This is a genomic window from Qipengyuania huizhouensis (genome assembly GCF_019711635.1).
Lineage (GTDB): Bacteria > Pseudomonadota > Alphaproteobacteria > Sphingomonadales > Sphingomonadaceae > Qipengyuania > Qipengyuania huizhouensis.
Genome location: NZ_JAIGNT010000009.1, coordinates 56,091 through 98,277 on the forward strand (window position 1 = coordinate 56,091; position 42,187 = coordinate 98,277).

At 60.8% G+C, this 42,187-nt stretch carries 44 protein-coding genes and 2 tRNA genes; 16 read left to right on the forward strand and 30 right to left on the reverse strand.

Annotated features, from left to right (window positions below):
- Positions 1-9: 9 nt before the first annotated feature.
- The 4 genes from K3180_RS09080 (at position 10) to K3180_RS09095 (ending at position 4,812) form a co-directional block, all read left to right on the forward strand.
- Positions 10-1,509: an acetyl-CoA acetyltransferase gene (locus K3180_RS09080; protein WP_221540147.1), complete on the forward strand. Its 1,500-nt coding sequence runs from the start codon at positions 10-12 to the stop codon at positions 1,507-1,509.
- Between the two features lie 61 nt (positions 1,510-1,570).
- Positions 1,571-2,356 (forward strand): enoyl-CoA hydratase-related protein, encoded by a 786-nt coding sequence (locus tag K3180_RS09085; protein WP_221540148.1) that lies wholly within the window; start codon positions 1,571-1,573, stop codon positions 2,354-2,356.
- Between the two features lie 3 nt (positions 2,357-2,359).
- A complete protein-coding gene (locus K3180_RS09090) occupies positions 2,360-3,175 on the forward strand; it encodes an HTD2 family dehydratase (protein ID WP_221540149.1) in 816 nt (271 codons plus the stop codon).
- Positions 3,172-4,812 (forward strand): acyl-CoA dehydrogenase family protein, encoded by a 1,641-nt coding sequence (locus tag K3180_RS09095; protein WP_221540150.1) that lies wholly within the window; start codon positions 3,172-3,174, stop codon positions 4,810-4,812. Before K3180_RS09090 ends, K3180_RS09095 begins: the two co-directional genes overlap by 4 nt.
- Positions 4,813-4,896: 84 nt before the next feature.
- Here K3180_RS09095 and K3180_RS09100 read toward each other — a convergent pair.
- From K3180_RS09100 to K3180_RS09120, 5 genes are all read right to left on the reverse strand, one after another.
- Positions 4,897-4,973, reverse strand: a tRNA-Met gene (locus K3180_RS09100).
- 79 nt (positions 4,974-5,052) lie between these two features.
- A complete protein-coding gene (locus K3180_RS09105) occupies positions 5,053-5,571 on the reverse strand; it encodes a 2'-5' RNA ligase family protein (protein WP_221540151.1) in 519 nt (172 codons plus the stop codon).
- Positions 5,568-6,536, reverse strand: a complete 969-nt coding sequence (gene mltG / locus K3180_RS09110; protein ID WP_221540152.1) for an endolytic transglycosylase MltG — start codon at positions 6,534-6,536, stop codon at positions 5,568-5,570. The genes K3180_RS09105 and mltG overlap by 4 nt, the downstream gene beginning before the upstream one ends.
- A gap of 1 nt (position 6,537) precedes the next feature.
- On the reverse strand, positions 6,538-7,797 hold the full coding sequence (gene fabF, locus K3180_RS09115) for a beta-ketoacyl-ACP synthase II (RefSeq protein WP_221540154.1): 1,260 nt from the start codon (positions 7,795-7,797) through the stop codon (positions 6,538-6,540).
- Positions 7,798-7,895: 98 nt separating this feature from the next.
- Positions 7,896-8,132 (reverse strand): acyl carrier protein, encoded by a 237-nt coding sequence (locus K3180_RS09120; protein WP_006834437.1) that lies wholly within the window; start codon positions 8,130-8,132, stop codon positions 7,896-7,898.
- Between the two features lie 95 nt (positions 8,133-8,227).
- On the opposite strand from K3180_RS09120, the gene K3180_RS09125 reads away from it, so the two are divergent.
- Positions 8,228-8,716, forward strand: a complete 489-nt coding sequence (locus tag K3180_RS09125) for a ferritin-like domain-containing protein (RefSeq protein ID WP_247710441.1) — start codon at positions 8,228-8,230, stop codon at positions 8,714-8,716.
- Between the two features lie 62 nt (positions 8,717-8,778).
- On the opposite strand, the gene aspS is transcribed toward K3180_RS09125, so the two are convergent.
- A complete protein-coding gene (gene aspS / locus K3180_RS09130) occupies positions 8,779-10,641 on the reverse strand; it encodes an aspartate--tRNA ligase (RefSeq protein WP_221540156.1) in 1,863 nt (620 codons plus the stop codon).
- Positions 10,642-10,795: 154 nt separating this feature from the next.
- Here aspS and rnd point away from each other — a divergent pair, with 154 nt between their 5' ends.
- Positions 10,796-12,028 (forward strand): ribonuclease D, encoded by a 1,233-nt coding sequence (gene rnd / locus K3180_RS09135; protein ID WP_221540157.1) that lies wholly within the window; start codon positions 10,796-10,798, stop codon positions 12,026-12,028.
- Complete coding sequence (locus K3180_RS09140) at positions 12,025-12,921, forward strand: LysR substrate-binding domain-containing protein (RefSeq protein ID WP_221540160.1); 897 nt, start codon at positions 12,025-12,027, stop codon at positions 12,919-12,921. Before rnd ends, K3180_RS09140 begins: the two co-directional genes overlap by 4 nt.
- Here the strand turns inward: K3180_RS09140 and K3180_RS09145 are convergent.
- A complete protein-coding gene (locus K3180_RS09145; protein ID WP_221540161.1) occupies positions 12,918-13,175 on the reverse strand; it encodes a hypothetical protein in 258 nt (85 codons plus the stop codon). The two genes, K3180_RS09140 and K3180_RS09145, sit on opposite strands and share 4 nt — an antisense overlap.
- 102 nt (positions 13,176-13,277) lie before the next feature.
- Complete coding sequence (gene pgsA / locus K3180_RS09150; RefSeq protein WP_221540164.1) at positions 13,278-13,871, reverse strand: CDP-diacylglycerol--glycerol-3-phosphate 3-phosphatidyltransferase; 594 nt, start codon at positions 13,869-13,871, stop codon at positions 13,278-13,280.
- Positions 13,872-13,987: 116 nt separating this feature from the next.
- On the opposite strand from pgsA, the gene K3180_RS09155 reads away from it, so the two are divergent.
- Complete coding sequence (locus K3180_RS09155) at positions 13,988-15,343, forward strand: MFS transporter (protein WP_221540166.1); 1,356 nt, start codon at positions 13,988-13,990, stop codon at positions 15,341-15,343.
- Here the strand turns inward: K3180_RS09155 and K3180_RS09160 are convergent.
- On the reverse strand, positions 15,340-15,534 hold the full coding sequence (locus K3180_RS09160; RefSeq protein WP_221540168.1) for a hypothetical protein: 195 nt from the start codon (positions 15,532-15,534) through the stop codon (positions 15,340-15,342). The two genes, K3180_RS09155 and K3180_RS09160, sit on opposite strands and share 4 nt — an antisense overlap.
- A gap of 147 nt (positions 15,535-15,681) precedes the next feature.
- Here K3180_RS09160 and K3180_RS09165 point away from each other — a divergent pair, with 147 nt between their 5' ends.
- Entirely contained in the window at positions 15,682-17,349 is a 1,668-nt protein-coding gene (locus tag K3180_RS09165; RefSeq protein WP_221540170.1) for a thiamine pyrophosphate-binding protein, read from the forward strand.
- 55 nt (positions 17,350-17,404) lie between these two features.
- Here the strand turns inward: K3180_RS09165 and K3180_RS09170 are convergent, their stop codons facing one another.
- Positions 17,405-17,815: an EVE domain-containing protein gene (locus tag K3180_RS09170; RefSeq protein ID WP_221540172.1), complete on the reverse strand. Its 411-nt coding sequence runs from the start codon at positions 17,813-17,815 to the stop codon at positions 17,405-17,407.
- Positions 17,816-17,979: 164 nt separating this feature from the next.
- Here K3180_RS09170 and K3180_RS09175 point away from each other — a divergent pair, with 164 nt between their 5' ends.
- From K3180_RS09175 to K3180_RS09195, 5 genes are read left to right on the forward strand one after another with little or no spacing between them, the layout of a single operon-like run.
- Positions 17,980-19,674: a putative bifunctional diguanylate cyclase/phosphodiesterase gene (locus K3180_RS09175; RefSeq protein ID WP_247710442.1), complete on the forward strand. Its 1,695-nt coding sequence runs from the start codon at positions 17,980-17,982 to the stop codon at positions 19,672-19,674.
- A 47-nt stretch (positions 19,675-19,721) separates the two neighbouring features.
- Entirely contained in the window at positions 19,722-20,531 is an 810-nt protein-coding gene (gene dapF / locus K3180_RS09180) for a diaminopimelate epimerase (RefSeq protein WP_221540173.1), read from the forward strand.
- The gene (locus K3180_RS09185; RefSeq protein WP_221540175.1) at positions 20,528-21,703 is read left to right on the forward strand and encodes a MiaB/RimO family radical SAM methylthiotransferase; all 1,176 of its coding nucleotides are present in this window, start codon (positions 20,528-20,530) and stop codon (positions 21,701-21,703) included. The genes dapF and K3180_RS09185 overlap by 4 nt, the downstream gene beginning before the upstream one ends.
- Positions 21,700-22,623: a signal recognition particle-docking protein FtsY gene (ftsY, locus tag K3180_RS09190; protein ID WP_221540177.1), complete on the forward strand. Its 924-nt coding sequence runs from the start codon at positions 21,700-21,702 to the stop codon at positions 22,621-22,623. Before K3180_RS09185 ends, ftsY begins: the two co-directional genes overlap by 4 nt.
- The gene (locus K3180_RS09195) at positions 22,623-23,267 is read left to right on the forward strand and encodes an inner membrane-spanning protein YciB (protein ID WP_221540179.1); all 645 of its coding nucleotides are present in this window, start codon (positions 22,623-22,625) and stop codon (positions 23,265-23,267) included. The genes ftsY and K3180_RS09195 overlap by 1 nt, the downstream gene beginning before the upstream one ends.
- A 3-nt stretch (positions 23,268-23,270) precedes the next feature.
- Here the strand turns inward: K3180_RS09195 and K3180_RS09200 are convergent, their stop codons facing one another.
- The 10 genes from K3180_RS09200 to K3180_RS09245 form a co-directional block, all read right to left on the reverse strand.
- Positions 23,271-25,208: a potassium transporter Kup gene (locus tag K3180_RS09200; protein ID WP_221540181.1), complete on the reverse strand. Its 1,938-nt coding sequence runs from the start codon at positions 25,206-25,208 to the stop codon at positions 23,271-23,273.
- 119 nt (positions 25,209-25,327) lie between these two features.
- Positions 25,328-25,975, reverse strand: coding sequence for a tetratricopeptide repeat protein (locus K3180_RS09205; RefSeq protein WP_221540183.1), 648 nt, complete (start codon positions 25,973-25,975; stop codon positions 25,328-25,330).
- Positions 25,972-26,376, reverse strand: coding sequence for a cytochrome c-type biogenesis protein (locus K3180_RS09210; RefSeq protein ID WP_221540185.1), 405 nt, complete (start codon positions 26,374-26,376; stop codon positions 25,972-25,974). Before K3180_RS09210 ends, K3180_RS09205 begins: the two co-directional genes overlap by 4 nt.
- Entirely contained in the window at positions 26,373-26,900 is a 528-nt protein-coding gene (locus tag K3180_RS09215) for a DsbE family thiol:disulfide interchange protein (RefSeq protein ID WP_221540187.1), read from the reverse strand. The genes K3180_RS09210 and K3180_RS09215 overlap by 4 nt, the downstream gene beginning before the upstream one ends.
- On the reverse strand, positions 26,897-28,852 hold the full coding sequence (locus K3180_RS09220) for a heme lyase CcmF/NrfE family subunit (protein WP_221540190.1): 1,956 nt from the start codon (positions 28,850-28,852) through the stop codon (positions 26,897-26,899). Before K3180_RS09220 ends, K3180_RS09215 begins: the two co-directional genes overlap by 4 nt.
- On the reverse strand, positions 28,849-29,310 hold the full coding sequence (gene ccmE, locus K3180_RS09225; RefSeq protein WP_221540192.1) for a cytochrome c maturation protein CcmE: 462 nt from the start codon (positions 29,308-29,310) through the stop codon (positions 28,849-28,851). Before ccmE ends, K3180_RS09220 begins: the two co-directional genes overlap by 4 nt.
- The gene (locus K3180_RS09230; protein WP_221540194.1) at positions 29,307-29,462 is read right to left on the reverse strand and encodes a hypothetical protein; all 156 of its coding nucleotides are present in this window, start codon (positions 29,460-29,462) and stop codon (positions 29,307-29,309) included. The genes ccmE and K3180_RS09230 overlap by 4 nt, the downstream gene beginning before the upstream one ends.
- A complete protein-coding gene (gene ccmC, locus K3180_RS09235) occupies positions 29,462-30,184 on the reverse strand; it encodes a heme ABC transporter permease CcmC (RefSeq protein ID WP_221540196.1) in 723 nt (240 codons plus the stop codon). Before ccmC ends, K3180_RS09230 begins: the two co-directional genes overlap by 1 nt.
- A gap of 55 nt (positions 30,185-30,239) precedes the next feature.
- Positions 30,240-31,304, reverse strand: a complete 1,065-nt coding sequence (locus tag K3180_RS09240; RefSeq protein WP_221540197.1) for a Leu/Phe/Val dehydrogenase — start codon at positions 31,302-31,304, stop codon at positions 30,240-30,242.
- Positions 31,305-31,356: 52 nt separating this feature from the next.
- Positions 31,357-31,433, reverse strand: a tRNA-His gene (locus K3180_RS09245).
- Between the two features lie 194 nt (positions 31,434-31,627).
- On the opposite strand from K3180_RS09245, the gene K3180_RS09250 reads away from it, so the two are divergent.
- Both K3180_RS09250 and K3180_RS09255 read left to right on the forward strand, forming a co-directional pair.
- A complete protein-coding gene (locus tag K3180_RS09250; RefSeq protein ID WP_221540199.1) occupies positions 31,628-32,266 on the forward strand; it encodes a prolyl hydroxylase family protein in 639 nt (212 codons plus the stop codon).
- The gene (locus tag K3180_RS09255; protein ID WP_221540201.1) at positions 32,263-32,580 is read left to right on the forward strand and encodes a TraR/DksA family transcriptional regulator; all 318 of its coding nucleotides are present in this window, start codon (positions 32,263-32,265) and stop codon (positions 32,578-32,580) included. Before K3180_RS09250 ends, K3180_RS09255 begins: the two co-directional genes overlap by 4 nt.
- A 61-nt stretch (positions 32,581-32,641) precedes the next feature.
- Here the strand turns inward: K3180_RS09255 and rpmE are convergent, their stop codons facing one another.
- From rpmE to pyrH, 10 genes are all read right to left on the reverse strand, one after another.
- Entirely contained in the window at positions 32,642-32,866 is a 225-nt protein-coding gene (gene rpmE / locus K3180_RS09260) for a 50S ribosomal protein L31 (protein WP_221540203.1), read from the reverse strand.
- 94 nt (positions 32,867-32,960) lie between these two features.
- Positions 32,961-33,413, reverse strand: a complete 453-nt coding sequence (gene fabZ / locus K3180_RS09265; RefSeq protein ID WP_221540205.1) for a 3-hydroxyacyl-ACP dehydratase FabZ — start codon at positions 33,411-33,413, stop codon at positions 32,961-32,963.
- Positions 33,414-33,438: 25 nt separating this feature from the next.
- The gene (locus K3180_RS09270) at positions 33,439-34,122 is read right to left on the reverse strand and encodes an OmpH family outer membrane protein (protein ID WP_221540208.1); all 684 of its coding nucleotides are present in this window, start codon (positions 34,120-34,122) and stop codon (positions 33,439-33,441) included.
- Positions 34,122-36,818 (reverse strand): outer membrane protein assembly factor BamA, encoded by a 2,697-nt coding sequence (gene bamA / locus K3180_RS09275; RefSeq protein WP_247710443.1) that lies wholly within the window; start codon positions 36,816-36,818, stop codon positions 34,122-34,124. Before bamA ends, K3180_RS09270 begins: the two co-directional genes overlap by 1 nt.
- A gap of 138 nt (positions 36,819-36,956) precedes the next feature.
- The gene (gene rseP / locus K3180_RS09280) at positions 36,957-38,090 is read right to left on the reverse strand and encodes an RIP metalloprotease RseP (RefSeq protein WP_247710444.1); all 1,134 of its coding nucleotides are present in this window, start codon (positions 38,088-38,090) and stop codon (positions 36,957-36,959) included.
- A gap of 1 nt (position 38,091) precedes the next feature.
- Positions 38,092-39,240 carry a 1-deoxy-D-xylulose-5-phosphate reductoisomerase gene (gene dxr, locus K3180_RS09285; RefSeq protein WP_221540209.1) on the reverse strand — a complete coding sequence of 383 codons (1,149 nt, stop codon included), beginning with the start codon at positions 39,238-39,240 and terminating at the stop codon, positions 38,092-38,094.
- 2 nt (positions 39,241-39,242) lie between these two features.
- Positions 39,243-39,989, reverse strand: coding sequence for a phosphatidate cytidylyltransferase (locus K3180_RS09290; RefSeq protein ID WP_247710445.1), 747 nt, complete (start codon positions 39,987-39,989; stop codon positions 39,243-39,245).
- Positions 39,976-40,659 (reverse strand): polyprenyl diphosphate synthase, encoded by a 684-nt coding sequence (uppS, locus tag K3180_RS09295; protein WP_221540212.1) that lies wholly within the window; start codon positions 40,657-40,659, stop codon positions 39,976-39,978. The genes K3180_RS09290 and uppS overlap by 14 nt, the downstream gene beginning before the upstream one ends.
- A gap of 26 nt (positions 40,660-40,685) precedes the next feature.
- On the reverse strand, positions 40,686-41,243 hold the full coding sequence (frr, locus tag K3180_RS09300; RefSeq protein WP_221540214.1) for a ribosome recycling factor: 558 nt from the start codon (positions 41,241-41,243) through the stop codon (positions 40,686-40,688).
- A gap of 30 nt (positions 41,244-41,273) precedes the next feature.
- The gene (pyrH, locus tag K3180_RS09305; protein WP_221540216.1) at positions 41,274-41,999 is read right to left on the reverse strand and encodes a UMP kinase; all 726 of its coding nucleotides are present in this window, start codon (positions 41,997-41,999) and stop codon (positions 41,274-41,276) included.
- Positions 42,000-42,187 lie beyond the last annotated feature (188 nt).

The following is a 42,187-nucleotide window of genomic DNA, read 5'->3' on the forward strand; positions in this document are numbered from 1 at the left end:
ACCCGAGGCATGAGCGAAACCGATCCGTACAAAACCCCCGTCATTATCGGTGTGGGCCAGATCAATGATCGACCCGGGCAACCCAGCGAAGGAATGGACCCGATCGGCCTGATGGCAGGAGCGTTGAGAAACGCGGACGAAGATGCTGGCGGAGGGTGGCTGACCGATTGCGATTCGCTTTCCGTGGTGGCGCAACTGGCATGGCCGCAGCTCAACCCCGTCGACGGCAAGCTGGCGGAATTGCTTGGTATAGACCCCGCCCACAGGATGCAGACCGCGCTGCCGAATGGTGACAGTCCTGTCCTCCTGTTGCACGAAGCGGCGAACCGGATTGCCCGCGGCGAGGCGAGGATCTGCGCAATAGTCGGCGGCGAGGCTCTACGCACTGCGGCAAAACTCGCGGCATCGAATACTGGCAACCCTGACGAAAAACCAAACGCTTTGCGCGACGCAGGCCATCGCAAGAAAACCGGCTATGCCCAGAGCTATGGGCTCATAGTGCCGACCGATGTCTATCCGCTTTACGAGAACGCCGGTCGTGCAGCCTATGATCAGACGTTCGCCGAGGGACAAGCCGAGAGCGGAGCGATCTGGGCAGCGATGAGCGAGGTGGCCGCCAGAAATGAGAGCGCCTGGATACGTGAGCCGGTAGCCGCCAAAGATGTCGTGACGCCGTCAGCCGAGAACAGGCCCATCGCCTTTCCTTATACCAAATTGCAGGTGGCCAATTCCTCGGTAAACCAGGGGGCAGGCTTTCTCGTAACCAGTCTGGCCGAAGCGCGTCGCCGCGGAATCCCGGAAGATCGTTTGGTATTCCTCGGTTACGGCGCTGCGGCCCATGAGGACGCCAATTTCCTTGCTCGCGACCGATACGATGCTTCTCCCAGCCTGACGACTTCGATCGAGCGCACGATGAAATTGAACGCAGTTTCTGCGGAAGACCTCTCCCATGTCGAACTATATTCCTGCTTCCCCTGCGTCCCCAAGATGGCGCGGCGTGTCCTGGACTGGCCGATAGACAAACCCGTGACCGTCTTCGGCGGCCTTACCTTCGGCGGTGGCCCTATCGGCAACTACATGAGCCATGCGATTGCCGAGATGGTCCGACGTCTCCGCGGCACCAGTGACCGGGGCCTGCTTTTCGCAAACGGCGGCTATGCAACGCACAATCACACGATCTTGTTGTCAGGTTCCCCGACGGGAGCCGATTTCCCGCAGGATTTCGATTACCAGGTAGAAGCGGACGAGCGTCGGGGCGAGATCCCGGAGCTGGACGAGAACTACACAGGTGAAGCGCAAATCGAATCTTACACAGTACATTACAATCGGGATGGCTCCCCACGATCGGGAGTAATCGTCGCGCGGACGGCGGAGAACAAACGCACGCTTGCGCAGGTTCCGCCGACCGACACCGCGACGATAGCGTTCCTCACTTCCGGCGATGATGAACCTGTGGGGCACACCGGATTGATCGCGCGAAGCGAAGCGGGCACGGGAATTTGGCAATAGGTTGCCTTTCCAGACCCGTTTCCCCAAGAGATGGCAGATACCGATTTCATGGGAGCGGGAAATGAGCGACTTCGAAACCATCCGTGCGGATCGCAGCGGCAATATTCTGACCATTACGCTCGACCGACCGGAGCGGCTCAATGCCTGCCCCCCCGCTATGGCCGATGAAATCTTCACTGCCATTCGTAACGTCGGCGATGCCAGAACAGTAGTCCTCAGGGGGGAAGGCCGCGCTTTCTGTTCCGGGGCGGATCTTGCCGGAAATGCGGAAATGTCCGTCACTGGCGGCGACCGCGCTTACGCTTCGCTGAGCCAGCGTTACAATCCGATGATACAGGCGCTGGCGTCTCTGCCCGTACCGGTCGTCTCGGTCGTCCAGGGACCGGCGGCCGGCATCGGCTGTTCCATCGCGCTGGCCGCCGATTTCGTGATCGCGGGCAAGAGCGGCTATTTCCTCCAGGCATTCGCCAATATCGGCCTTGTACCCGATGGCGGATCCAGCTGGATGCTACCTCGCCTTATCGGCGCTGCCCAGGCGACCCGCATGATGATGCTGGGCGAAAAAATCCATGCCGAAGAGGCGGAGCGTCTTGGCCTGATCTACAAATGTGTCGAAGACGATGCGCTGGAAAGCGAAGCGCAGGCATTGACGGAACGGCTGGCGAATGGACCTACCCTCGCGCTGGGCCTGATGAAGCAAACATTGCGTGAAGGATTGTCCCAGGATCTTGCCACCACGCTCGGAGCGGAGGCCCGGGCCCAGCGTATCGCCGGCAATACGCAGGACGCTGTCGAAGGTGCCATGGCCTTCCTCCAGAAGCGAAAGGCCGAGTTCAAGGGAAACTGATCCATGGGGGGTGTGAGCGAAGCGCAGCTCACCGACTGGCAGGAATCAGTCGGACGCGAACTGGTCGAGGAGGAAGCGCTCGATCCGCTTGCCCTGCGCCGCTTCGCGCGGGCGATCGGCCGGCAGGACGAAACCGACCATGTACCCCTGCCGCACTGGGCCTTTTTCCTGCCCTGCCCCCACAACGATACGATCGGCCCGGATGGACACCCCAAACGCGGGGACTTCCTGCCCGATATCACGCTCCCGCGGCGTATGTTCGCAGCGTCATCCATGACATTCGATGGAGCTTTGAAAACTGGCGCACCGGCCCGGCAGACGAGCCGCGTGGCAGAGGTCACGCGAAAGTCGGGAAACAGCGGCGATCTTGTTTTCGTCAAAGTCGAGAAACGCCTCGAACAGGGCGGCGAGATTCGCGTGCGCGAGATGCAGACCTATGTTTATCGTGGCGCAGGCGAACCCACTCCCCTCCCTGTGCCAGCCCGGACAATGCCTCAGGGCCAAAGTTGGCAGCCGAACGAGGTCGATCTCTTTCGCTTTTCTGCGGCGACTTTCAACGGACACCGAATACACTATGATCTCCCTTACACGACCGGGGTCGAGGGTTATCCGGCGCTGATTGTCCACGGTCCCTTCACCGCTGCAAGGTTGGCTGAACTGGCCATGCATGACGGATTCCTTGCTACGTTTTCCTTTCGCGCCAAAGCACCTCTCTTTCTCGGCCAGCCGATCTTCTTGAGAAAGGCAGGGCAAGGCTCTTACGAGGCCGTAAGATGCGATGGGGCCATCGCTATGGCTGCGACTGCCGAGTTTCGATGACCAAAGACCTGATCCCAATCCGCGCAGCCGCCAGGGCAGCCGCCGAATATACCGATAAAGTACGGGCCAGGCTCGCCGACATGGTCGCGCCCGAAGGCAAACTCGATCACGATATTGCAGAGCGCGAACAGCATTCGCTCCATGGATATGCGTGGATGGCCACCCTGTCGGCTGCCCTCGGCGCTTTCGCCGAATGGGCAGAGCGGGCCGAGAATTCCGGGAGCTTCGGCGAGCTCGAAAAACTCGTCCTTGGCGTCGGCACGGGCGAATATTGCGCCCAGATTGCTGGCGGGGTGGTGATGAGCCAGAACGAAGTCGTCCGGCCTTCCGCATATGGACTTGATGTCGAGGCGCAGGCCTTCGCCAGTAACCCAGCGGTCGATTATTTCATCAAGGAGGGCAACAACGCGAAAACGCGCGCGGCTCTGTCTCACCGGCTCGCGGAGGGCGAACGCCCCTTCGAAGGTACTGGCGACGAGACGCTCGACATGATCCGCGACCAGTTCAGGGCCTTCGCCGCCGATCGGATCGCGCCGCACGCCCATGCCTGGCATCTCACCGATGCACTTATCCCGATGGAAGTGGTCCAGGAAATGGCCGACCTCGGTGTGTTCGGCGTATGCATAGCGGAAGAATTCGGCGGTCTCGGTCTCGGTAAACTAGCCATGTGCCTTGTCTCGGAAGAGCTTTCACGCGGCTGGATTTGCGCAGGTTCGCTCGGCACGCGCTCAGAAATTGCGAGCGAACTAATTGGCGAAAACGGCACCGAGGAGCAGAAAGCCAAATTCCTTCCCCGCATTGCCGATGGATCGATTTTGCCCACCGCCGTGTTCACCGAACCCGACACGGGTTCGGATCTCGCTTCGGTGCGCACAAGGGCATCCCGCACTCCCGATGGCAACTGGCGCATCGACGGGTCCAAGACCTGGATCACCCATGCCGCCCGCGCCGATCTGATGACCATTCTCTGCCGCACCGATCAGAATACGCCAGGCTATGGGGGCCTCTCCATGTTCCTCGCCGAAAAGACCCGTGGGACCGCGCAATCCGCCTTTCCCGATGATGGTATAGCGGGAGACGAGATTGAGGTCCTCGGCTACCGCGGCATGAAAGAATATACGCTGGGCTTCGACGGATTTGCTGTGGGCGCCGACGGGTTATTGGGGGGTGCCGAGGGACAGGGTTTCAAGCAGCTGATGCGGACATTCGAAGGTGCGCGCATCCAGACCGCCGCTCGCGCAATCGGGGTAGGCTGGAACGCGTTCGATCTCGGCCTGCGCTATGCCATGCAACGTACGCAGTTCGGCAAGCCGTTACTTTCCTTCCCCCGGGTTTCCGACAAGCTCGCAATGATGGTCTGCGAACTCGTCATGGTGCGCGAATTGACCTATTCGGCCGCTCGCCACAAGGATCGCGGCGAACGCTGCGATATCGAGGCGGGAATGGCCAAACTTCTCGCCGCCCGCGTCGCCTGGGCGAATGCCGACAATGCGCTGCAAATTCATGGCGGGAACGGCTATGCGCTGGAATATGAGATCAGCCGTGTTCTCTGCGATGCGCGCATTCTCAATATCTTCGAGGGAGCGGGCGAGATTCAGGCGCATATTATCGGCCGGGGCCTTGTTGCCGCACGTTAGTCCCCCTGCCACACTGGGCAACCGTTGCAGCGAGCAACCCCTGGAAAGAGATTCTCCTGAGCGTTTAGGCTAAATCCAAAAGTTTGGTAGCGGAGGAGGGACTTGAACCCCCGACACGCGGATTATGATTCCGCTGCTCTAACCACCTGAGCTACTCCGCCCCGAAAGGCCGTGTCGGCAGGCGGCTTGGCCCGCTCGGCAGGCGGCGCATTTAGGGCGGGAGTGCCCCATGGTCAACAATCATTTCCCGCGAAATGCGAAGCGGCGCAGGAATTCCCACGGACCGCCGCGATATACATACAGAGCCAGACCGGGAAAGACGAATTCCCCAGGCTCGAAAAGCCCCGAAAGCTGCGCCTGTACCGCCTTGGCTTCCTTCGATGTGACCTTGTTCTGGATAGTGACATGGAGCCTCGGTCGGTGTTGGTCCTGCTGGGTGAGCATACCGCGAAAGTGCTCGGCAATTTCGTCACGCAATTCGAGGAGGTCCGGGCTGGAAAGCTTGATCGCCGTACCACCGCCAAGCGACAGCAATCCTTCGACCCGCCCTTGCAGCGGCGGAACTTCTCCCGCCAGGCGGGCAAGATAGTGCCGCAATTCCTCCTCGCACTGCGCAGGGATCGCGTGGAACAGCGTGACATGCGCCTCCAGGTAGTTGCGCTCGGGCGGGAAATACTGGTTGCGCAGGTCGGTGTAGCGGCGATGGAGATCGGGCGGCAGTTCCGCCGTCAGTATCAGGGGCGCATGGCCTGCGGTCACATTTCCCCGCGCTCGCGGCGCAGCTTGCGCCAGGCGGCAGCATTGCGGTTGTGCTCTTCCAGAGTCTCGGCAAAGACATGTCCGCCGCTGCCATCGGCAACATAGTACAGCGCCTTGGTTTCGGCCGGATCGAGCACTGCGGCGATACTTTCGCGTCCCGGATTGGTGATCGGACCCACCGGCAGGCCCGCAATGGCGCGGGTGTTATAGGGGTTCTTGTCGCGAAGTTCGGACACGCGGATACGGCGCCCCAGGGGCTTGCCCTTGGTGATCGGGTAGATCGTGGTCGCATCGGCCCCGAGCATCATGCCTATGCGCACGCGGTTGGACAGTGCACCCGCAACCATCCTGCGCTCTTCGGGAACGGCGGTTTCCTTCTCCACGATCGAGGCGAGGATAATCGCTTCTTCGGGTGTTTTCACCACGGCCTTGTTGGTGCGCTTCTCCCACGCTTCCGCGAGGTAGCTGTCCATCGCCTCCTGCATACGGGCGAGCACCTCGGCACGACTCTCGCCCCGTTCGAAGTCGTAGGTGTCCGGCAGGACCGAACCTTCCTCGGGCACCTCCACTTTTCCGGTCAGAAGATCTTCCGCCATAAGCCGTTCCCATACGAGAATCGACGGCAGGCCTTCGGGAACGGTTACGAAACGGCGGATGACCTGCCCGTGCTGGAAGGTATCGAGGATTTGCGAAGGACTTGCGCCCGCCGGAATGAGGAACTCGCCAGCCTGGATGGGATCGCCCGAGCCGAGGATCCTGGCGCGCAGCAGGAAGGAATCCGAGGATTCGATCAGGCCTTCATCGTCGAGCTGGCGGGCTACGGCCGTCAAAGTCGAGCCCGAAGGCACGATGAAGTTTGTGTCTTCCTCGACGTCGGCCGATCCGTACCAGCCGCCGGCAAACCAAATGAGGCCGACCAACCCCAGAAGGACCACGGCCCCCAGCGCGAGGCCGAGTTTCTTCACCTCAGTCGACCTTTTTGACGATCAGCGAGGCGTTGGTCCCGCCGAAACCGAAGCTGTTGTTGAGTGCGGCTTTGACTTCCCGCTTCTTTGCTGTGTGCGGGACGAGGTCGACGCCTTCGGTACCCTCGTCAGGATCGTCGAGATTGAGCGTCGGCGGTACAATTTGGTCGCGAATGGCCAGGATGCAGAAGATCGCTTCCACTGCGCCTGCACCGCCCAGCAGGTGGCCGATGGCCGATTTCGTACTGCTCATCGAGGCGCCGCTCAGATCGTCGCCCAGCACGCGCTTGACCGCGGCGAGTTCGATCGTGTCGGCCATGGTCGAGGTACCGTGGGCATTGACGTAATCGATGTCGCTCGGCTCGAGGCCCGACTTCTTTATAGCCATTTTCATCGCCAATTCCGCACCCTTGCCTTCAGGATGCGGCGCGGTGACGTGGTAGGCGTCACCCGACAGGCCGTACCCTACGACTTCGGCATAGATCTTGGCACCGCGAGCCTTGGCGTGTTCGTATTCCTCAAGCACTACAACGCCTGCACCTTCCCCCATGACGAAACCGTCGCGGTTCTTGTCATAAGGGCGGCTCGCCTTTTCGGGCGCATCGTTCATGCTCATGTTGAGAGCGCGCGCTTGCGCGAAGCCGGCCACGCCCAGCGGATTGATGGTGCCTTCCGCGCCGCCTGCCAGCATGATGTCGGCATCGTCGAGTGCGATCATACGGGCGGCGTCCCCGATCGAGTGCGCGCCGGTGGAACAGGCTGTGACGACCGCATGGTTCGGACCCATCAGGCCATATTTGATCGAAACCTGACCGCTGATCAGGTTGATAAGACGTCCGTGAACGAAGTGCGGGCTGACCCGGCCAGGTCCACGTTCCTTCAGGACAATCGACTCACTTTCAATACCCGGAAGGCCGCCGATGCCCGATCCGATCGAAACGCCCGTACGCTCTTTCGTCGCATCGTCCATTTCCGTTAGGCCTGCATCTTCGAGGGCCTGCCCTGCGGCGTCGATACCGTAGACAATGAAAGGATCGACCTGACGCTGGACCTTGTGATCCACACGCTTGTCCGGATCGAAACCGAATTCGTGGTCCTTTGGCTTCACCTCGCAGGCGATAAGGCACTTCTGGCCCTCGGTATCGAAACGGGTGATCCTGCCCGCCCCGCTCTTGCCCGCAATGAGGTTCGACCACGTGGTTTCGACATCACCTCCCAAGGGGGTGACGAGGCCAAGTCCGGTAACAACCACACGACGCATGAATTTCTCCATTCAAAAGACAACAGGCCCGGCCCATCATCAGGGTCGGGCCTGTCCGATCCCGTACCTGTTGCACGGGCAATGAAAAGCCGTGGGGCTTAGCCTTTGTGCTCTTCGATATATTTGGTTGCATCGCCGACGGTCGTAATCTTCTCGGCTGCATCGTCGGGGATCTCCACGCCGAATTCTTCCTCGAAGGCCATTACCAGCTCAACGATGTCGAGGCTGTCCGCGCCCAGATCGTCGATAAAGCTGGCTTCCTGGGTGACCTTGTCGGCTTCGACGCCGAGATGCTCGACGACAATCTTCTGCACGCGGTCGGCAGTATCGCTCATTCTATTCCCTCTCATCTTGGGGGTTTCATATTGGCGTTCGCCCTAATCAACGGCGCGGCGCAGCGCAAGGGCAACTCGTCCTCTTCCCCGAACCCATGAACCCATTTGCCCATTCTACTCAATGTTACCACTTTGAAAAGGAAAGCGAAATCATGGCTACTACAGTATTCAAAAGCCTTACCGACACGACCTTCGATTCGGTCCAGGGCTATCGTCAGGCAGGCGAGAAGGCGGATAATCCACAACTCAAGCAGGCGCTGCATCAGCGCTGCAGCCAGAGGGAGAACACTTTGCGGCAGATGAATGCCGAACTTGAGCGCCAGGGTGACGATCTGGTGACCAAGGGCACGATGGCCGGCGAAGTGCACCAGATGTGGCAAAGCATCACGTCTGCATTCGAAAACGGCGATGAAGCTGCTTCCAAACGCGTCGAGGAAGGCGAGGATTACATTAAGGGAAAATTTCAGGAAGCCCTCGAAAGCAACCAGCTCGAAGCTCAGGAGCGGGCAGTGGTCGAGCAGGCTTACAATGAGATATGCCAAGGTGAGCGCTTCGGCGACTTGATCTCGAAGCAATACGACTGATTTAACGGACAGTCACATGAAGGGCGCGGATGCTCCGCGCCCTTTTTTGTTTCAGGCTTCGATCAGCTTTGAGTCTGTCCGTCTCGATCGATGACGGCCTCATTCAGGTCGGCCTGCTCGCCTTTCCCCTTCTGTGCAGTTTCGACTGCTTCGCGTGCCGCGGACGAAAGCTGGATGTTCAGCTCACGCAACTGCTTCGGGCTGACGATCGAGGGCGCGCCCATCATCAGATCCTGCGCGCGCTGGTTCATCGGGAAGGCGATGACTTCACGGATATTCGGCTCGTCGGCCAGCAGCATGACGATCCGGTCGATGCCCGGAGCCGAACCGCCGTGCGGCGGCGCGCCCAGCTTGAACGCTTCGATCATACCCGAGAAGTTTGCGTCGACATCTTCCTTGGAATAGCCGGCGATCTCAAAGGCCTTGTACATGATGTCGGGGCGATGGTTCCGGATCGCGCCGGAGCTGAGTTCATAGCCGTTGCAAACGATGTCGTACTGCCAGGCGAGGATATCTAGCGGGTCCCTGGTTTCCAGCGCTTCCATCTCGCCCTGTGGCATCGAGAAGGGATTGTGGCTGAAGTCGATCCGCTTGAGGTCTTCATCGTATTCGAACATCGGGAAGTCGACGATCCAGCAGAACTTGAAGCAGCCCTCCTCGATCAGGCCAAGCTCCTCGGCCACGCGGGTACGAGCGGCACCAGCCAGCTTGGCGGCGTCCTTTTCCTTGCCCGCAGCAAAAAACAGGCCATCGTTTTCACCCAGGCCCAACTCGGCATAGAGTGCTTCCATGCCCTCGGTGCCGTGGTTCTTGGCGATCGGACCGCCGAATTCGCCGCCCTTTCGCGTAACGTAACCGAGGCCAGCAAAGCCTTCGCGGCGCGCCCAGTCGTTCATCTCGTCGAAGAACTTACGGCTCTTCTCGTGTGTGTTCGGAGCCGGGATGACCCGAACGCGGCCACCGCCGCCGACGATCTTTTCGAACAGGCCGAAGCCGGATTTCTCGAAATGCGAGGTGACGTCGTTGATGATAAGCGGGTTGCGCAGGTCGGGCTTGTCGGTGCCGTACTTGAGGAGCGCCTCGGCGTAGGGAATGCGCGGGAATTCACCGGCAGGCGTCACTGTCTTGCCACCCGAGAACTCTTCGAACACACCGGCCAGGACAGGCTCGATGGTGTTGAACACGTCTTCCTGTGTCACGAAGCTCATCTCGAAGTCGAGCTGGTAGAATTCCGGGCTGCGGTCGGCGCGCAGGTCTTCGTCGCGGAAGCAGGGAGCAATCTGGAAATAGCGGTCGAATCCGGCCACCATCAACAGCTGCTTGAACATCTGCGGCGCCTGCGGGAGCGCATAGAAGCGGCCCGGATGCAGCCGGCTGGGCACGAGGTAGTCGCGTGCGCCTTCCGGGCTGGAAGCACCGAGGATCGGGGTCTGGAACTCGCTGAAGCCCTGCCCGATCATGCGTTGACGCAAGCTGGTGATGACCCGGTTGCGCAGCATGATGTTGGCGTGAACGCGCTCGCGGCGCAGGTCCACGAAGCGGTACTTCAGGCGTGTTTCTTCCGGATAGTCTTCCGCCTGGTTTACGATCAGCGGCAGGTCTTCGGCGCGGCTCTGGATTTCGACTTCGCGGGCGAAGACTTCGATTTCACCGGTAGGCAGGTTCTTGTTGACCGCCACTTCGTCCCGCGCCTTCACCGTACCATCGATGGTAACCACCGATTCCAGTTTCAGCTTTTCGAGCGCGGGCAGAGCCGCACTGTCGCTGTCCGCCACGATCTGGGTTATTCCGTAGTGGTCACGCAGGTCGACGAAGAGCACGCCGCCGTGGTCACGCTTGTTGTGCACCCAGCCGGAAAGGCGGACTGTGTCGCCAACGTTTTCCTTCGTCAGCTGTGCGCAGTTGTGGGTACGATAGGCGTGCATCTAAAATCTTTCCATTTTCGGAGTTATGCCGCTAGGGCGCAGGCGCCGCGCTCCTTAGCAGGAATCGCGCGCGCTAACAGGGCACCAGCGGGTTTTTGTCAAGGCTCGTGAAAGGTGCGGGAGCGGTACTCCGCTCAAGACAAGAAACGAAACGATGAAAATACACGATCTGATTACCGACACCGATACGCTGGCTGCCCTTTGTGAGCGTCTGGCGAAAAGCGATTTCGTCACCGTCGATACCGAATTCATGCGCGAGAACACCTATTGGCCCGAACTGTGCCTGGTGCAGATCGCGAATGACGAAGAAGCGGCGGCGATCGATCCGCTGGCGGATGGCATCGACTTGAAGCCCCTGTGGGACCTGCTTTGCGAAAACGAGGAAGTCCTGAAGGTCTTCCACGCCGGCGGGCAGGATGTCGAGATCGTCTACAATTTCACCGGCAAGACCCCGCATCCAATCTTCGATACTCAGATCGCGATGATGGCGATCAGCCAGAACGAGCAGATCGGCTATGCCAACCTCGTCGAAAGCTGGCTCGGCATCACGGTCGATAAGGGTGCGCGGTTTACCGACTGGAGCCGCCGCCCGTTGACCGAAAGACAGATCGAATATGCCATCGGCGATGTTACCCACCTTTCGAGCATTTTTCCGAAGATACTGAAAAAGCTGATCAAAACCGGACGCGGCGGCTGGCTCGATGCCGAGATGGAAAAGCTCGCCGATCCGGCAAACTATGCCAACGATGCCGACCAGGCCTGGAAGCGCATCCGTTCGCCAGGGCGCAATCCCACGGTGCTGGGCCGATTGAAGGCTCTGGCCGCCTGGCGCGAAGGGGAGGCGCAGCACAAGAACATCCCGCGTGGCCGTATCATGCGTGATGAGACCCTGGCCGATATCGCCAGCCATCCACCCAAAAAGCAGAGCGATCTCATCAAGGTGCGCGGGCTGTCGAATGCGTGGAAGGACAACGATATCGGCAAACGTCTGATGAAAGTCATCGACAAGGCCGAACCGCTGCCAAAGGAAGAAATGCCCGACAAACCGAAACGAGGGGCACCGCTTGGCAAGGAAGGTGCCCTGGTGGCGGATCTGCTCAAACTGCTGCTCAAGATTCGCGCCCGCGAAATCGATGTCGCGTCCCGCCTGCTCACACGCTCGGATGAGATGGAAGCGCTGGCCGCAGGGGTGCGCAAGCTGCCGATCCTCCAGGGCTGGCGCTACGAAGTGTTCGGCAAAGATGCGCTCGAGCTGGTCGAGGGACGTCTGGCGTTCGCTGTGAAGGACGGAAAACTGCTGATGACCCATGTCGACGATGTCCACGCGGGAATGATGGAAACGGCGCAGGACGAAGTGATCACCGAAGTAGCGGCGGAAGCCGGGTGAGCACCTACCTTCCGACCCTCAAGCAGCTGCAGTATCTCGTCGCGCTACACGAGCATGGCCATTTCGGCCGCGCAGCCGATGCGAGCTTCGTGTCGCAATCCACGCTTTCCGCCGGCATTCGCGAACTGGAATCGCTGCTTGGCGTGACGCTGGTCGAACGCAGCCGCCGCGTCGTGCGGTTCACTGCACTGGGTAACCAGGTGGTAGAAAAGGCGCACCGCGTATTGCGCGAAACCGAGGAACTTGCCGATCTCGTGCAGGCGGCCGGTAAACCGCTCGCGGGACAGCTCCGGATGAGCGTAATCCCGACCATCGCCCCGTTCATGCTGCCGCGGTTTCTGCCGCGTCTGCGCCGCGAACGGCCCGATCTTGAGCTGTTTCTGCGCGAAGAAACCAGTCACGATGCGGTCGAATCGCTGCAACACGGGCGGGTCGATTGCGTTCTGCTCGCCCTGCCCTTCCCTACGGGCGAAGTTGACAAGGCACATATCGCCGACGATCCGATCTATGTCGCCTTCCCCAAGGACGATCCGCGCGACCCTCCTGCAATGGTCACGGCGGAGATGATCGATGACGGTCGGCTGCTATTGCTGGAAGACGGGCATTGCCTCAAGGACCACGCGCTCGCCGCCTGCAACAGACCGGAATTGCGCGGTTCGACCACTATGATCGGCACCAGCCTGCACACCCTTGTACAGATGGTGGATAATGGGTTGGGTCTGACCATGCTGCCCGAGATGGCTGTGGAAGCTGGAATTTTGAACGGGACGCAGGTTGTCGCCCGCCCGCTCAAATCGAAACAGGCGAGCCGCGAGATTGCGCTCATATGGCGCAAGAATTCTCCGCGGCGAGGCGATTTCGAATTACTGGCGGAAGAGCTACGCGCCGGTTAGGCCGGTTCGGGTTCGGCCCGTGATTTCACAAAGTTATCAAGCTTCCTGTAAGCGAAAAGCGGCACGATAACGCTCAGCGCTATACCCCCCAGCGCGCAAATACCGAGCCAGATCGCCATGGCGGTCCCTCCCGAGGCCCACATGCCGTAAAGTACAGGCGCCGCGAGCACCAGACCACGAACCTCGTTGAAGATCATTGCGACGGCGCCGACCTTCAGCAGCGCAGCTAGAAGCATATGAAGTGAAGCAGTCATGTCTGGTAACATGAACGCATTTGGTTGAGAAAAGGTTCACGGATGCAACCGCGTTGCATCTGCGTGTTGTATCGGTTCACCGATAAAATGAGGCTGCGCGCCTCAATCCATATGCTTGAGGCCGACACGCAGGTAGTCCCAGCCGGTAATCGCGGTCATCACGGCAGCAGCCCACAGTGTGACCAGACCGACCGTATGCGGCACGTTCGCTTCGATCGTCCCGATCATCACATTCCATTGTGGCAAGCCCTGCCCCAGGATCAGCGAGCCTAGCGCCAGAAGCTGGAATGTGGTTTTCCACTTGGCAAGCCGGCTGACGGGCACGGATACCTGCAAGCCTCCGAGAAACTCTCGCAATCCCGATACCGCGATCTCGCGTACCAGAATGATCAATCCCGCAATGACGTGAGCATCGCCCACATAGGGCCCACGTAGGACACCCTGTGCAGCCAGTACGAGGATAACCGCCGCGACCATGATCTTGTCCGCGATGGGATCGAGAAAGATGCCGAGCTTCGAAACTGTACCGCTGGTCCGAGCAAGATAACCATCGAAATAATCGGTAATGCCCATCAGGCAGTAGAGGCCAAAGGCCATCAAATAGCCCGCTTCCCAACCGGGCCACCAAAGCAGAAAGGCCAGCAGGGGGATCGCGACGATACGCGAAAGGGTGAGGATGTTTGGCAATGTCAGCATCTGCGCTTGTTCCCCTAACGGCATTCGCCCTGCCGCAAAAGACGTCAAGCAGGGTTGTCCGCCGCCACATTGTAGCTACCAAGTGTTTCCTTACGGAAGTTTTCCGCCGGGGGTCCATGTTCACAAGTCCGCATTTGCTGCGCACCAGGCGGTTTTTGCCGCTGTTCGTGACGCAGCTCTTCAATGCCTTCAACGACAATCTGTACAAGACCGCCATGGTCCTGTTCGTCGTCTACCAGATATATGAATCTGAAGAGGCGGAGGGAATGTTTTCCGCTGTCGCCTCGGGCCTGTTCATCCTGCCATTCTTCGTGCTTTCGGCGCTTGCCGGGCAACTGGCGGATATGCGCGACAAGGCGGCGATAATACGGAAGGTAAAGGCTTTCGAGATCGTGCTGATGTTGATCGGTGCGGAGGGCCTTTACCTGGCGTGGCGAGGCTACGAAATGCCGGTGTCGATCCCGCTGTACTTTACGACACTCGAGACTACCTTTCCGATCATTCTCATGCTCCTCGCCCTCTTCATGACGGGCATTCAATCGACCTTTCTGGGGCCGATCAAATACGCGATCCTCCCGCAGCATCTCCGCAAGGAAGAGATCTTGGCGGGCACCGGACTGGTCGAGGCCGGAACCTATCTCGCCATTCTTGCAGGGACTATCCTCGCAGGCTGGATCCCTGTCGAAGTCGCAGCCATTGGCATCATCGTCACATCGGTTGCCGGCTATCTGGTCAGCCGTCAGGTTCCACCCGCACCACCGCAAGGCGTAATCGAAAAACTCGACTGGCACATTATCCGCGCCTCCATTCGCCTGGTGCGGGACACGATGCACAATCGCGAAGTCTTCTACGCCATTCTAGCCATCAGCTTCTTCTGGACCATCGGTGCAGTACTGTTCATCCAGTTTCCCCCGCTTGCCAAAAACGTGATCATGGCCAGCAAGGAAGTGGCGAGCATCTTTCTCGTGATTTTCTCGATCGGGGTCGCCATCGGTTCTGTCGCAGTCGGCGCGCTTCTGAAAGGCAAGGTTTCGGCACGCTATGCTCCCCAATCGGTAATCGCGATGGGGATGTTCGTCGTCGCCTTCTATGTCGTGTGCAAGATCTGGGAAGCGGACAAGCCTTCCCAATTGCTGAATGTCGCGGGTTTCCTCGGGTGGCCCATGGCAAGCATCATCCTGTTTTGTCTGCTTGGCATAGCCATCGCAGGCGGAATGTTCGTGGTCCCGCTCTACGCCTTCCTGACCACGCGGGTAGCGCCCGATAAGGCGTCACGAACGATCGCCGCGAACAATATCGTCAATTCGGGGGCAATGGTCGGCGGTTCCCTGCTCGCCATGGGCATGAGCGCAGCAGGCGTCCCGATCGTCGAACAGATTCTGATCAGCGCCGGTATGTGTCTGATTTCAGCCTGGCTCGGGCGCCGCTTGCTCGAGGCAGAGCGCGCTGCGGCGACAGCCGAGCAAATCTAGATGATGAAAGCGAGTACTGCGGCTACCGTCGCAAAATAGGTGGTCGCTACGCCGCGAACGTCTTGCGCCGTCAGCTTCCAATCTACGGTCTGTCCGTCCGGCATGTCCGCATAGTGGCGGCGACGGTGGGGAATGCTGGCCCGCATCCAATGGCGGGCCGCTTCGTTCGACAGGACAAGTGCGCGTCTCATGATAGCGGGTTAACGAATTTTTAACCTTAGGTTTCCCGTAAAAATCACGCCGTTCCATTTCGGGACGGTTGGGGCTGCTGCGAGACGGTCACCAAGCTGTTCCACGGAGATTGCACGAGACAGCGAGCGTCGCTAACCGGCTTGTCCATGACCACTCGCCCGACACCCGCTGCCGCCAAGCTCCTCGTCGATTGCCTGATCGAACAGGGTTGTGAACGGATTTTCACCGTCCCGGGCGAAAGCTTTCTCCAAGTGCTCGATGCGCTGGGCCAGCAGGACACCATCGATCTGGTTACCTGCCGTCAGGAAGGCGGAGTCGCCATGATGGCCTGCGCCGATGGAGCGATGACACAGCGACCTGGGGTGGCTTTCGTCACTCGCGGCCCGGGTGCGACCAACGCCAGTATCGGCGTTCACGTCGCCATGCAGGATTCGCAGCCGATGATTCTCTTCGTCGGTGACGTCGACAGCGAGATGCGTGACCGCGAAGGCTTCCAGGAAGTCGATTTCGCCGCCTTCTTCGGCCCCATAGCCAAATGGGCGGCCCGAATCGATTCGGCGGATCGCATACCGGAATATGTCGCTCGCGCTTACGCTACCGCCATTTCCGGGCGTCCGGGTCCCGTGGTGCTGGCCTTGCCTGAAGACATGCTGAGCCGCGAGACCTCGGCGACCCCGCGCCCGCGGGTCGAACGTCCGGCTCAGGCGCCCTGCCCCGATGCCATGCAGGCGGTGATGGCGCTGATCGCCGATGCCGCCTCCCCGATCGCTATTGTCGGCGGCGCAGGCTGGAACGCCAAGGCGCGGGAATACTTCCAGCTTTTCGCCGAACGGCTCGGAATTCCGGTGGCAACTGCATTCCGCAGGCAAGATGCGATTTCTCCTTCGAGCAGCGTCTATGCGGGGAACCTGGGCTATGGCCCCAATCCCAAGCTGGTCGAGCGCGTAAAAGGCGCCGATCTTGTCCTCGCCGTCGGAGCGCGGCTCGGCGAGGCGACTACCGATGGCTATACGGTTCCCCCACTGGTCGCCGAGGATCGCAAGCTGATCCATGTCCACCCCGATCCGAACGAACTCAATAGCGTCTATCCGGCCGATCTCGCAATCTGTGCCGAGATGGACGAATTCGCGGAAAGCGCCGCGTTGTGGGACGACGGCGATGCCATCGACTTCGACGCGGGCGCCGATGCACACGCAGAGTGGAACGCCTGGGCCACGGCCCAGCCGACCGACTATTTACTGGACATGGGCCAGTGCGTGCAATTCATGCGGGATGCCCTGCCCACCGATACGATCATCTGCAACGGCGCGGGAAATTTCGCTGGGTGGTGGCATCGGTATTGGCGTTACGAAGGCTTTCCATCCCAGCTTGCACCGACCTGCGGGGCCATGGGTTATGGTGTACCTGCCGCAGTTGCTGCAGCCCTGCGTTATCCGCAACGGACGGTAGTTGCAATTGCGGGCGATGGCGACTTCCTCATGAACGGTCAGGAACTCGCCACCGCCGTGCAGCATGACGCGAACCTCATCGTCATCGTTGTCGACAATTCCGCCTACGGCACGATCCGCATGCACCAGGAACGTGAATTCCCGGGCGAAGATCGCATCAGCGGAACGAGGCTGGCGAATCCGGACTTCGCTGCCCTCGCTTCGGCCTATGGCGGATGGTCGGCGACAGCTGCTACTACCCAGGAATTCAAGGATGCACTGGGGGCTGCAAAGGGGCGAACGGGTCTGCGCCTGATCCATTGCAAGATAGAGATCGAACAACTCGCCGCCAGCGGTGCCACCGTAAGCGGGTTGCGCAGGCGCTAGAAAAGCCCAAGGGTCGGCCCTCTGAAAAGGAGACGGCCCTTCTCTGCCATGAGCGTCAGATACCGGCCATCCCGCAGATTATCGACCACTCTTCGGGTTGGATTTCCGCCACCGAAAGGCGCGACAGCTTCACCAGCTCGCACTCGGCCAGCTTCGGTTCCGCCTTGATCTGCTTGAGTGTGACAGGATGCGGGAGTTTCGTCTTTGGTATAACCTTGACCGCCGCCCATTTTCCTTCCGGATCGGTGGGATCGGTGATCCCCGCCACACTGACCTCGCAAATACCAACGATTTCCAGTCCTTCGCGCGAGTGGTAGAAGAATGCCTGATCGCCTACTTCCATCGCGGCGAGGTTATTCTTCGCGCGGTGATTGCGCACGCCGTCCCAAGTACCTTCCTTTTCCGCGACGAGATCGTCCCAGCCATATTTGAAGGGTTCGGATTTCAGCAGCCAGTAACGGGCCATCTTCTCGGTACTCCTGTCAGTCTCGGTAATATGTGATCCGCGTAGCGAGCATGCGGCGCGCTGACCAGAGGACGGTCATTCGCGGCACAAGCAGTTAACCGCTTTTTAGCTTCGCGACGATACGCATGCCCGGAAGAACAAATTCGGGGGTTCCTTTGTCTCGAATGCCAGAGCTTGATGAATCCCCGGTTCCGCCGAACGCAGGCGGCGATGCAGCGGGAATGCGTCACGATCTGGTTACGCTCGGTATCGCTTTTGCCGCCATCGTGCTTTTCGTAATAGTGGCCGGCTCAGTGGTGCCCACGGCAATACGTTCCGTGCAGGGCGACGCAGTTGCTCCGGACGTTCTCCTCACGAATGCCTTGTTGCTGAACATTGCGCTCATCCTCCTAGGATGGAACCGCTACAAGGCGCTGACCGGCAAGCTGGAGACACATCGCAGATCGGAAGCTGAAGCGCGCCGGCTTGCGGATTTCGACGATCTCACCGGCTGTCTCAATCGGCGCAGCTTCGCAGCACGGCTTGAAGGAATTCTCAGAAACGACAGTGACACGCGGGGCGGGGCGCTTGCAGCAATAGCGATCGATCTGGACAATTTCAAACAGGTGAACGACCTGAACGGACACGCAGCAGGCGACCTCGTTCTGCGCACCACATGCGACCGGATACGCCAGGTGCTGCCCGAAGATGCGACGCTGGCTCGCCTGGGCGGCGACGAATTCGTTTGTGCCGTTCCATATAGCCTTCGCTCACCAGAGCGGATCGAATGGCTGGCAGCGCGGATGATCGAGCAAGTTTCGAAATCCGTCATCCATGATGGCATCTCAATCGATGTCACCATTTCCATCGGTCTCGCCAGCTCCGCCCATCTTTCCAGCGATGGTCGGGAAACACCTGCACAAGGTCTGATGCACAAGGCGGATATAGCCATGTATCATGCCAAGAAGCAGGGCAAGAACCGCTTCTACTGGTTCGAACCGCCGATGGAAAACGAACTGCGCTTCCGCAGCGAGCTGAAGGCCGGAATACGTCGGGGCATCGAGAACGGGGAATTCGTACCCTATTACGAGCAGCAGGTCGATCTCGACAGCGGCGAACTGGTCGGTTTTGAAATGCTGGCTCGGTGGGAGTCCCCGGAAATGGGCCTCATCGGCCCCGAGATATTCATCCCCATCGCCGAGGAAATCGGTGTAATCGCGGAGCTTTCGGAAAAGCTGATTGCTCGCGCATTTACCGATGCGCTTCGCTGGGATCCGCGGATCACGCTCTCGGTCAACATCTCGCCGGTCCAGATGCGCGACCCCTGGTTCGCCCAGAAAATACTCAAGATGCTGGTCGAACACAGGTTCCCGGCCCACCGACTGGACATCGAGATCACCGAAACCTGTCTGCACGAGAATATCGGCATGGTCCGATCGATGATTACCTCGCTGCGCAATCAGGGCGTCCGGGTTAGCCTCGATGACTTTGGAACAGGATATTCGAGCCTCTCCCAGCTGCGTAGCCTTCCGTTCGATCAATTGAAGATCGATCGCAGTTTCATCAGCGAATTGAAGAACGGCGACCAGAGCGCCAAGCTGGTCGATGCGATCGTTTCGATGAGCGATGGTCTCAAGTTGCCGATCACGGCAGAGGGGATCGAGAACGAGAACGTAGTCAATGCGCTAAGGCGCTGGGGTCAGATGAAGGGTCAGGGCTATCACTATGGACGCCCCGAACCCGCTGAAAAGGTCCTCGACCGCCTGGCGGCGTGCGGGAGATTGGGACAAGATCCCAATGCAAGAGTACTGGACATTACCAAGGCAACTCCGAAGGCTGACCTGGACAAGACAGCCGACGGCGGCCAGCGCGCCGTCTGATACGACACTGGACGCTATGCCCCGCAGACCCTAGATGCGCGGTCCTGATGCGCGTTCCTTTTATCAAGATGCACGGACTTGGAAACGACTTCGTCGTGCTGGATGCGCGTGAAAACGCTCTGCCAGCGCTCGAAAGGCAGCGCGTTTTCGCAATCGCAGACCGGCATACCGGGATCGGCTGCGACCAGCTTATCCTGTTAGAACAAAGCGAAACCGCCGATTTCCGGATGCGTATATTCAATGCCGACGGCGGTGAAGTGGGTGCCTGCGGCAATGCCACGCGCGCAGTTGCCTTGCTGCATGGAAAAGAGGCGCGGATCGAAACATCCGGCGGAATGCTCATCGCCTCGCCAGCGGGCGGCGGCGCAAGCGTCGATATGGGAACACCGCACTTCGAATGGGACGCGATCCCGCTTGGCTATGCGATGGACACTCTCTCCATGCCCGTCGGGTGGGAAATGCTCGATAGCCCCGGCGCCGTGAATGTCGGCAATCCGCATGTCATCTTCTTCGTCGAGGATACCGACGCCATACCTCTCGACCGTTTGGGTCCTGAGATCGAAAACGATCCGCTTTTCCCGGAGCGCGTAAACGTGAATGTCGCCACGGTGGAAAGTCGTAGGCGTATCCGGTTGCGTGTGTGGGAACGCGGCGCGGGGCTGACCCGCGCCTGCGGCACGGGCGCCTGCGCCACGGCGGTCCACGCCATGCGGCGCAAGCTGGTCGACAGCCCGGTGACGGTCGCTCTGCCCGGCGGTGAACTGGTGATCGAATGGCAGGATGGCGGTTCGATCCTGATGACCGGCCCTGCCGCCGAAAGCTTTCGCGGAAGCTTCGAGTGGGATGATTACGCGTGAACGCGCCCCAAGTCGTCTCATTGGGTTGCCGGCTCAACCTCTCGGAAAGCGAACGTATCCGCGCGATGCTGGCGGGCGAGGACAATCTCGTCGTAATCAACAGCTGCGCGGTCACCAGCGAAGCAGTGCGCCAAACGCGGCAGGCGATTCGCAAGGCGCGCAAGGCCAACCCCGACGCTCGCCTGCTGGTGACCGGCTGCGCCGCCGAGATCGAGCGCGATCAGCTATCGGCCATGCCCGAAGTCGACGGACTTATCGGCAATGAAACCAAGCTCGATCCACGCAGCTGGAACGTAGCGTCGAGCGCCCCGCCCGTCCCCGCCCTGCACACCCGCGCCTTCGTCGCCGTCCAGAACGGCTGCGACCACGCCTGTACTTTCTGTGTCATTCCCCAGGGCCGCGGGGCCAGCCGTTCTTTGTCGGTCGCCCAAGTCTTGCGCGAGGTCGAAACACATCTCGATGCCGGTGCCGCCGAGGTGGTTCTGACCGGCGTAGATGTGACCTCGTGGGGTCAGGATTTGCCGGGACAGCCCGGACTGGGATCGCTGGTGCAAGCGGTGCTCGATGCCTTTCCCGCCCTTACCCGCATCCGCATGTCGTCGATCGACGGGATCGAGGTGGATGAGCAATTGTTCGAACTGTTCGCCGCAGAACCCCGCGTCATGCCGCATATCCACCTTTCGCTCCAGCATGGGCATGACCTGATCCTCAAACGGATGAAGCGCCGTCATTTGCGATCCGATGCGGTGAATCTCGTGACCCGGCTCAAGGACCGGCGGCCCGAAATTGCGGTGGGAGCCGACCTGATCGCCGGCTTCCCGACCGAAAGCACGGGGCACCACGAAGCCAATCTCTCGATCGTCCGTGAACTCGACATCGTCCACGGCCATATCTTTCCCTATTCGCCGCGACCGGGAACCCCGGCTGCACGCATGCCGCAAGTCGACCGCCCTACAATCAAGCGCCGCGCTGCCGAACTGCGCACCGCCGTTGCCAAGGCGCGCAGCGACTGGCTGGCGACGCTCGTCGATAAGCCCCTGTCAGTCCTCGCCGAAAGCGACGGGACCGGCTATTCGCCAGAATTCGCCCGCGTGAGACTGCCCGAAGGCATCGCCCGCGGCATCATCGTAACCGTTACGCCGAAGACACTCGAGGACGCACTCCTGTCATGAGCAAACCCAGCTGGACCGAACGCCTGTTCGGCGGCTTCAAGAAGACTAGCGAGCGACTGACCGAAAACCTCACCGAGGCGGTCAGCAAGGCCAAGCTGGACGACGCGACGCTCGACGATGTCGAGGATGCGCTGATCATGTCCGACCTCGGTCCCAGCGCCGCATCTCGTATCCGCGCACGGTTGAGGGAAAAACGTTTCGGTCTCGAAATCAGCGCGCAGGAATTGAAGGAAGCGGTGGCAGAGGAAATCGCCGCCATCCTGCGCCCCGTGGCGAAACCGCTGGAGATTACCGCATTCCCGCGTCCGCAGGTGCTATTGGTGATCGGCGTTAATGGCAGCGGAAAGACCACGACCATCGCCAAGCTCGCACACCTGTTCGTGGAAGACGACTACAACGTCATGCTGGCGGCAGGCGACACCTTCCGCGCCGCCGCCATCGGCCAGCTCCAGACCTGGGCAGACCGCGTGGGCGTGCCGCTCGTCCGCGGAGCCGAGGGTGGAGATCCCGCGAGCATCGTGTTCGACGCGGTCAAGAAAGGAACGGCGGAAGGCACCGACGTGCTGATCGTCGACACGGCCGGTCGCCTGCAGAACAAGCGCGAGCTGATGGACGAGCTGGCCAAGATCAGGAAGGTCCTCGGTCGGCTCAACCCCGAAGCGCCGCACGATGTGGTGCTCGTGCTGGATGCGACGAACGGTCAGAACGCGCTGTCACAGATCGACGTGTTCAAGGAGGTCGCAGGCGTGACCGGACTGGTCATGACCAAGCTTGACGGCACAGCACGCGGCGGCGTGCTTGTACAGGCAGCCGAGCAGTATGGCCTGCCGATCCACGCCATCGGTGTGGGCGAAAAGATCGACGATTTGCGGCCATTCGATCCCGACCTGGTGGCGCGTGTAATTGCAGGAGTGGCGTAATGAGCGAGACAACTCCCAGGAAACCCACCGGCTGGCTGCACACGCTAGTCGACTATGGCCCGCTGCTGGTCTTCCTCGGCGTCTACAAGCTCTACCAGCCGCCCGAGACATCGACTTTCGGCGAAATCGCCGCAGTAATCTACGGCACGATAGCCTTCATGGTCGCTGCGATGGTGGCGCTGGTATTCAGCAAGTGGAAATTCGGCAAGGTGAGCCCGATGCTTATCCTCTCGACCACGCTGATCGTCGGTTTCGGCGCGCTGACGATATGGCTGCGGGACGAGCGCTTCATCCAGTTCAAGCCGACCGCGATCTACCTGCTGTTCGGAATAGTCCTGATCGTCGGGTGGCTGCGCGATCGCGCATGGTTGCAAGTGCTGCTGGAGGCGGCATTCGAAGGCGTGACGCACCAGGGCTGGCTCAAGCTTTCGCGCAACTGGGGTTTTTTCTTCTTCGCGCTCGCCGCGCTCAATGAAGTGCTGGTGCGCACCATGAGCTTCGAAAGCTGGCTCTGGGCCAAGCTGTGGGTCTTCCTGCCACTGACTTTCCTCTTCACCTTCACGCAGATACCGATGCTGCTGAAACATGGACTGTCACTGGAAGATACGGATGAAGTGCTCAAGGACGAGCCGCCGACTGGCTAAGAGCTAGATCTCCACCTGGCTCCCCAGCTCCACCACGCGGTTGGTCGGCAGCCTGAAGAAGTCCATCGCCGTCGCCGCATTTCTCAGCATCCAGGCGAAAATCTTCTCGCGCCAGATTGGCATGCCCGGCTTGTCGCTCGGCAACAGGGTCTGGCGCGAAAGGAAGAAGCTGGTGTGCATCATGTCGAATTCGCCGCCGCAGCGTTCCATTTCCTTGAGTCCCTGCGGGACGTTGGTTTCCTGCATGAAACCATAGTGCAAGACGGCGCGATAGAACCCATCGCCGAGATCGTGGATTTCGCAGCGCTCATTCTCGTCGACATAGGGAGCATCCGCGATCAGCACGGTCAGGATCACCACGCGTTCGTGGAGGACCTTGTTGTGCTTGATATTGTGCAGCAATGCGGAAGGAACGCCCGCAGTCTGGCTGGCCATGAAAATCGCCGTGCCGGGCACGCGCGTAGCGGAATTCTTCGCGCTCTTGGCAAAGATTTCAATCGGCAGCGCGGTCTCATGCATGCGCTCGCGCATCAGCTTCCGCCCGCGCGCCCAAGTGGTGAGCAGAGTGAAGGCGACGAGGCCGACCACGAGCGGGAACCAGCCTCCATCGGGAATTTTCACCAGATTGGCCGCAAAATAGGCACCGTCGACGATCAGGAAGAAGGTCACGACCGGAGCTGCTATCCACCACCTCCACTTCCATACGCCGACGAACAGCACGCCCATTAGCAATGTGTCGATGGTGACGGCGCCAGTTACGGCGATACCATATGCCGCGGCAAGGTTTGAAGATGTCTGGAAGGTCAGCACCAGCAGGATCACCGCTATCATCAGCGCCCAGTTGATCACCGGAATGTATATCTGACCGCTCTCGGTCTCGCTGGTATGCCGGATGGTCATACGCGGCATGAAGCCCAGCTGCATCGCCTGATGGGTGATGCTGAAAGCGCCGGATATAACCGCCTGGCTGGCGATAAAGGTCGCCACGGTAGCTAGGATAACCAGCGGCAGGCGGTATTCTTCGCTTGCGAGAAGGAAGAAGGGATTGCGGACGACTTCCGCGGCCTGCTCCGCCGGCAGGCCGGCAATCATGGCTCCCTGCCCGAAATAGTTGAGCAGTAGGCAAGGCATGACGAAACCGAACCAGGAAAGCCGCATCGGTCCCCTGCCGAAGTGCCCCATGTCGGAATAGAGTGCCTCCGAACCCGTAACCGCCAGGACCACCGCACCCAGGGCGAGGAAGGCAACCACACCGTCCGTCAGGAAGAATTGCACGGCATACCAGGGGTTCAGCGCCCAGAGAATGTCCGGGTTCTGCAGTATCTGGTTGGCGCCGAGTAGCGCGATAGTGACAAAATAAACGATCATCACCGGGGCGAAGAGTGCACCCACCTTGGCCGTGCCGCGGCTTTGCAGGAAGAAGAGGAATACCAGCAGGAGAAGTGCGATGGGAATGACAAGCGGGTCGAGCCCGGGATTGACGACGGTCAGACCTTCCACCGCAGACAGCACCGAAATCGCGGGCGTAATCATGCTGTCGCCGTAGAACAGCGAGGTCGCGAACACTCCCAGCAACACTACCAGCCAGCCGTATTTCGATCGGCCGATGTGCCGGCTCAGCAACGCGACAAGAGCAAGGCTCCCGCCCTGCCCCTTGTTGTCCGCGCGCATCAATATGGTGACATACTGGATCGAAACCACGATGAGCATCGACCAGAAAATCAGGCTGACCACGCCCAGCACGTGCATCCGGTCGATGGCGATATTTGCCGCGCCGGCAAAAGTCTCACGGAAAGCGTAAAGCGGACTGGTGCCGATATCGCCGAAGACAATGCCCACAGCGCCGACGGCGAGCGCGGTCTTCGACGCTCCATGGCCGTTGCCACGCGCTTTCGACCCGTCCTGTACGGGCGCAGCATCTGGCACGTTCGCCTCGCTCATATAAAGGGTGTTACCTGCCGCATAGCGTCAAAACCTTGAGATCCGGGAGGCCTGCCCCCGTGCAAGGGGGCGGCGCTTAGCACCAAGGGAGAGAGGGAGCAATACGCGCCGCTCCGGGCCTAGTCGGCCGCATCGGGTTGCGGCGTGCCTTGCCCGGACATCGCTTCGAGCTGCATCACCCGGAGAGCCAGCGATTCGCGCCACTCCGCATCTTCGGGTGCTGCTCGCAGGGCTTCGCGCCATAATTCCAGCGCTCTCCCGGCCTCGCCCATACGCAGCCATGACAGGCCGAGGAAGTAGCGCGGGCCAGCGTTCTCCTCGTCGATCTCCTGTGCCTTTTCGAAAGCATAGAGCGCCGCAGGGGTGAGTTGGCCATCGCCATGCTCGACCAAGGCGATACCCAGGGCCAACCAGGCTTCCAGATCGCCGGCATTCTCCTGCGTGGCGTTGCGATAGAAGCCGGCCGCCTGCGCAAAATCTCCGCGACGTGCGAAAGCATCGCCGGTCGTGATCCAGCGTGATGGAAGTTGGGATGTGTCGAAATATTCGCGGCGCGCGGAGATCAGTAGCTCTCCGTCGACCTGTTGCCGTTCGGCGGCAATGCCAGGTGCGGCGGGCTGGCCTGGACTACCTTGAAGCGCATAGCCTGTAAGGCCAAACAGCAGGGTCGCGCCGAGCAGGGTCCAGCCGCTGCGGTTGACCTTGAGCAGGAAGGCGGCGACGAGGAACACCGCTGCGGCCAAGACGATTATCGGAACCCAGCTCATGCACGCCTCCTGAATCGGCGCCAGAACAGCAGGCCCGCGATGCCGACCAGCAGCGCAGGAACTGCAAACAGCGGCCAGGTCGTCGCGCTCATCACCGGTTGGTAGCTGACGTAATCGCCATAACGATCCATCAGCCAGCGGCGTATTTCGCCCGGCTCTTCGCCTGCCGCAATGCGGATGCGGACCTGATGCCGCATATCCCCGGCCATCGGGGCATCGCTATCGGCGATGGATTGCGACTGGCACTTGAGACAGCGCAGCGTCTCCATCAGTTCCTGCGCAGCAGCTTCCTGCTCGGGATCGTCGAGCTGGCGATAGGCATAAGGGGCTGGCGGCATGGAATCCTGTGCCGCGAGCGGGAGCGCGATCAAGGCTGCCAATAGAATAGCGAGCGCTCTCATCCTTCGGCCTTGCGCAATTCTTCGAGAAGCACAGGCACATGTTCGGGCCGGATATCGCCGATATGCTGGTAGGTTATGATGCCCTCGCCATCGATCACGAAGGTTTCAGGCACTCCGGACGAACCGATACCCAGCTGCACTTCGGACAGATCATCGCGTCCTATGCGGGTGTAGGGATTGCCGTGTTCGGCAAGAAACCGCATCACGTCGGAAGGCTTGTCGCGAATGGCGACGCCGACGATCTCCACGCCCTCCTCTTTCAGCCTTTCCAGCTGCGGAGCTTCGGCGATGCAGGGCAGGCACCAACTCGCCCAGATGTTGAGCAGTTTCGGCCCGCCAGCGTGGAAATAGCGGCTGTCGACGCCTGGTCGATCGAGGCTGGCAGGCGGCAAGGTGAAGTAGGGCAATTCCTTGCCCACCATCGTGCTCTTGATGAATTCGTCCTTGGGCTGGCTCAGCTGGTAGGCAGCAAGCCCCAGGAAACCGAAAAATATCAGGAACGGGAGCCACAAACGCCAGTTCATGCCAGGGCCTTCTCATCGTTGCGCCGCATGGCCAGCTTGCGCCGCACTGACCGGCGCCTCAGATCGACCCGCACGCGGCCAATCAGCGCCAGCGCTCCGCCGAGCGCCACCAGCAGGCCACCGTACCAGATGAAGGTCACGAACGGCTTCCACCACAGGCGCAGCTGCCAGCGCCCGTCATTGTTCTCTCCGCCCATCACCGCATAGAGTTGTCCGTTCCAGCGGGTGACCAGAACGCTCTCGGTGGTCTGCTGAGCAGGCGCCCAGAAATTACGCGATTCGGGTGCAATCCGGGTCGGTTCGCCACCCTTGTATGACACGTCGAGTTGTCCGGCCATCGCGGTCCAGTTCGGACCGGCGATTGGATCCACCGATTCCAGCTGGACGCCCCAGGGACCTACCGCCGTTGTTCCTCCCTCTTCGAGCGCTGCCAGCTTCTCTTGCGAGAAGGCGCCTTCGCTGGCCATTCCGAACAGTGCCACGGCAATCCCGAAATGCGCGATTACCATGCCCCAGGTCGCGATAGGAACGCGCAGGAGGTTCCGTCCTTTCAGGGGCAGGAAGCTCGCCACTCCAACGGCAAAGGCAAAGGAAAGGCCCAGCAGGGGCAGAAGCGCCGTCCCGAACAGCACAGTGCAGAGTATCAATGCGGCAAGGAGTAATGCCGCGACCAAAGCGATTTCTTTCGAAATGCGCGCCCAGCTATCTTTGCGCCAGCGCAGAAGCGGGCCCACCGCCATGACTGCGAGCATCGGAAATGCAAAGACTGCACCGACGGGATTGAAATAGGGCGGCCCCACGGAAACACGCACATCGAAGGCTTCGGTCAGCAACGGATAGAGCGTGCCCAGCAGGACGACGGCAAGAATGGCGCTGAGCATAACGTTATTGACCACCAGCGCGCCTTCGCGACTGGCCACCGAGAAGCGCTCACCCTCGTTGATCGACCCGGCCCGTAAGGCGAACAGCAGCAACGCCCCGCCGATGTACAGCGCCAGCAGGAAGAGGATAAAGCTCCCCCTCTCCGGATCGACCGCGAAGGCATGGACGCTTGTCAGTATGCCGGAACGAACGAGGAAGGTGCCTAGCATCGACATCGAAAAGGCGACCACGCCCAGCATGATCGTCCACACCCGCAAAGCATCGCGGCTGGCCAGCACGCTGGCCGAATGCAGCAGAGCGGTCGCGGCGAGCCAAGGCATGAGCGATGCGTTTTCGACCGGGTCCCAGAACCAGTAGCCACCCCAGCCGAGTTCGTAATAGGCCCAGTAACTGCCCGCCGTGATCCCCAAAGTGAGGAACACCCACGCCCCCAGGATCCACGGGCGCATCGCGCGCGCAAAATCGGGCGTGACCTGCCGAGTCATCAATGCGCCCACAGCGAAACTGAAGGCGACGGACAGGCCGACATAGCCGAAATAGAGCGTTGGCGGATGTAGCGCGAGACCGATATCCTGAAGCAACGGATTGAGCCCGAGCCCTTCTACCGCTGGCTGCGGGAGTCGCTCGAACGGATTGGAGCTGAGGAGAAGGAAAGCATAGAAGCCGAGCGCAACGAACCCTTGCGCTGCAAGCGTCGCCTGCATGGTACGCTCGGGCAGACGCCGCTCGACCCCGGCGATCAGCGCTCCGGCCAGCGCCATCACCGTCACCCACAGCAGCATCGAGCCTTCGTGATTGCCCCAGGCTCCCGAGAGCTTGAAGATAAGCGGCTTCATGGTGTGCGAATTCATCGCCACCAGTTTGACCGAGAGATCGGTGATGGCGAAAACCCACAAAAGCATGGCGAAGGACACGGCCACGAGCCCGCCTTGCAGGATAGCCGCCGGACGCGTCAGCCCGGCAAGTTCGCTTTCAATCCCGCCGCGCAGCGCGAGAACGCCGCCCACCAGCTGCAGCACCGCCAGTGCCGCCGCCAGCCACAGTGCCGCGAGACCGATTTCTGCAATCATTCGAGACCGACCGTCGTCTCTTCGGCCATTTCGGCGGCCTGATGCTCGCTCATCCCTTCAAGCTCGCGCGGCACGTAATTTTCGTCATGCTTGGCGAGCAGATTATCCGCCACGAAGGTCCCGTCGGCTGCGAGCCGTCCTTCGGCAACCACGCCCGATCCTTCCACGAAAAGATCGGGAAGTATCCCGGCATAGCGCACCGGTACCGCCGAATTCTCGCGGCCGGTAACGGTGAAGGTCACGGTGATGCCGTCCGCCATAGTCTGCAGGGAGTCCGGGGCCACCATCCCGCCCAGCCGGACCGCTTGCCCGACTTCCGGCGGGTCGGCCTCCATCTGCTCGGGAAGATAGAAATAGCTCGCCTGATTGCGCAGCGCGTAGGACGCCAGCAACGCCGCACCGATCAGCGCGGCGAGAGCAAGCACGACAAGGACGAGACGCTGGTGCTTGGCTTTCATCTATCCGCCTTCGAACTGGAACGTACCTTGGCGCGGCGGGCTTCGGCGCGCTTCATCGCAATCCAGCTCCACGCGATCATGGCCAGCGTGCCGCCGACTCCGATGGCGTATGCCAGATAGACGAACGTCCACTGGTCCAATGCCTCGCGCATCAGTCCATCTCCATTGCGCGGCGGCGCAGGCGAGCTTCCGCCTGTATGTCGGCCAGAAGCGCTCGCATGCGCGCCAGCACCACGCCGCCGAAAATGAGCGAGAAGCCGACGACAGCGACAAGTAGGGGGGCGAGGAATATGCCGTCGATCGAGCTATTGCCCAGGGTGATACTCGGCGGCTGGTGAAGCGAGTTCCACCACACGACGCTCCGGTTGATAATCGGGATGTTGATCGCGCCCAATAGGCCGAAAATCGCCGGGATGCGGGCTGACACGCCCTCGCGCTCGGCCGCTTTTGCCAGAGCGATATAGGCGACGTACAGGAAAGCGAGCACCAGCATCGAAGTAAGCCTGCCATCCCATACCCACCATGCCCCCCAGGTTGGGCGCCCCCAGACGGAGCCGGTTGCAAGACAGATCAGTGTGAAGACCAGGCCCGGTACGGCTGCGCCACGCGCGGCAAGCGCAGCGAGCGGGTGCCTCCACACAAGGAACACGAGACTGGAGATGGCAATCGCCGTCCAGCCTCCCATCCCCAGCCATGCTGTCGGGACGTGAATGAACAGGATACGCACGGTCTCGCCCATCAACCGGTCTGGCGGAACCTGGGTAAAGCCCCAGACAAGCGCGCCGGCAGACAATATGATTCCGCTCACCAACAGAAGTGGTGTCAACCAGGCAGCAAGGGCCAGGAAGCGCTTGGGATTGGCGAAACCATGCATGTCGTAAGCCGTCGCTGCCGTCTATTGCAGCCCCCGCCCTCGCCCGCAAGGACGATCAGCGCCCGATGAGCTCCTGCGCCATCTTGTCGGCAACAACATCCGGCGAAACGCCGGTCTTGTCGCTTTCCTGCCAGATCTGCTCGAGCCGCCCCGGGATCAGCGCAATCCGCTTGCGGACCTCGTTGATATCGCAGGGCGCCTTGTCCTTGCGGCACAGATATTCGAGCGTGACAGAAATGATCCCGCCCGCATTGATGACATAGTCCGGCGCGTAAAGGATGCCGCGCTTGGCCAGCATCGGCCCATGCTCGCCGCGCTTGAGCTGGTTGTTGGCTCCGCCAGCCACGATCTTGCAGTCGAGGCTTCCGATACCCTCTTCATCCAGAATGGCGCCCAGGGCATTGGGGCTGAAGACATCACAGGGAACCGACATGATAGCCTCGGGAGCGACGCATTCGGCATCGAGTTCCTTTGCCAGCGCGGCGCAGCGATCGGCATTGATATCCGACAGGGTAAGCTTCGCCCCGTCCTTGGCCAGCAGGCGGGCGACACCGCCGCCGACGCTGCCTGTGCCCTGGATTGCGACATGTACACCATCCATGCCGTCCTTGCCGAGCTTGTGCTTCACGGCTGCCTTGATGCCGAGGAAGATGCCAAGCGCCGTGAAGGGACCGGGATCGCCGCCAGCGGCATCGTCACCTTCAACGGGTAGGCCAGAAACATACTGGGTGCGCTCCGCAACCACAGCCATGTCCGCTTCGGAAATGCCTACGTCTTCGGCTGTCACATACTGACCGCCGAGCGCATCGACGGCATCGGCGAAAGCGGCGAGCATTTCCGGGGTCTTGGTGCGGTTCTCGTCGGCAAGGATAACCGCTTTTCCGCCGCCCATCGGCAGCCCGGCCATCGCGTTCTTGTAGCTCATCCCGCGCGAGAGGCGCAGTGCGTCGCGCATAGCGGCATCGGGTTCGGCATAATGCCAGAAACGCGTGCCTCCGGCGCCCGGGCCGAGATGGGTGGAATGAAGCGCTATGATCGCGGTCAGGCCGCTCTTCGGGTCGCGTACGAACTGCACGAGTTCGTGATCGTCGTAATCCGCTTCGGTCCAGAATGCCGTCATCGCAAGTCACCCCTTTGGCAGGTATTTCGTGACCCGGCGCGAAAGGAGAAAATGGGGCGATCGAGGGGTCTCGAACCCCCGACCTCCGGTACCACAAACCGGCGCTCTAACCAACTGAGCTACGATCGCCACACGCCCCCGGAACGCTGCCGGGAAGGCGGCACATATACGCGAAGAACGGGCCGTCAACCCGTCACGCGCAACGGCGTGCGCCTGTTGCATAACATGGGCCGAATGGGAAGTGAAAAAGCGATTTCGGGTTGCTACACGCAACTATCTTTCGCAGCTTGCGGAGCCATCGCGTGCAGCTATCGTGCCGATCCATGAACCGACCCGGCGAATCTTCGAGCGAATTATTGATTTCACGCGCAGGCGTCCAGCGTTTGCCTTCCGACAAGATAGAGCTCTTCCAGCTGCGCAATTTTGCGAGCCCCGACCTGTGCAGGCGCCTGATCGAACTGATCGAAAAAGACCGCCGTCCGTCTACCCTCGCCGACGCGGGCGACGATCACTATTTCCGGACCAGCGAAACCTGCGATCTGGAGCCGGAAGAACCTGCCGTACGCGAGATGGAGGCCATGCTCGCCGCATTGAACGGGATCGATCCCGCTTATGGAGAGCCGCTGCAGGGCCAGCGTTACGACGTCGGCCAGGAATTCAAGCCTCATTGCGACTATTTCAACCGCGGCGGCCGCGACTGGGACAAGTACTGTGCGGTCGCAGGTCAGCGCACCTGGACCTTCATGGTCTATCTCAACGAAGTCGATGCTGGTGGAGCAACGCGGTTCAAGGCGGTGAAGAAGACCTTCCAGCCCGAAACCGGAAAGCTGGTGTGCTGGAACAACATGCGGCCTGACGGGCGGGAGAACCCGAACACGATCCACCACGGAATGAAAGTAAGGCTCGGGGTGAAATATGTGATAACCAAGTGGTACCGAGAACTGCCCTGGGGGTGGGAATGACCGACTATAGCGATTTGCAAATACAACTCCGCCAGCGCCTTGCCGACCTGCTCGAGCGCGCCGATGTCATCGAGGATGACCTGCGGCATCCACTCGACGCCGATTCGAGCGAACAAGCGGTTGATCTCGCCGATGACGAAGCCCTTGAGGGCGTCGATATGATCTTGCGGCAGGAAATAGCCCAGGTGCGCCAGGCGCTACACCGAATAGAAAGCGGCACCTATGGGACCTGCGCAAGTTGCGGCAAGACTATCGCGCGCGCCCGGCTCGAAGCACGTCCGATCGCGACGCTCTGCATCGACTGCGCTGCCTGACATGCAATAGAAAAGGGCGGCCCCTCGGGACCGCCCTTCGAAAATCGTCTGCGCTCCAAGATTACTTCTTGAGCGAAAGACCGCCGAAGCGCTTGTTGAAAGCTGCCACTCGGCCGCCTTCCTGAAGCTGCTGTTTGCCGCCGGTCCATGCCGGGTGGCTGGTGGGGTCGATGTCGAGCGTCAGCGTGTCGCCTTCCTTGCCCCAGGTCGAGCGCGTCTGGAATTCGGTGCCATCGGTCATCTTGACCGTGATCATGTGGTAATCGGGGTGACCTTCGGCCTTCATGATAAACGTCCTTCTAGCATCGGAGCGGTACCGACCGGTCCAGCTGTGTTGGGAAAGGCTGCGCCCTTAGCGGCGCTGCCCCGGATTCGCAAGGCTATTCGGGTGCATCCGCAATCATGGCAGTGAAACCGACCTCACAGGTCACCTTCCCTTCGACCGAAGCCTCGCCCGAGAACTTGCACACACGCGCACGCTTCTGGACGAATTCAGCCTTGAGATCGAGGAGCACGCCCGGCGTTACCGGAGCGCGGAATTTCGCGTTCTCGATGGCCATGAAATAAACCAGCTTGCCGGAACCCGCGAGCCCGAGGCTTTCTACCGCGAGCACGCCGGCGGCCTGCGCCAGCGCTTCGATCTGGAGCACGCCGGGCATGATCGGAGAACCGGGAAAGTGCCCCTGGAAGAAGTCCTCGTTGAAACTGACCGCCTTGACCGCGTGGATGCGCTCGTCCGGCACGAGTTCCTTGACCCGATCGACAAGCAGCAGGGGATAGCGATGCGGCAGGCGCTTCAGCACCTCGACGATGTCGAAACCGGTCTCGCTCATGTCCCCTGCTCCTGCGATGTTGCTTTTAGCGACCGGTCGGCTGTGCCGGTTGCTGCTGTTGCTGCTGGCTTGCCGCCTGCTGGCGGGAAGCGGCGACCATCAGGATCTGCTGGACCTGCTGATACACACCGACAGCTTGCTGGCTTGGCTGCCAATCTTGCGGCGGCGTGATCTGCACCGAAGGGACCCGGGCGTTCAGCGCCGCGACTACCTTCTGGTTGATATTGGCCGCCGGAGCGGACCATGAAACGCCATCGGGCGACAGCACAACCTGGATATTGTCGGCAGTAGTCACGGTCTGAAGAGCCGCACCGTACTGCTGAAGGATCTGCTCGATCGCATAGACGCGTGCGCTGTCGATCTGGTTCGAAAGCTGGGCGATTTCACGCTCCAGCGTCTGGATCTGCTGAGCCTGAGGCGCGTTCTGTGCTGCCTGCTGCTCGGTCTGGTCCAAATTGCCGTCATTATTGCTGTCGAGCTGCTGCAGGAGCGTCTGTGCCTGCTGCTGCTTTTGCTGGATCTGGGTGATCTGCGACGAATAGGTCGTACCGATCTGCTGGTATGCAGTGTTCAGCGCACTGCTGGCAGCGATGGTAGCGGGCGGGTTGACCACCGCGATATTGCCACTGACCTGCGCTGCGGCGGGACCGGCAACGATGGCGGCACTCGCAATGCTTGCAGCGGCGAAGGTTTTCGAAAGGAATTTCATCAGAATTGCGTTCCTACATTGAAGGAAAGAGTTTTGGTGTCGTCTCCACGCTGCTTGATAAGCGCGTGGGATATATCGATCCTGAACGGTCCGAAGGGCGAGTTCCAGTTCACGCCCACACCCACCGTGACACGCGGCGAGATGTCGTCCCCGAGGTAGAGTTCCTTGTAGAAATCTCCGAGGAGCGGATCGTTCGCCGTACCATCGGGCGCAGTCGGATCAGTGACGTTGGCGAACTGGCCCGTGGGCTCACCATCGTCGTCCAGAACGGGTTGCAAGTAAAGCAGTTCGCCAGCCGAGTTGGTCAACTGCCTGCCATTGGGGTTGTCGATAAGATTGGGCGTGTCGAGCCCGAAGAGCGAGCCGACATCCGCCCAGATCGAAGGACGCAAGCCCATTTCACGGGCGCCCGAACCGAGCGGAATCTCGAGTTCTGCGCGGCCAAGATAATATGCACGGCCGCCAAGCGCGTCGGCGAAGCGACGGTTATCCTGATTCTGTACGTCCTCGAGCGATTCGAGGATTCGCGGCCCTTCGGGATTTTCCGGATCGACGAGGTAATTCAATCGCACGATGCGCGGACCGACGCCCCGAATGTCGAAACCGCGGAACTGCGGCTCGCCCAGGAAGAAGCGATCGGTCAGGCGCACGTCATCGAAGCCGGGGGTCGGGTTGTCCTTCAGGGCTTCGATCCATCCCCCTTCGGCATTCAGGGAGAAAATGAACCCGCTGCCGAGGTTGAACCACTTGCCCATGCGCGAGCGCATGCGGAGATATTTCACATCGCCGCCCAGCCCGGCGAATTCGCCAGTCAAGGAAATCGTCTCGCCGCGTGTCGGCCGCAGCCTGCTGTCGAGAGTGTCGTGATTGATGGTCAGACCGATGATCGAAGCGGTGCGTTTGCCCACCGCTTCGCAGATGAAGCGCGAGGTGACGCACTCTTCCACCCCATCGCCGTCGAGATCGGCAAAGTCGCTCCCGGCGATCGAGACGTCTTCGCGGTTGAGGGTATAGCTTCCGATGAGCGACATGTATTCGCTAAGGGGAACACCGGCGCGCACCGAAAGACCCGTGGTCGACTGCTCGTAGGTCGAGAAACCGCTGTTGAAATAGTCGTTATCGACCTCGCGGTGATAGACGTCCGCACCGAGCGAGATATTGCGATCGAACACATAGGGCTCGGTAAAGCTGACCTGCGCCGACTTGGAATAGCCCGAATAATTCAGGCTCAGGCCGACCGTCTGGCCACGCCCGCGGAAGTTGCGCTGGCGGATAGAACCGGAAAGAATGAACCGCTCCAGCGACGAGAACCCGGCGGAAAGCTGGAGTTCGCCCGTCGGCTGCTCTTCGATATTGGCTTCCAGGATAACGCGGTCGGGCGCACTGCCTTCGACCTGCGTGATTTCGAAGTTCTCCTGGAAATAACCCAGCGACTTGATGCGCGCTTCCGACCGCTTGATGGCGAGGCTGTTGAACGCATCGCCTTCCGCCACGCGGAATTCGCGGCGCACGACCTTGTCCTGCGTCAGCGTATTGCCGTTGACATCGATCCGCTCGACATAGACGCGCGGCGCCTCGCGCAGGACGAAGGTGACGTCCATCGTGAGGCCTTCGGGGTTACGGCGGAATTCGGGCCGGATGTCGGCAAAGGCATAGCCGAAAGTCCCGGCAAGATCGGTCATCTGCTCGACCGTGTCTTCGACCAGCTTGGCGTTGTAGAAATCGCCCGACTTCATCGCCAGCCGCTCGGTAAGGGCATCGCTGTCGAAATCGCGCAATTCGCTCTGCACTTCGACATCGCCGAACTTATAGCGCTCGCCCTCTTCCACCACATAGGTGATGATGAAGTCTTCCTTGTCGGGCGTAAGCTCGGCCACGGCCGAAACCACGCGGAAGTCCGCATAGCCCTCGGTCAGGTAGAAGGTACGCAGGTTCTGCTGGTCGAAGGCAAGACGGTCGGGGTCGTAGCTGGTGTTCGAGCTGAGGAAGCTGAGCAAGCCGCCGGTCTGCTTGGTGACCATTTCGCTCTTGAGCTCGCCATCGTCGAACTTTTCGTTGCCGATAATGTTGATCTGGCGGACCTTCGATTTCGGCCCCTCCTCGATCTCGAACACGATATCGACGCGGTTCTGGCTGAGCTGCACCATCTGCGGCTCTACCGTCGCGGCGAAGCGGCCCTGCCGTTTGTAGAGTTCGATGATGCGCGCAACATCGGCACGGACCTTGGAACGGGTAAAGATCTGGCGCGGGGCCAGCCGGATTTCGGGCAGGATCTTGTCGCTCTTGATCCGCTCGTTACCTTCGAGAAGGATGCGGTTGATCACCGGGTTTTCGACCACCGTGATCACGACGTTACCGCCATCGTTCACAACACTGACGTTGGAGAAAAGCTCGGTAGCGTAAAGGTCCTTGAGGACGCCGTCGCCTGCCGCCTGCGTATAGGCATCGCCCGGACGAAGCCGGATGTAGGAGAGAATCGTCTGCGGCTCGAGACGCTGGGCACCCGATACCGCAATCGAACGAACGACATCCTGCTGCTGAACCGCCGCCGGCTGAACGGTCTCCGGTTCTTCGGACGTTTCCTGCGCCAGTGCAGTGCTCGGCAGGCTGCCCATGATGGTTCCGGCAAGCAGGCCTGCCATGATACGCGTGGCCCGCGTATTCCTATTGCCCGCGGCAATCGCAAATCCAGTCATCGACAAGGGGGTTCCCGTCCTTGAAATCATACCTCGCCTGCCATGCGCAGACAGCCGATTGGCCCCCTGCCCGATGCAAGCTGCGCAATCAAGCCGTGTCACACCGCCGAAGGCGAATGGACATCGGCCTGTCCCCGCCTAATTCCCGAAAAAGGGAAGTTTGGCGATATCGATGAAGGTGACGAAAACCATCAGTGCGAGCACCAGTGCCACACCGGCCCGATAGGCCACCTCCGTTGAACGGGGACCCAGCGGTTTGCGGCGGATTGCTTCTGCCGCATAGAAAGCCAGGTGCCCGCCGTCGAGCGCCGGGATTGGCAGGAGATTGATGAATGCCAAGTTAAGCGAGATCAGGGCAGCGAAATTGATGAAAGCGAGCGGTCCCATGCTCAGCTGCTCGCCTGCATATTTGCCTATCGTGACCGGTCCGCCGAGTTCCTTGACCGACCGATCCCCGACAATAATCTGCTTGATACCGGTGACCATCATGTCGACCAGATTGGCGGACTGGACGAAAGACAGGCTGACCGCTTCGCCAATTCCAACCGGTTCGAAAGCCATTCCGGTGGAATAGATTCCAAGCCGCCCGACTCGCGAGGAATTGCCGAAACGATCGGTTTCCACGCTATCGGCAATCGTAACGGGTATCGTCACCCTGTCGCCATCACGCAGGACGGCCACCTCGATCGTCTCGCCCGGGAACATCAGCACGCGGTCCTGGATGTCCTGGAACTGGCTGATCCTGTCACCGTCGATGGCGACGATCCGGTCGCCTTCCTCCAGCCCAGCCTCGTGCGCGGCGGACTGTTCGGCAAAACTCTGGATCACGTTGGTTTCGCTGGGATCGGCCGAAACCGGCTTGCCGAAGAAAGCGAAGAAGCTCGCGAAGATCGCCAGCGTGATGATAATGTTCATCGCCGGACCGGCGAAGACTATCAGCGCCCGCTTCCATAGCGCGGCGTGGTGGAAGCTGCCGTCCCGTTCCTCGGGCGTAGCCTTGTCCGCCTCATCGGGATGGGGGATGCTGGCCGGGTCCATGTCGCCCTTGAACTGGACATAGCCGCCCAGAGGCAGGGCGCAGAGTTTCCAGCGTGTGCCGCGCTTGTCGGTCCAGCCGACCAGTTCCTTGCCGAAGCCGACCGAAAAGGCCTGCGCTTTCACGCCGAACCACCGTCCGACGAGATAGTGGCCAAGCTCGTGCAACGTCACCAGCGGCCCCAGCAACAACGGGAAACCGACGATATACAACCAGAAGGGAATCGAAGCGTCCAACTCAGGCAATCTCCATTTGGGCCGTGGCCAGCCTGCGCGCCGCCTCGTCGATTACGAGCACGTCATCGAGCGATTGGGGAGCAGGCGGAAGGTTTCCGGCATTCAGTACGGCCTCCACCATTATCGGGATGCGGCTGAACTTTATCTTACCAGCAAGGAATGCCGCCACGGCGACCTCGTTGGCGGCATTAAGCGTGGCCGGGGCTGACCCGCCTTCTTCCGCCGCCTGCCGCGCCAGCTTTGTCGCGGGGAAGCGTTCTTCATCGGGCTGGAAAAAGCTGAGTTCGCCGATACCCGCGAGGTCCAGCGGTTCCATCGGCGTATCCATCCGTGCAGGGTAGGCAAGACACGAAGCGATCGGCACGCGCATGTCGGATGGACCCAGCTGGGCAAGCGTGGAGCCGTCGCGATATTCGACCATCGAATGGATCACACTCTGCGGATGGACCACGATCCGCAAGCGGTCGAGACCGACCGGGAACAGGTGGTGTGCCTCGATCAGTTCGAGGCCCTTGTTGAACATGGTGGCGCTGTCGACGCTGATCTTCGCACCCATGTCCCAGTTGGGGTGCGCAATGGCCTGAGCGGGCGTGACCGCGTCCAGATCCTCGACAAGCCGCAGCGGCCCGCCGCTGGCGGTGAGCGTGATCGTGCGGACTTCCTCGATCCTTCCGCCCTGCAGGCATTGGAAGATGGCGTTGTGTTCGCTGTCGACCGGCAGCAGCGTCGCGCCGTGCTTCTTTATCGCTGCGGTCATCACCTCGCCGGCGGAGACCAGCGCCTCCTTGTTCGCGAGCGCCACCGTGCGTCCCTGCTCGATCGCCGCCATGACCGGACCCAGCCCCGCACAGCCGACGATCGCCGCCATCACGATATCTGCTGGCCGCGCCGCCGCTTCGCACAAGGCTGTGCGCCCGGCTGCCACTTCGACATCAGAGCCAGCGAGCGCTTCCTTGAGTTCGGCGTAACGCGATTCGTCGGCGATCACGGCGAGACTGACGCCGAATTCCCGGGCCAGCTTTGCGAGCTCCGCAGCATTGGAATGGGCCGTCAGCGCCTCGATCCGCCAGGCCTCCGGATTGCGCCGGACCAGATCGAGGGTGGATGCGCCGACCGATCCGGTCGCGCCGAGGATGGTGATGCTGCGCATAATCAGGGGTGGACCTGATACCACAGGATGCCTGCTGCCAGTACCACGGGAAGAATCCCGTCGACACGGTCGAGCACGCCGCCATGGCCGGGGATGAGGTTGGAACTGTCCTTCATGCGGGCACGCCGTTTGAGCCAGCTTTCGAAAAAGTCGCCGCATTGCGCCAGGATTGCCAATCCAGCCCCCACCGCCACGGCACCCAGCCCCATCGGCGAGAATGCCCGCTCACCGACATTGGAATAGAAGAAGCCCCACGAAACGAGTCCCGCTGCGGTCATCCCTCCGAACAGGCCGGCCCAGGTCTTCGACGGGCTGATGCCGGGCGCGATCTTCGGCCCGCCGATGCTGCGCCCGCTGAAATAGGCGCCCGTGTCGGTGGCAATCACGACCGCAAGTACGCCCAGGACCACCACGATCGGGAAGCTCATGAGGATCGAGGCTGCGGCTGCGATATAGACGAGACCGAATATCAGCCCCGCGATCCGCCAGACCGGGGATTCCGCGCCGCGCCAGACCAGCCGCGAGAATTCGAACAGGCTTGCCGCCGCCACCGCGCCGACAAACAGATCGAACCAGAGGCCATCCAGCCAGGCAGCAAGACCGGCCACCGCCAGCATCACCAGCGCCGAGGCGACACGCACCGGGAGGTCGGATGTGCGGACCGACAGCGGCACCGCCATGTAGCGGAGCGCGCGGTCCCTCAGCACATCGCGCTTGCGCGGCACCTGTCCGGCTTCACCTTCCCCCAAAACGCCTCTCCCTGCCCGCAAACTCGGCCAGCGCATCCTGCAGGTGCTCCAGCGTGAAGTCGGGCCACAAAACCTCGGTGAAGATCATTTCCGCATAAGCGGATTGCCACAAGAGGAAATTCGACAGGCGCACCTCGCCGCTGGTGCGGATAAGCAGGTCAAGCGGCGGCAGGTCGGCAGTATAGAGGTTCGCGGCGATGCTTCGTTCCGTCACCTCGCCATTTGCCGCGGCCTTGGCCGCAGCCTGCGCGATTTCACCCCGCGCGCCGTAGTTGAGCGCAACCGCCAGAGTGCGCGAACCCTGGGCAGTTTTTGCCAATGCATCTTCGAGCATCTTCACGATATCGGGCGCAAGCGATTGCCAGTCGCCGATTATCTTCAGCCGCACGTCATTGGCGATGAATTCCGGCAGGTCGGATTTGATGAACTTGCGCATCAGGTCCATCAGATCGTCGACCTCGTCTTCGGGCCGGTTCCAGTTTTCCGATGAAAAGGCGTAGAGCGTCAGGCACTCGATCGACGTGTCCTTGAGGCCGCGCACCAGTTCGCGCACGGCTTCCACGCCCTTGCGGTGGCCCATCGCACGCGGCAAGTGCTTACGCTTCGCCCAGCGTCCGTTGCCGTCCATGATGATGGCGACATGGCGCGCATGCTGGGTTTTTTCGGTCATTGGCGAAAGACTATCCGAAAAGCCGGTTACTGGCTCAGGATTTCCTGTACCTTCTTGGCTACGAGCTGGTCCGTCTCGGTCACATATTGATCGGTCAGCTTCTGGACTTCGGTTTCGCCGCGCTTCTGGTCGTCTTCCGAGATTTCCTTCTTCTTCTCGTCTTCCTTCAGCGCTTCCATGCCGTCACGGCGAACGTTGCGGATGGCGATCTTGGCCTTCTCGCCATATTCCCCGGCCACCTTGGCGAGCTGCATGCGGCGTTCCTCGGTCAGGTCGGGCATCGGCAGGCGGACGTTCTGGCCGTCGATCATCGGGTTGAGCCCGAGGTTCGCCTTGGCGATACCCTTTTCGACCGCGGTGACATTGGCCTTGTCCCATACCTGCACGCTCAGCATGCGCGGTTCGGGAGCCGATACGGTGGCGACCTGGTTCAATGGCATCATCGAGCCATAAACCTCGACCATAACCGGATCGAGCAGGCTGGTGTTGGCGCGGCCTGTGCGCAGGCCCGAAAGATCGCCCCGCAGGCTGTCGATCGCGCCTTTCATCCGGCGTTCGATATCTGCTTTGTCGTATTTTGCCATGGTCGGCTTCCTCGTCTTTTCAGTCGTCTCTTATGCGGTGTGATCGGTCACGATGGTCTGCACGCCCTTGTTCGAAAGCACGCGCGCCAGATTGCCCTTCTCGCGGATGGAGAAGACCACGATCGGAATATCATTGTCACGGCATAATGCCACGGCGCTGGCATCCATGACCCTGAGATTGTCTGCCAGAACCTTGCCGTAACTCACGGTTTCGTAACGCTTGGCGTCGGCATTGCGCTTGGGATCGCTGTCGTAAACCCCGTCGACGCTGGTTCCCTTGAGCAGCGCATCGCAGTTCATTTCCGCGGCCCGCAGAGCCGCGCCGCTGTCGGTGGTGAAATAAGGTGCGCCAACGCCGGCGGCAAAGATTACCACGCGGCCCTTTTCCAGGTGGCGTTCGGCCCGGCGGCGGATCACGGGTTCGCACACCTGGTCCATCTGCACCGCGCTCTGCACACGAGTCTGGACGCCCAGCTGCTCCAGCGCGCTCTGCATCGCCAGCGCATTCATTACCGTGGCGAGCATGCCCATGTAATCGGCCTGCGCGCGGTCCATCCCCTGCGCCGCCCCGGCCATGCCGCGGAAGATGTTGCCGCCGCCGATGACCAGGCAGATTTCGAGGCCCGTTTCCTTGGCCGCCTTCACTTCCTGCGCCAACTCCAGCACAAAGGCCGGATCGATCCCGAACTGCTGGTCCCCCATCAACACCTCGCCCGACAATTTCAGGAGGACGCGGTTCATCTTCGGGAGGGTCATGCTGGCTGGTCTCTATCTGCAGGGTTTGCGGCTCCTTAGCCATGAAGGGCTTGAGGCGCAAAGGGAAAGGCCGCGAGAGGGCGAAGGGCGCTTGGCGCGCGGATAGCAGATACGTCAAAACATCCGGCGGCGAGCCCGGACCTAACGCCGTGGGAAGCACCTGCGCTCAAGCAGCCCGAAGGGCGATA

Excerpts from the sequence above, each read along its gene's own strand:
- K3180_RS09080 (WP_221540147.1), top strand. The coding sequence starts at position 10 with ATGAGCGAAACCGATCCGTACAAAACCCCCGTCATTATCGGTGTGGGC.
- K3180_RS09085 (WP_221540148.1), top strand. The coding sequence starts at position 1,571 with ATGAGCGACTTCGAAACCATCCGTGCGGATCGCAGCGGCAATATTCTG.
- K3180_RS09090 (WP_221540149.1), top strand. The coding sequence starts at position 2,360 with ATGGGGGGTGTGAGCGAAGCGCAGCTCACCGACTGGCAGGAATCAGTC.
- K3180_RS09095 (WP_221540150.1), top strand. The coding sequence starts at position 3,172 with ATGACCAAAGACCTGATCCCAATCCGCGCAGCCGCCAGGGCAGCCGCC.
- fabF (WP_221540154.1), bottom strand. The coding sequence starts at position 7,797 with ATGCGTCGTGTGGTTGTTACCGGACTTGGCCTCGTCACCCCCTTGGGA.
- K3180_RS09120 (WP_006834437.1), bottom strand. The coding sequence starts at position 8,132 with ATGAGCGATACTGCCGACCGCGTGCAGAAGATTGTCGTCGAGCATCTC.
- K3180_RS09125 (WP_247710441.1), top strand. The coding sequence starts at position 8,228 with ATGAACCCATTTGCCCATTCTACTCAATGTTACCACTTTGAAAAGGAA.
- aspS (WP_221540156.1), bottom strand. The coding sequence starts at position 10,641 with ATGCACGCCTATCGTACCCACAACTGCGCACAGCTGACGAAGGAAAAC.
- rnd (WP_221540157.1), top strand. The coding sequence starts at position 10,796 with ATGAAAATACACGATCTGATTACCGACACCGATACGCTGGCTGCCCTT.
- K3180_RS09145 (WP_221540161.1), bottom strand. The coding sequence starts at position 13,175 with ATGACTGCTTCACTTCATATGCTTCTAGCTGCGCTGCTGAAGGTCGGC.
- pgsA (WP_221540164.1), bottom strand. The coding sequence starts at position 13,871 with ATGCTGACATTGCCAAACATCCTCACCCTTTCGCGTATCGTCGCGATC.
- K3180_RS09155 (WP_221540166.1), top strand. The coding sequence starts at position 13,988 with ATGTTCACAAGTCCGCATTTGCTGCGCACCAGGCGGTTTTTGCCGCTG.
- K3180_RS09160 (WP_221540168.1), bottom strand. The coding sequence starts at position 15,534 with ATGAGACGCGCACTTGTCCTGTCGAACGAAGCGGCCCGCCATTGGATG.
- K3180_RS09165 (WP_221540170.1), top strand. The coding sequence starts at position 15,682 with ATGACCACTCGCCCGACACCCGCTGCCGCCAAGCTCCTCGTCGATTGC.
- K3180_RS09170 (WP_221540172.1), bottom strand. The coding sequence starts at position 17,815 with ATGGCCCGTTACTGGCTGCTGAAATCCGAACCCTTCAAATATGGCTGG.
- K3180_RS09175 (WP_247710442.1), top strand. The coding sequence starts at position 17,980 with ATGCCAGAGCTTGATGAATCCCCGGTTCCGCCGAACGCAGGCGGCGAT.
- dapF (WP_221540173.1), top strand. The coding sequence starts at position 19,722 with ATGCGCGTTCCTTTTATCAAGATGCACGGACTTGGAAACGACTTCGTC.
- ftsY (WP_221540177.1), top strand. The coding sequence starts at position 21,700 with ATGAGCAAACCCAGCTGGACCGAACGCCTGTTCGGCGGCTTCAAGAAG.
- K3180_RS09195 (WP_221540179.1), top strand. The coding sequence starts at position 22,623 with ATGAGCGAGACAACTCCCAGGAAACCCACCGGCTGGCTGCACACGCTA.
- K3180_RS09200 (WP_221540181.1), bottom strand. The coding sequence starts at position 25,208 with ATGAGCGAGGCGAACGTGCCAGATGCTGCGCCCGTACAGGACGGGTCG.
- K3180_RS09205 (WP_221540183.1), bottom strand. The coding sequence starts at position 25,975 with ATGAGCTGGGTTCCGATAATCGTCTTGGCCGCAGCGGTGTTCCTCGTC.
- K3180_RS09210 (WP_221540185.1), bottom strand. The coding sequence starts at position 26,376 with ATGAGAGCGCTCGCTATTCTATTGGCAGCCTTGATCGCGCTCCCGCTC.
- K3180_RS09215 (WP_221540187.1), bottom strand. The coding sequence starts at position 26,900 with ATGAACTGGCGTTTGTGGCTCCCGTTCCTGATATTTTTCGGTTTCCTG.
- K3180_RS09220 (WP_221540190.1), bottom strand. The coding sequence starts at position 28,852 with ATGATTGCAGAAATCGGTCTCGCGGCACTGTGGCTGGCGGCGGCACTG.
- ccmE (WP_221540192.1), bottom strand. The coding sequence starts at position 29,310 with ATGAAAGCCAAGCACCAGCGTCTCGTCCTTGTCGTGCTTGCTCTCGCC.
- K3180_RS09230 (WP_221540194.1), bottom strand. The coding sequence starts at position 29,462 with ATGCGCGAGGCATTGGACCAGTGGACGTTCGTCTATCTGGCATACGCC.
- ccmC (WP_221540196.1), bottom strand. The coding sequence starts at position 30,184 with ATGCATGGTTTCGCCAATCCCAAGCGCTTCCTGGCCCTTGCTGCCTGG.
- K3180_RS09240 (WP_221540197.1), bottom strand. The coding sequence starts at position 31,304 with ATGACGGCATTCTGGACCGAAGCGGATTACGACGATCACGAACTCGTG.
- K3180_RS09250 (WP_221540199.1), top strand. The coding sequence starts at position 31,628 with ATGAACCGACCCGGCGAATCTTCGAGCGAATTATTGATTTCACGCGCA.
- K3180_RS09255 (WP_221540201.1), top strand. The coding sequence starts at position 32,263 with ATGACCGACTATAGCGATTTGCAAATACAACTCCGCCAGCGCCTTGCC.
- rpmE (WP_221540203.1), bottom strand. The coding sequence starts at position 32,866 with ATGAAGGCCGAAGGTCACCCCGATTACCACATGATCACGGTCAAGATG.
- fabZ (WP_221540205.1), bottom strand. The coding sequence starts at position 33,413 with ATGAGCGAGACCGGTTTCGACATCGTCGAGGTGCTGAAGCGCCTGCCG.
- K3180_RS09270 (WP_221540208.1), bottom strand. The coding sequence starts at position 34,122 with ATGAAATTCCTTTCGAAAACCTTCGCCGCTGCAAGCATTGCGAGTGCC.
- bamA (WP_247710443.1), bottom strand. The coding sequence starts at position 36,818 with ATGACTGGATTTGCGATTGCCGCGGGCAATAGGAATACGCGGGCCACG.
- dxr (WP_221540209.1), bottom strand. The coding sequence starts at position 39,240 with ATGCGCAGCATCACCATCCTCGGCGCGACCGGATCGGTCGGCGCATCC.
- uppS (WP_221540212.1), bottom strand. The coding sequence starts at position 40,659 with ATGACCGAAAAAACCCAGCATGCGCGCCATGTCGCCATCATCATGGAC.
- frr (WP_221540214.1), bottom strand. The coding sequence starts at position 41,243 with ATGGCAAAATACGACAAAGCAGATATCGAACGCCGGATGAAAGGCGCG.
- pyrH (WP_221540216.1), bottom strand. The coding sequence starts at position 41,999 with ATGACCCTCCCGAAGATGAACCGCGTCCTCCTGAAATTGTCGGGCGAG.